Raw genomic sequence first — 56689 nt, forward strand, 5'->3', positions numbered from 1 at the left:
CCCTGCCGGTTTACCCCCCAAATCCCTGTCGAATTCCGGCCAGCGTGGTTTGACGGGGCGCTTAAGATCAAAATCAAAAGCAGATCAAGAGCGACTCGCTTCGCATCGTGGTTACCGTCGGCTGCTATCGCAGCAAGCCACACAGCGTTATCCGGTTTCGTCAAGGAAGCCCGGTTACTTACCGGGCGTCAGGGTCAACCTTGTCTTGCCATACACCTTTTCAAAGTTCTGCGGCTGCATCGGAAAGCTCAGGTATTGCGCCTTCAACGACGGGTCGATGCCGCTGACATAGTTCGGGCTGGCCGGGTTGCCGGATTGGCCGATGCCGCCCTGGCCCATCATTGGTTCCGCCTGGCCGAAGTCGATGATCATGCGCAGCGCCGACACCTGGGTCGCGTTGAAGTCCTGGCCCCAGCTATAGGGCGCCGGGTTCAAGGTGTTGTGGTCGCCACCGCTGGCAAAGGGGCCGCGGAGGACCTGGCCGCTGGTGTTTTTCCATGTGGTGCTGTGCAGTTTGCCCCACTGCCAGGCCTTGTGGTCGGCGCCCAATTGGCTGTCGCCGGTAGCGATGGCGGCGGCCAGGGTACGGGCCAGGATCGCGGGTTTGTCTTCTTTTTGCGGTGTACGCGTGTCATCCCAGAACGGGCTGTCTTCACGGCCCAGCAGATGGTCGGCGATGGCCGAGTAGGACAGGCTGGCGTTGCTGACGAAGGCTTTCCAACTGGCGCTGTTTTCCGGGCCGAGTTTGTCGAGGAAGATTTGCCGGGCGCTTTCTTGCAGAAACAGTTCATAGATCGCCGCGTCAGCCGAGGTGGTTGCCAGCCGACCATCGAAGGTCATCAGGCGCTCCAGTGCTTCGCGGGCCTTGGCACGTTCCGCTGTCGGCAGGGCCTCGATGGCCTGCTTGAGCGGCTGGGCCATGCCGGGTGCCTGGAACATGCCCTTGAGCTTGGCGGCGAAGAGGGTGGTCTGGTCGTATTGCATGGCGATCAGGCTGCGGCTGTCATGCTTGCCGGCGTTGGCCAGTTGCGCCAGGCGTTCGCTGCGCTCCGGTGCATCCCAGGCGTTGGACAGTTGCATACCGTAGCCACGCGGCGCGGTGCGCTGGTTGGCGGTGCCGATCCAGCCTTGGGCCGGGTCCTGGTCGTACGGGTGCAGCATCGCGTCGGCGTAGCCGTCCCAGTCAAAGCGCGTGTCCCAGCCCGGCGATGGCAGCAGGCCTTCGCCTTCGCGGCGGTTGGGAAAGCGGCCGGTGACCTGCCAGCCGATGTTGCTGGCGTCGGCGAAGATCATGTTCAGCGCGATGGCGCGAATCTCGCGGGTAGCATCCGAGGCCTTGCCGGCGTTTTGTGCGCGGGACAGGTCGAAGAACGCATCCAGGCTCTTGTCGTCCTTGAAGTCGGCGGTTTGCAAAGCCAGGCCTAGACCGCTGGTGAGCGCCTGGCTGCTGTTGAGCAGGGCGCCGTGGCGGGTTTCGTACACCACTTCGCGAATCGAGCGCTGGCCCTTGATGAAGAAGGTTTCGTTGCGCACGCCGGCCGGCAGCCATTTGCCGTTGTTCTCGTAGTAAAGCGCGTTGCCCTGGCGTTTGACCTTCTCGAGGAACAGGTCCTGGGTGTCGCCCTTGACCGCGCTCATGCTCCACGCGACCTTGCCGTTGAAACCCGACAGCAGGGTCGGCAGGCCGGCAATCGAAGCACCGACAGCCTGGTATTTGGGCGCACGAATCTGCACGTAGTTCCACGGCGACGGTGCTTGTGGCTGCGCGGCGATGTCGTTGGCCAGCAGGCTCTTGCCGCTGCGGCTGCGTTGCGGGCCAATGGCCCAGTTGCTTGAGGTGGTGACGCCCAGGGCATTAAGGCTGCGCAATTGCTGGCCCACCGTCTCTAGCCCGGCGAGGCCGGTGATCTGGCTCAGGTTGACGCCTTTGAGCTTGTCGGCTTCGGCCAGCGGGACGGGTTCGTCCGGTGCGCTTGGGGTGAGCCAGGCGAGTTTGTCGACGCCGACCTTTTGCGCCAGCACCAGGGCCGAAAGCTCCTCCTGCAAGTTGCTCGACTGGCTGAAATTGAGCAGGCAGAACAGCAGCGCCGAATCTTCCGGCTTCCAGTACTCGGGCTTGTAGCCGCTCTGGGCCAGGTCCGTCGGCAACTTGTCGCGATAACGGAACAGGTAGGCGTTGACGCCTCGGGCATACACTTCAAAGAAGCGTTTGAGGCGCGGCGACGAGGCGTTGTACAACTCGCCAGCGTTTTTCTTGAGGTTGACCGCCCGCATGAAACGGTCGACGTCCAGCACTTGCGGCCCCGACATTTCCGCCAGACGGCCCTGGGCCAGCAGGCGCAGCGTGACCATCTGGGTGATGCGGTCGCTGGCGTGCACGTAACCGAGGCTGAACAGTGCGTCGTGGAAGGTGTTGCTTTCGATCAGCGGCATGCCTTGGGCATTGCGGCGCACCGACACATTCTGTGCCAGGCCCTTGATTGGCTGCACGCCAGCAACGGGCGGCAGGGTGTCCTGGGTGTTCTGGAGCTGGCAACCGGCCAGGCCCAAGGCACTGACCACTGCCGCGGCAACGCCGAACCGGGGAAGAAAATGTAAGAGGGCTGGCGAGGCCATGGCAAAGCTCCTGCGGGGGGTAGCGTCAGTAAAGGCGCTACGTTAGTGAGCGCGGCGAAACGACGCAAGCGGGAGTTTTGGGTTAAGCATTAGAACTTGAGTCAGGCGCAGACCTGTGTGGGAGCGGGCTTGCTCGCAAAAACAGTGTATCAGTCAGTGTCTGTATCAACTGACGGAACGCGTTCGCGAGCAAGCCCGCTGCCACATTTGATCGCCTGCAACCTTGGATCAAGGCTGGGGCGGGGGGCCGCCGGCATTTTGATCTTCAGTACGGTTTAAGCGCCGTGGCACTTCTTGAATTTCTTCTCGCTGCCGCACGGGCAAGGATCGTTGCGACCGACGTCCTTCAACGCATTGCGCACCGGCTCTTGATGAGCGTGGCCGCAGTTCGGGCCGTGGACATGGCCGTGGTCGTGATCATGGTGGTCATGATCGTGGTTGCAGTCAGGACCGTGGACATGGGGTTGCTGTGTCATCGATGTTGCTCCGGAATAAAATCGCCGGGGATTATCTCGCCATTGTGTGCCACCTGCACGTCATTACCGATGAATAATCCGGTTTTCAGTTCGCCTTCCAGGCGATAAGGCACGGGCTCGTCGGGATTTTTCAACATCTGCACCACCTCGCGCACCTGCGGCCAGAGGTTGGTGCGCACCGAGACCTTGAAGAATTTATGACTGCGTGGCGGTACGGTCAGCCACTCGTTGGACTCGCCTTCGGTCAATACCAGGTTGCCCAGGCTGACCTTGTAGACCAGGCCGCGCACGGTCAGGTCGGCGTCGTCGCGGTTGTCCACGCGAAAGTACAGCTTGAATTTCTGTTCCAGCAGCTTGGCCCGTACCACTTCGACCTTGACCAGGGAAACGTGGGGTGGCGGCGCGTCGTCTTCGAACCAGGACGCGCAGCCGGTCAGGCCCAGGGTCAACGCCAGTATCAAGCTATACATCCGAAGCATGGCGTTATCCCCGTCGAGTCATTAGAAGTAGCTGGAACAGCACTTCTTGAATTTCTGCCCACTGCCACACAAACAGGCATCGTTACGTCCGGCCTTCACTTCTACCGTAGGGTCGATGAAGTACCAGCGCCCTTCATTCTGTACGAAAGAAGACTGCTCGCGGTGACTATGTTCACCGGTAGCGTCATGCCAGCGCGCGGTAAAGGTGACAAAGGCGTGTTCCGGCTGGCCGCCGAACACCTCGGAGCTTTCAACCTCCAGCCCCAGCCAGGTGCTCTGGGCACTCCAGGCGGCAATGGCGTCGCGGTCCAGGCCGGCCTGTTGCGCAGGCAGCGTAGTGGCGACCAGGTAATCGACCAGGCCCAGCACATAGGCGCTGTAGCGCGAGCGCATCAACGCGCTGGCACAGGGGGCCGGGTGACCGGCGTGATAATGGCCGCAGCAGGCATCCAGCAGATTGCCGCTGCCACACGGGCAAATGGATGTACTCATCGGGTTACCACCAATACTTTCCGAAGTTTTCCGGGTTGGCCCAGAAGCGGGCGTTGAGCCAGTCCGGCACCTGTTTATAGTCAAGCAGATCATAGGTAAACAGCGTGAGTACCTGATCATCGCGTTGGAAGCGTTCACCGGCTTGCAGGGCCAGGGAGAAAAAGTCGGTGTCCTTCCAGTCGCAGGCACTCAGGTCGACCAGCACCGCAATGCGGCTGGCGTTGAGGTTACGAATGCCACCGAGCAAGGTCAGGCCTTGGGGTTTGGGCAGGTGCTCCAGGCAGTCGACCACCAGCGCGAGGTCAAAACGCTGCACCGCGAGGTCTTCCGACAACGGCCCTGGCGCGGCATAGAACACCTCGGTGTCCGGGTGCGCAGCTTTGAAGGCATCCAGCGCCGGAAATTGGCTGGCGCCCACTAACAACAGGCGTTTTGGCCTGTGAAGGTCCAGCAGGGCCGCCAAGGCGTGTTGGGGCGTACGGGCAGAAATTCCAGCGGTCATTGCAGATCCTCGCATCAAGACCGTAGAGACTAGCGCGGCTAGGCGCGTGGGCCTAGAGCGCGACGGTCGATACCCACCGAGGCAGAACTGAAGTTTTTTGATCCTTCACTGGCAAATCGCCGGTAGAAGTCGTTACTGTGCGCTCAAAGAAAAATTTGAAAACACTCAGGAGCCCCATGATGCGTAAGGTTTTTCTGCTGGCCCTGTTGGTCAGCCCCGTTGCCCTGGCCCAGAGCGTCAGTGTCGAAACCAATTCCTTGATGCGCCTGCCCAGCAGCACCAGCGTGTTGCAGCTTGAACGCCTGGACGTAGCGGACTACGGCACCTTGCTGATTCCGGCCACTATCAGCCAGGTCACGGTGGATGAGCTGCACTTGGGGCGCGACGCACGCATCACCATTGTGCCCGGCAATACCGCCTTGCAAATGCAAGTGCGCGAGGCGCAGTTGGAGCACGGTAGCCAGATCACCTCACGGGGCGCCCCCGGCACCCACGAAAAACCCGCCAAAGCTGGGCGTGACCTGACCTTGCGCATTAACTCGCTGACTGCCCAAGCGCTGTCGGTGGATGCCCGTGGCGGCGCTGGCGCCCAAGGATATGCGGGCCTGGACGGTGCCAACGGCGTGGACCCGGGTTGCACCTGGGGCTCAGCCGGGCGCGGCTTTAATGGCGATAACGGCGGCGATGGCCGGCCAGGGGCGGCGGGCGCCCAGGTACGCCTGGAGTTGCCGCAGGCGTTCCCGGCTGAACAGATCAAGGTCTGGGTCGATGGCGGGCCGGGCGGCCTGGCTGGGGTGGCGGGTAAACCCGGCAAGGGCGGGCAATCCAAGGGCTGCCTGGTGTACCGCGCGGACGGCGGCGAAAAGGGCCGGCCAGGGTTGGAAGGGCAACCGGGGCCGGCTGGGCCTGCGGGGTCTGTGACTATCCAGCGGCTCTGAGTCGCCTGGCCTGACGCTATTGCGGGCAAGCCCGGCTCCCACATTTGGAATGCATTCCAGTGTGGGAGCCGGGCTTGCCCGCGATAGCGGTGTAAGGCTCGCCTCAGAACATCGGCCGAGCCGAAGCCACCGCCACCACCACCAACCCCACGATCAAATTAATCCCCACCAACCTGCGAATCTGCCCCAGCGCAGCCGCGCCCGCCGGCCAATCCTCAGCCGCCACCGCTGCCTTCAGCTCCGGGAACTTCAACGCCTGGATGCGGATAAACAACGCCGTCATCACCAGATACAACCCCATCATTACCTGCACATAACGCGGCGCGGTCTCAAAACCACTGAAACGCAGTTGCAGCAAACCAATGCCGCTGATCGGCAAAAGCACCACCGCCACCCATACCCATACAAAAAAACGTTGAAACACATTTGCCCATAGCTTGAGCCGGGCAGGGCCCTCAAGCGCCGCCATGGCGGCGGGGCGCAGGATCATCCAGGCGAAAAACATGCCGCCGACCCAGATCAAGGCGGCCAGTACATGCAGGGTATAAGCAAGGCTAAACGCGGTCATTGTGGTACTCCGTTCTGCGCGGGATTAATTAGCGGGGTATGATAGCGGCCGATCCGAACCACTGAAAATTTATCCAGCGTTTTTTGCGCCCGACTATCCATGATCAGCACTGAACTCAAAACCACGATCCAGGGCGCCTATTCGCGTTTTCTCGAAGCCAAGAGCTTGAAACCGCGCTACGGCCAACGCCTGATGATCGCCGAAGTGGCAAAAGTCCTCGGGGATATCGACACCGACGACGAAGGCCGCCGCGAGGGTGAGCCTGCGGTAGTGGCCGTCGAGGCCGGTACCGGTACCGGCAAGACCGTGGCCTACAGCCTGGCTGCGATCCCTACGGCCAAGGCTGCTGGCAAGCGCCTGGTGATCGCCACCGCTACCGTCGCGCTGCAAGAGCAGATTGTCTACAAAGACTTGCCCGACCTGATGCGCAACAGCGGCTTGAGCTTCACCTTCGCCCTGGCCAAGGGCCGTGGCCGCTATATGTGCCTGTCCAAGCTCGACGTATTGCTGCAGGAAGGCCACGCCCAAACCGCCACCGCCTCCTTGTTCGAAGAAGAAGGCTTCAAGATCGAGGTGGATGAGGCCAGCCAGAAGCTGTTTACCAGCATGATCGAGAAGCTGGCCGGCAACAAATGGGACGGCGACCGCGACAGCTGGCCCACTGCCCTAGAAGACTCCGACTGGGCGCGCCTGACCACCGACCATAGCCAATGCACCAACCGCCATTGCCCCAACTTCGGCCAGTGCGCGTTCTACAAGGCGCGCGAAGGCATGGGCAAAGTGGACGTCATCGTCACCAACCACGACATGGTATTGGCTGACCTCGCCCTGGGCGGCGGTGCGGTACTGCCCGACCCCCGCGACACCCTCTATGTGTTCGACGAAGGCCACCACCTGCCAGACAAGGCCATTGGCCATTTCGCCCACTACACCCGTTTGCGTTCCACGGCCGACTGGCTGGAAACCACTGCCAAGAATCTCACCAAGTTGCTGGCCCAGCACCCGTTACCCGGCGACCTGGGCAAGTTGATCGAGCAAGTGCCGGAGCTGGCGCGCGAGATCAAGACCCAGCAGCAATTCATGTTCAGCGCCTGCGAGCAGGTGGCGGACTTCAAGCCCGGTGAAGACGTCGAAGGCCGAGAGCGCCCGCGCCACCGTTTTGTCGGCGGGATGATTCCCGAGCACATGCGCGAAATGGGCATCGAGCTGAAGAAAGGCTTTTCACGCCTGACCGACCTGTTCACCCGCCTGACGGATTTGCTCAAGGAAGGCATGGATGGCGAGGTCAATATCGGCATCGCCAGCAACCAGGCCGAAGAGTGGTATCCCTTGTTCGGCAGTTTGCTGTCTCGTTCCCAAGGCAATTGGGAGCTGTGGACCGCCTTTACCGTCGAAGACCCGGAAGACAACCCGCCTATGGCCCGCTGGCTGACGTTGTCGGAAAGCGGTGCGTTGTTCGATATCGAGGTCAACGCCAGCCCGATCCTCGCCGCTGAAATGCTGCGCCGCAACCTGTGGAACGTCGCCTACGGCTGCCTGGTAACCTCGGCCACGCTGACGGCCCTGGGCACCTTTGACCGCTTCCGCATGCGCGCCGGCCTGCCGAAAAAAGCCGTCACCGCCGTGGTGCCCAGCCCGTTTCATCACGCTGACGCCGGCGTGCTTCGGGTGCCGGACCTCAAGGCCGACCCACGGGACGCGGCCGCGCACACGGCGGCGATCATTCGCGATCTGCCGTCGTTGGTGGAAGGCTCCCGCGGCACCTTGGTGCTGTTCTCGTCGCGCAAACAGATGCAGGACGTGTTCGACGGCCTCGACCGCGACTGGCGCAAGCAAGTGTTTATCCAGGGCAATCTGTCCAAGCAGGAAACCCTGAACAAGCACAAGGCGCGGGTCGACGGTGGGGATTCCAGCGTGTTGTTTGGCCTGGCCAGCTTTGCCGAAGGCGTGGACTTGCCCGGTGCCTACTGCGAACACGTGGTGATAGCCAAGATCCCATTCTCGGTGCCGGATGACCCGGTCGAGGCCGCACTGGCCGAATGGATCGAAGCCCGGGGCGGCAACCCGTTCATGGAAATTTCGGTGCCGGATGCTTCACTGAAGCTGGTGCAGGCCTGCGGGCGTCTGCTGCGTACCGAAGAAGACCGCGGCACCATCACCTTGCTCGACCGTCGCCTGGTTACCCAGCGCTATGGCAAGGCGATCCTCAATGCCTTGCCGCCGTTCAGGCGCGAAATTTCTTAAGCCACCGTGGGCGGATTCGCCCACTCTGTGGTCTATCTCATCACTATCATCAGGCCAGTCATCGGCCGTTTGGGAGAACCTTGTTCGTATGATCCGCACGCTGCCCGCTCTTTTTGCCCTGCTGTTCGCTGCGCCTTTGATGGCGGCGCCCGAGGGGCAACAAACGCTGTTCAACTTCGTCCGGCCTGCCGATGTGGTCAAGGTGGCGACCCAGGACGCCAGCCTGCCGCAATACAACGCCGAACAAACCCCCGAAGGCGAGGTGCTGCGCCGCATCACCTTCAACCCAGCGGCCGAGCCGAGCCTGGTGCTCAGCCCGCAGACGGGGACGTGGGATTGGTCGCAATCGAACGCCATGAGCCTGCGTATCCAGAGCGCAATGAACTGGGCGCTGACCCTTTACGTCAAGGTGCAGAGCGCCGACGGCAAGACGCTCGTCAGCCGCATCGACCTGCCGGCCGGCCCGGCCCAGACGTTGCTCGTCCCGCTGCAAGCCAACGCTCCCCTGAGCCAGGGCATGAAGGCCGGCCCGCCGATGCCGATGACGGTGGATGGCCAACGGGTATTGCTGGCCGCCAGCGCCGGCGAAATCGACCGCAGCCAGGTGGTCTCGGTGACCCTGTCGATGCTCAAGCCCAATGCCGCCCAAAGTATCCTGCTGGAGCGCTTTGGCGTGCAGGACAGCGAGCCAGTATTGAAGGCTGCCTACACTGAACTAGTGGATGCCTATGGCCAATCCAACCGCGCGCGCTGGCCGGAGAAGGTCAGCAACGACGAGCAACTCAAGGCATCGGCCGCCAAGGAACAACAGCAGCTCAAGACCTGGCTGGCCGAGCGGGACAAGTCCTCCCTGGATCAATACGGTGGCTGGAAGAAGGGCCCGGCCTTCGACGCCAGCGGCTTTTTCCGCACCCAGAAGCGCGACGGCCGCTGGTACCTGGTGACGCCGGACGGGCATCCGTTCTACTCCCTGGGTGTGAACACCGTGGCGCCGGACAACAGCCAGACCTACGTGGCGGGGCGCGAGTGGATGTTCGCGGCGCTGCCCAAGGCCGGCGAACCCTTTGACAAGTACTACGGCAGCGACGACAGCCGCACCGGCAACGGCGCCGGCGAAGGTCGCGGCTTTGGCTCAGGGCGTTGGTACGATTTCTACGGCGCCAACCTGCAACGCACTTACGGCGGTGACGCGTTGGACCAGCCACGCTGGGTGACCCATACCCTCGATCGCCTGCAAGCCTGGGGCTTTAACACCGTCGGCAACTGGAGCGATCCGGACCTGGCCACTGCCGACCGCGTGCCGTACACCTTGCCGCTGTCGATTGTCGGTGACTATGCCAGCATCAGTACCGGCACCGACTGGTGGGGCGGTATGCCCGACCCGTTCGACCCGCGTTTTGCCATGGCCACCGAACGCGCCGTGGCCATCGCGGCCCGCGATCATCGTGACGACCCGTGGTTGATCGGTTTTTTTGCCGACAACGAATTGGCCTGGGCCGGCCCCGGCGAGGATGCAAAATCCCGTTACGCCCTGGCCTACGGCACCCTGCGCATGACCACCGACGTGCCGGCCAAGCGCGCCTTCCTCAAGCAACTGCGCGATAAATACCGCAATGAAGAGGGCCTTTCCAAAGCCTGGGGCATTCAACTGGCCGGTTGGGAGCTGATGGAAGATCCCGGCTTTGAGCCGCCGATGCCCAGCCCTGAACACCCGGAGATCGAAGCCGACTTCAAGTATTTCCAGAAGACCTTCGCCGATGCTTACTTCAAGACCATTTCCGACTCGTTGAAGTGGCACGCGCCCAACCAGCTGTTGCTGGGCGGCCGTTTTGCGGTGAGCACGCCGGAAGCGGTCGCTTCGTGCGCGCAGTATTGCGATGTGCTGAGCTTCAACATGTACACCTTGAAACCCCAGGACGGGTATGACTTCGCCGCCCTGCGTGCGCTGGACAAACCGGTACTGATCACCGAATTCAACTTTGGCTCTGCCGACCGTGGCCCGTTCTGGGGCGGCGTGACGCAACTGGCCCGCGAAGAAGACCGCGGCGCGGCGTACTCCACCTTCCTCAAACAGGCGGTGGCCGAGCCGTCGATTGTCGGGGTGCACTGGTTCCAGTACCTGGACCAGCCGGTCACCGGGCGTCTGCTGGATGGTGAAAACGGCCATTTCGGCCTGGTCGGCATCACCGATGTACCGTTCCAGGGTTTTGTCGAGACGGTACGCAAGAGCAACCTGGCCGCGCTCGACCAACTGGGCCGTGAGGCGCAAAAAGCCAAGGCCACCCAAGCGACGCGTGAGAGTGACGCCGCCAAACCTGGGCGTGACGGCAAAGGCGCGGGGCAGGGCGCCGGGCACCCTGGCGGGCATGCTGGGAATGGGCATTGATTCATCGTTGACGGGTTCACAAAACCCACAATGGCTGAAAGAATGGCGACCAATTTTCATGGTGTTTTCCGAGGGGACTTAGGTGCAGATTCAGGGTCATTACGAGCTGCAGTTCGAAGCGGTGCGCGAAGCCTTCGCCGCCCTGTTCGATGATCCTCAGGAGCGTGGTGCCGGGCTGTGCATCCAGATTGGCGGGCAAACCGTCGTCGACCTGTGGGCCGGTACTGCCGACAAGGACGGTGCCGAAGCCTGGCACAGCGATACCATCGTCAACCTGTTCTCCTGCACCAAGACCTTCACGGCAGTGACTGCCCTGCAACTGGTGGCCGAAGGCAAGCTCAAGCTTGATGCGCCGGTGGCCGAGTACTGGCCGGAGTTTGCCGCTGCTGGCAAGGACGCGATCACGCTGCGCCAGTTGCTCTGCCACCAGGCCGGGCTGCCCGCCATCCGCGAAATGCTGCCCACCGAGGCCCTGTACGATTGGCAATTGATGGTCGATACCCTGGCGGCGGAGGCCCCGTGGTGGACACCGGGCCAAGGCCATGGCTATGAAGCGATCACCTATGGCTGGCTGGTTGGCGAACTGTTGCGCCGCGCCGATGGGCGCGGGCCGGGGGAGTCGATCGTGGCGCGGGTGGCACGCCCCTTGGGGCTGGACTTCCATGTGGGCCTGGCGGATGAAGAGTTTTATCGCGTCGCCCATATCGCACGCAGCAAAGGCACTATCGGTGATGAAGCCGCGCAACGGTTACTTCAAGTAATGATGCGCGAGCCTGCGGCGATGACTACCCGTGCATTTGCCAACCCACCGTCTATTCTGACCAGCACTAATAAGCCCGAATGGCGACGCATGCAGCAGCCTGCGGCGAATGGCCACGGTAATGCGCGCAGCCTGGCCGGGTTTTATAGTGGTTTGTTGGACGGTAGTTTGCTGGAAAGCGACATGCTCGAACAATTGACCCGCGAGCACAGTATCGGGCTGGATAAAACCTTATTGACCCAAACCCGTTTCGGCCTGGGCTGCATGTTGGATCAACCGCAGTTGCCCAATGCCACGTTCGGCCTTGGGCCACGTGCATTCGGGCATCCAGGGGCAGGGGGATCAGTCGGGTTTGCCGACCCTGAACATGATGTAGCCTTCGGTTTCGTGACTAATACCCTGGGGCCTTACGTACTTATGGACCCGCGGGCCCAGAAGTTGGTCGGAATATTGGCCGGTTGTCTATAAACCCCTTGCTGTTTCACAATTTTTTGTTACAAAGGCAAGTATAAAAAAGATGCTGAACGACATGTTGTAACTTGAATGTTCTTTTAGCGTCTGTTTAACGGGTCCCGCGACCCCCTGGTTTTTTCTCATTTTGTGGATATCTCATGTTATCGAACAAGTCTTTGGCACTGGCGCTGTGCCTCACTATTACGGGTTGTGCACAAACTCCACAAAATGATGCCGAAGGTGGGCATTGGTGGTCATTTGGATCTGACAAAGCTGCAACCAAGGATCCAGTGGCCCAGACCGACGCCAAGCCGGATGCCAAACCCGACGCCAAGCCGGCCGCCGGTGCCAAGCCTGTTGAACCTGTCACCGCTGCTGCCGCTGCCCCGGCCGCCAAAGCCGACACCGGTTACAGCTGGTGGCCGTTTTCCACCAAGACCGCCGAAGAAAAAGCCGCCGACGCCAAGGCTGACCTGAAAGCCGACCTCAAGGCGGCAACGCCGGCCTCTGACGCAGCGCCTGTCGTCGCCAAGACCGACAGCGAGCCGCGCTGGTGGTGGCCGTTCGAAAGCAAGCCAAAGCCTTTGGCCAAGGTCGATGTGACCAACGTACAAATGCCTGACCCGAAAGTCACCCAAGCCTGGCTGGACGAATACGAACCACGCCTGCGTGCGGCCATCAAGGACAGCAACCTGCAACTGGAGCGCCGTGACAACACCCTGGTAGTGATTGCTCCGGTAGACGGTTCCTACAACCCGAAGCGCCCGGCCATGTTACTGCCGGTGACCCTGGGCCCGTTCACGCGGGTGGCCAAGGCTGTTGAAGCTGACCCGAAGACCGCCGTACTGGTGCTGGGCCACGTTGATGCCACTGGCAGTGCTCCCGCCAGCCAGGCGTTGAGCAAGGAGCGTGCGCAGTCCATCGCCTCGATTTTCAGCCTGAGTGGTCTGAAACAGGATCGCTTGATGTTGCGTGGCATGGGCGACCTTATGCCGCGTGCCGCCAACGACAGCAATCAGGGGCGTGCGCTGAACCGTCGCATGGAAATCATGTTCACTCAGCGTACAACGATGTTGGCACTGTTGAGCAAGTACAACTCCGGCAAGACCCCGCCCGTAGCCGAAATGGTCGCGGTGCAGAATGTGCCTGCACCAGCACCGGCGGCAAAAGCGCCTGCCAAAAAGGCCACGGCCAAGAAAGCGGCGGCCAAGCCAGCGGCTAAAAAGGCTGCGGCCAAGCCGGCTGCCAAGAAGCCGGCTACTGCAAAAGCCAAGGCGGCACCCGCTTCGAACGACCAGGCGAAAAACTGAGCTGTTGAACCACGAGGATAAAGCCGCATGACCCAGGCACTGGCCGATATGCGCCGTGACTACACACGGGACGGTTTGAGCGAGGCCCAGGCCCCGGACGAGCCGTTTGCGTTGTTCCACCAATGGTTTGCTGATGCGGTGAAAACTGAACAGCCGCCAGTGGAGGCCAATGCCATGACGCTGGCGACGGTGGATCAGGACGGTCGCCCGCACTGCCGCATCCTGCTGCTCAAGGGCCTGGATGCACAGGGCTTTACCTTCTTCACCAACTATCAGAGCGCCAAGGGTGAGCAACTCGCGGCGCGGCCGTTTGCGGCCATGACCTTCTTCTGGCCCACCCTGGAACGCCAGGTACGCATTGAAGGGCGCGTGGTCAAGGTCACGCCTGAAGAATCGGATGCTTATTACCAGGTGCGCCCGTTGGGTAGCCGCTTGGGTGCTTGGGCCTCTCCGCAGAGCAAGGTCATTCGTGATCGCGAAGAGCTGCAGGCGTTGCTCAAGGCCACTGAAGAGCGTTTCAGCGATACCCAGCCCGATTGCCCCGAGCATTGGGGAGGGTACCGTTTACTGCCTGAGCGCATCGAGTTCTGGCAAGGCCGGGCCAGCCGCCTGCATGATCGCCTCAACTACCGTTTGCAAGACGGCCAATGGTGCCGCGAGCGCCTGGCGCCCTGAGCGTCACCTTTCGTCATCCCACCTGAATCAACACCGTTGCGTCGAAGTCTTTGTTCAAGAGACTTCGGACGCTTTCGGCTGCGCGGCTACACTGATCAAGCCGGTTATGGCATCGTTCTGTGCCCTGGCCTGGTTACCGTTCGTCGAGTTCTCTGGTGCTGGCAGTCTGTACTCAGGCTGAATGAAAGCAAGTTTCTGCCTGGTGCGCCGTGACACGCGCCAAGCCACAGCGTTTAATGAATACCTGTCCTTTGGAGTTGATGCTATGCGTAAGTCCGTTTTACTAGTTGCCTGCTTTACCACCCTGTCGTTGCTGTTGGGTGGCTGCGCCTCGAGTCTGACCGGCGACTCGTACTCTCGTGATGAGGCGCGTCGTGTACAGACCGTTCGCATGGGCACCATCGAATCCCTGCGTCCGGTGAAAATCGAAGGCACCAAAACCCCAATCGGCGGCGCCGCGGGCGCAGTCATCGGCGGCGTTGGCGGCAGCGCCATCGGTGGCGGCCGAGGCAGCATCGTTACTGCTGTGATCGGCGCAGTTGCGGGCGGCCTGCTGGGCTCGGCCACTGAAGAAGGCCTGACCCGTACCCAGGGCGTGGAAATCACCGTGCGCGAAGACGACGGCAGCATGCGTGCTTACGTACAAGCCGTGCAGGAAAATGAAATCTTCCGCATTGGCGACCGCGTACGCATCATGACCGTCGACGGTACCAGCCGCGTTACTCGCTAAGCCTTAAGCTTCAGGCGAAGAAAAACCCCCAACCGGGTGACCGGTTGGGGGTTTTGTTTGTAGGAGCGAGCAAGCTCGCTCCTACAACTGACTGACTTCAATCATGCAACGACGGCTTTCTTGCGACTTGCCATCGCCGTCACCGCATACCCGATAAAGGCCGCCAGGATCGACCCGGTCAGAATCCCCATGCGATCTTCACCGGCAAACTCACTGGCGCCTGGCACAAACGCCAGGGAGCCGACAAACAGGCTCATGGTGAAGCCGATCCCGCACAGAATCGCCACGCCCATTACCTGACCCCAGTTGGCGCCGCTGGGCAGTGAGGCGATGCCGGTTTTGATCGCCAGCCAGGTGAGGCCGAACACACCGACGGTCTTGCCGATCAAGAGACCGGCGGCGATGCCCATGGGCACGGAGTGGGTGAAGCTCTCCAGGCTGACACCTGTCAGAGAGACCCCGGCATTGGCAAACGCGAACAGCGGCAGGATGGCGTAGGCCACCCACGGGTGCAGGGCGTGTTCCAGGCTCAGCAGCGGTGAGGTTTCGGCATTTTTGGTGCGCAGTGGAATGCAGAACGCCAGGGTTACACCCGCCAAGGTCGCATGCACACCGCTCTTGAGCACGCACACCCACAGGATCAGGCCGATGATCATATACGGCCCCAGTTTGATCACGCCCAGGCGGTTCATCGCAATCAGCGCAATCAAGCACGCCCCCGCGCCCGCTAGGGATGCCGTGGACAAGTCAGCGGAATAGAACAAGGCAATGACGATGATGGCGCCAAGGTCATCAATGATCGCCAGGGTCATCAGGAACAGTTTCAGTGACACCGGTACGCGCTTGCCCAGCAGGGCCAGCACGCCCAGAGCGAAGGCAATGTCGGTGGCCATGGGGATCGCCCAGCCAGCGAGGGCGGCCGGGTTGTCCTTGTTCAGCGCCCAGTAGATCAGCGCCGGCACCACCATGCCGCCGATGGCCGCTGCGCCAGGCAACACCACTTGCGAAGGCTTGGACAGGTGACCATCGAGCAGCTCACGCTTGACCTCCAGGCCGATCAACAGGAAGAACAGGGCCATCAGGCCATCGTTGATCCAAAGCAGCGCCGGCTTGGCGATTTTCAACGCGCCAACCTGAGCCACCACCGGCGTGTCGAGAAAGGCGTTGTACAGGTGCGACAACGGTGAGTTGTTGATAATCAGCGCCAAAGCGGCAGCGGCGATCAACAACAGACCACTGGCGGCTTCCAGCTGGAAGAAACGGGTGAAAGTGCTACGCAGAGGCAAGGGATGCTCTCCAATCCAGGTTCAATAAGTGGGTACCCTAACCCGTACTGTTAGTTGTTAAAACAAAAGTTATATTCTTATTTGTTATAAGGGATGGGCCGGGGCATCGGTGGGCTAAAGACTAGCAATTGTGTGTCCAATTGCGTCGTCACTGTATCTGTGTGAAGCGTGGGAAACATCCTAAGATTACCGCTGAAAACCTTTAGAGAACCCACCATGAGCGACCACCGTACCTGGGCCCGCGAAGCCATTCGTATCATTGAAGCGGACTTCCAGCGGAGCGCCGATACCCACCTGATCCCGCTGCCATTACCGGGTTTGCCAGGCATCGAGTTGTACTTCAAGGATGAGTCCAGCCACCCCACCGGCAGCCTGAAACACCGGCTGGCGCGCTCGCTGTTCCTGTATGCGCTGTGCAATGGCTGGCTCAAGCCGGGCGCCCCCGTTATTGAAGCGTCCAGCGGCTCTACGGCGATCTCGGAAGCCTACTTCGCGCGCTTGCTCGGCTTGCCGTTTATTGCCGTCATGCCCGCGACCACGTCCCAAGAGAAGATCGCCCAGATTGCCTTCTACGGTGGCAAGAGCCATCTGGTCCAGGACCCGACGCAGATCTACGCCGAATCCGAACGCCTGGCCCAGGAAAGCGGGGGGCACTTCATGGACCAGTTCACCTACGCCGAGCGTGCCACCGACTGGCGGGCAAACAACAACATTGCCGAGTCGATCTTCCAGCAGATGCGCTTTGAGCAGCACCCGGAGCCGAGTTGGTTGATTTCCAGCCCTGGCACCGGCGGCACCACCGCGACCCTGGGCCGTTATGTGCGTTATCGCCAGCATTGCACCCGGGTGCTGTGTGCCGATGCCGAACGCTCGGTGTTTTTCGATTTCTACCAGAGTGGTGACGCCAGCCTGCGCCTGGACTGTGGCTCGCGGATTGAAGGGATTGGTCGCCCGCGGGTGGAGGCATCGTTTCTGCCCGCGGTGATTGACGCCATGGTCAAAGTGCCGGATGCATTGTCCCTGGCGGCCATGCATTACCTGGCTGAGCGTTTGGGGCGACGGGTTGGCGGGTCCAGCGGAACCAACCTGATCGGTGCGCTGATGGCGGCGCAACAGATGAAAGCGGCGGGGGAGTCGGGGTCGATCGTTGCGATCTTGTGCGATGGCGGTGAGCGCTATGCCACGACCTATTACGATCAAGCGTGGCTGGCGGGGCAGGGCTATGAGCTGGAAGGGTTGATCGCGGCGGTTGCGGCGAGTGTCGAACGCGGTGAGGCGCTACCCGCTAACATCCTGCGCGCTAATATCTGACACCCCACTATCCAACTGTGTGCGGGCTTGCCCGCGAAAGCGGAGTGTCAGTCACTGAATTTTTAACTGCACCACCGCTATCGCAGGCAAGCCAGCTCCCACACTGGTCGTGTATTGCCCCCAGGATCAACGCCCGGCACAGATCCCCTGTGGGAGCGGGCTTGCCCGCGAAAGCGGCGTGTCAGTCACCTAGTCTTTAACTGCACCACCGCTTTCGCAGGCAAGCCAGCTCCCACACGGGATTTATGCTGGCCGTCAGCGTGCTTCAGGCCTCGATGCCGAGCATATCCCGCGCCAACGCCTCGGCGATCCGAATCCCGTCGACACCCGCCGACAGAATCCCACCGGCATAGCCTGCGCCTTCACCGGCCGGGAACAAGCCTTTGACGTTCAGGCTCTGCATCGACTCGTTGCGGGTAATGCGCAGTGGGGACGAGGTGCGGGTCTCGATGCCGGTCAGCACCGCATCGTGCAGCGAGTAGCCTTTGATCTGTTTCTCGAACGCTGGCAAGGCTTCGCGGATGGCTTCGATGGCGAAGTCCGGCAAGGCCAGCGCCAGGTCACCCAACGACACGCCGGGTTTGTAGGACGGCTCCACGCTGCCCAGCGCCGTGGAGGGCTTGCCAGCGATGAAGTCGCCCACCAGTTGCGCGGGGGCCTCGTAGTTACTACCGCCGAGGATGTAGGCGTGGGACTCCAGGCGTTCCTGCAACTCGATACCGGCCAGCGGGCCGCTTGGGTAATCCACCTCGGGGGTAATGCCTACCACGATGCCGGAGTTGGCATTGCGCTCGTTACGCGAGTATTGGCTCATGCCGTTGGTCACGACGCGATGGGGCTCCGAGGTCGCAGCCACGACGGTGCCGCCCGGGCACATGCAGAAGCTGTAGACCGAACGGCCATTCTTGGCGTGGTGCACCAGTTTGTAGTCCGCTGCGCCCAGCTTGGGGTGGCCAGCGTATTTGCCCAAGCGTGCGGCGTCGATCAGCGACTGCGGGTGCTCGATACGGAAACCCACCGAGAATGGCTTGGCTTCCATGTACACGCCACGGTCGTGGAGCATGCGGAAGGTGTCACGGGCGCTGTGGCCCAGGGCAAGAATCACATGCTTGGAGAGGATCTGCTCGCCGCCGTCGATGACCACGCCGTTCAACTGGCCGTCTTCGATCAACACGTCGGTGACCCGTTGTTCGAAGCGCACTTCACCGCCCAGGGCGATGATCTGCTCGCGCATGTTTTCTACCACGCCGGTCAGGCGGAAGGTACCGATGTGCGGCTTGCTGACGTAGAGGATTTCTTCCGGCGCGCCGGCCTTGACGAACTCGTGCAGCACTTTGCGACCGTGGAATTTCGGGTCCTTGATCTGGCTGTACAGCTTGCCGTCAGAGAAGGTACCGGCGCCGCCTTCACCAAATTGCACGTTGGACTCTGGGTTGAGCACGCTTTTGCGCCACAGGCCCCAGGTGTCCTTGGTGCGTTGGCGCACTTCCTTGCCGCGCTCGAGGATGATCGGCTTGAAACCCATCTGTGCCAGCAGCAGGCCGGCGAAAATCCCGCAGGGACCAAAACCTACCACGATCGGCCGCTCAGCCAGGCCTTCCGGCGCCTGACCCACCACCTTGTAGCTGACATCCGGTGCCGGGTTGACGTTGCGGTCGTCGGCAAACTTGAGCAGCAGCGCGGCTTCACCCGTCACGTTCAGGTCGACGGTGTAGATGAAGCACAGCTCGGAGGTCTTTTTACGCGCATCGTAGCTGCGCTTGAACAGGGTGAAATCGAGCAGGTCATCACTGGCGATGCCCAGGCGCTGCACGATGGCCGTGCGCAGGTCTTCTTCGGGATGGTCGATGGGCAGCTTGAGTTCGGTGATTCGTAACATGACAGGATCCGGTAGGCGGCGGGCAAGAAGGCCGGCTGTTTTGCAAACCGGCGATTATAAGCCCCAATGGCAAGTTTCCGTCAGGTTAAAACAGCACAGGGGCTAATCAGTCGTCCCGCGAGCCGCCGAACGCCGCGCAACCACGCTGCACCTGGCCGTTCACGCGCAGCTCGGCGCTCATGTGCTGCAGGCTGCCGCTCACACTGTCGACGCAGCGCTGGGGCGCCACCCATAGTTCGATGTGCTGGTTATTGGCTTCGGTCATCAGGTTGAAGCGGCCGTCGCCCAGTTGTTCCTCAACGTACGGCACTGCCAAAGGTGGCTGGCCTTCGCGCTCCAGCACCATGCCCTTAGCCGTGACGTTCATCGCCCAGGCGGGTTTATGGCCGTTGGCCCGCAGGATCATGCGCTTGAAATCCGGGTCAGAGCACGCTGAGGTCGAGCGTTCGACGCGATACAGCTGTTGCAGGTCCACTGAACCTTGGGTGCCGCTGGCGACCCCGGAAAACTTGCCACGCAGGTCGGCAAATAGTATGCCCTGCTGGCCAGCCAGCGAGGCGGCTTCCTGCAGGACGCTGGTGCCGCCGGTATCGTTGACCACGTAGCTACGCTGGTCGCCACAGGGCTGGAACAGCAGTTTGCCGTCCACCGCCGTCAACTCACCCTGCATACGGGTCAGCCCGACAGTCGATGGCTTGGCCGGCTCGCTTTCGAACAATTGGCAGGCGGCGAACACAGGAAGCAAGGCAAACAGGGCGAGGGTACGGGCGGCGCGCATTATCGGGTCTCCAGGCAAGTGCCGCCACGTTACGCAGGCTGGCCGTGCATCACAAGCCCGCTTGCCAGCTTCAGGCGTTTCTTACGGATCTCACCCTCAACCTACGATAAAGGTCTGACCGGTTTGCAGGCCCTCGACGCTTTTGGCGTAAGCCAGTGCCACATCGGCGGCCGGGGCAGGTTTGTAGCCACGGAAATAGGGAGCATAGCTGCCCATGGCTTCCAGCAACACCGTCGGGCTGACCGAGTTGATGCGCAGGCCGCGTGGCAACTCGATGGCCGCCGCTTTGACGAAGGCGTCCAATGCACCGTTGACCAAGGCCGCCGAAGCACCGGTGCGGATCGGGTCACGGTTCAGAATGCCGCTGGTGAACGTGAACGAAGCACCGTCGTTGGCGTATTCACGGCCGATCAACAGCAGGTTGACCTGGCCCATCAGTTTGTCACGCAGGCCCAGTTCGAAATCGCTGTCGTTCATGTCTGCCAGGGGCACGAAGTTGACGCTGCCTGCCGCGCAGATCAGCGCGTCGAACTTGCCGGTCTGCTCGAACAGCTTACGGATCGAGTTGCTATCGCTGATATCCACCTGGAAGTCACCGCTGGTGCGGCCGATGCTGATCACTTCGTGGCGCTGGGCCAACTCTGCCTTGACTGCTGAACCGATGGTGCCGCTGGCACCAATCAATAGGATTTTCATCGTGCTGTTCCTCTGGGGCTGACTCCCTGCAGGAGCGAGCTTGCTCGCTCCTGCAGGGGTTGGGATTTGCATTCAGTCTAGTGTGGCTTTTTAGCTGGATAAACGCGCTAATAGGCAACCTTTGGTTTTCAAATGGAAACAGTCCATGAGCGAAATGGATGACTTGGCGGCGTTCGCCGTGCTGATCGAAGCCGGCAGTTTCACTGTGGCGGCCGCACAATTGGGCTGCAGCAAAGGGCAGTTGTCCAAGCGCATCAGCCAGTTGGAAGCGCAGTTTGCCGTGGTTTTGCTGCACCGCACTACGCGCAAGCTGAGCCTTACTGCTGCCGGCGCGGCGTTGCTGCCCCAGGCACAAGCATTGGTGGTGCAGGTGGAACGCGCGCGCCAGGCCTTGGCGCGGCTCAAAGATGATTTGGCCGGCCCTGTACGTATGACTGTCCCGGTGTCGTTGGGTGAAACCTTTTTCGATGGCTTGTTGCTGGAATTTTCCAAGCAATACCCGCAGGTGCAGATCGAGCTGGAGCTTAACAACAGCTACCGGGACCTGGCGCGCGATGGCTTTGACTTGGGCGTTCGCTCGGGCGCCCTCGAGAATGAACGCCTGGTAGCCAGGCCTTTACTGGCCTGGCATGAGATGACCTGCGCCAGCCCGGCCTATCTGGAACAGCATGGCGAGCCGCAGACCCCGGCGGACCTGGCGGCGCACAGCTGTTTGCTCAACAGTCATTACAGTGGCCGCGAGGAATGGTTGTACCACCAGCAACACGAATTGCTGCGGGTAAAGGTGAGCGGCACCTTCGCCTCCAACCACTACAACCTGCTGAAAAAAGCCGCCTTGGTCGGCGCCGGTATTGCTCGCCTGCCGTCCTACGTTTTACCCACGGAGCTGGCTGATGGCCGATTGCGCTGGCTGCTGCGCGACTATCAGACGCGCAGCATGCCGATGTACCTGGTGCATCCCTACCAAGGCGGCCTGCCACGGCGTACCCAAGTGTTGGCCGACTACCTGGTGGACTGGTTCAAGCGCAGCGGCGAGGCACTGGATCGACTTCAGCGATAACGACGGGCAATCAGGTGGTCGATGGACAGCCAACCTGGGCCTTTGGCAAGCAACAGCAATAACAGCGCAAGCCAGGTGCCATGAGTGGGATAGGCGTCGGGGTAGACGAACAGTTGGATGGTCAGGGTTATGCCGATCAAGGCCAGGGCCGAAAAGCGCGTGGCGAACCCCAGCAGGATCAATACCGGAAAAAAGTGCTCGGCAAAGGTTGCCAAGTGCGCGGCCACCTCGGGCGACAGCAGAGGCAATTGGTATTCGCTGCGAAATAAGAACAGGGTCGAGGCGGCAAGTTTGGGCTCACCCCATTGGAAGGTGCCGCTGATCAGGTCAATGGCAAAGCCTTCGACCTTGGTCTGGCCAGACTTCCAGAACACCGCCGCAATGGAGAAGCGCGCGATAAAGGCGATCAGGCTGTAGGGGATTTTTTCAAACAGTGCGACGGTTCGCTTTACCAGGCAAGGAGCGGGAATGTTCATGGCAATACCTCGGGTTGCAGATGCAAATGAGTGATGGCGTCGTGGCTGATCAACAGCGTGAGACATTGGTGCAAATCGAATTCGGTGGAGGCTTCCAGGGCATCAGCGATGGCCATTTCCAGCCCGGCGCCTTGGTTGAGGCGGTTGATAAAGGTCACAGACCCGCGGTCGATGGCGAACACCTTGACCGCTAAGCCTTGGCGCAAGACCAGCGCGCCTTGGGCATACCAAGGGTGCAAAGTGGCGATAGCCCCGTCGACCTGATGCGCCGCCCAGACCGATACCACCGCGTAGGAAGATTCCAGCGTGGCAAGTGACGGATGCAGTCGTACACGCAGTTGCCCCAGTTGCGCGCAGCCTTGCAGTTGCCGAAGTACGCTGTGCTGATCCAGAACCTGGCAATCCGCCGCGTGATAAGCGCGAACCCTCAAGCGTTCCAGCCGGGCGACATCGGCCAGGTAGGGCACGCTCGAGGCCGGTTCGAAACCTTGGATAAAGTCAGAGAACGTGCTGCCGTACTCACTGATCAACGGGCTGGTGGGCGGATGAGCCTGGGCATACAGGCCGGCCATGGCGCGGAAAAATTCATCGCCGACCAGTTGCCGGGCCACCGGGTAGGCGGCCGCCAAAGCATGGATCAACGCGCTATGGACATTGTTTCGATACACCGCAAAGCGGCTCGTCGGCTCAGCACCGTTGCTGCTGAACACGCCCTCGGGGCAGGTTGCTTGCGGGGCCAGTAAAGCCTCGGCGAATGTTTGCTGAATACTCATCTGTCCACCTGCGACAAATACCATTCGGCCTGCCGGGCCTCTGTTTGCAGCACGCTGAACGCGGGCACCTGGTTATCCCGCTCGATCAGCGTCGCCACCGCTCCGGTTCGCGCCAGTACCTGTGCGTACAGCTGCCACACGGCGTTATCGATCGGCGCGCCGTGGTCGTCGATTAGTAGGCGGTCGCCCAGGCTGTCGGTGTCTTCGGCAAAACCGGCCAGATGAATCTCACCCACCGCGTGCAATGGCAGGGCATCGATGTAGGCCAGCGGGTCGCGCTGGTGATTGATGCAGGACACGTAGACGTTGTTGACGTCGAGCAGCAGGCCGCAACCGGTCCGGCGGACGATCTCGCTGATAAAGTCGGTTTCGTCCAAAGTAGAGCGCTGGAACTGCAGATAAGTAGACGGGTTTTCCAGCAGCATCGGGCGCTTGAGCATGCTCTGTACTTGGTCCACGTGTTCGCATACCCGCTCCAGGGTGCTGGCGTCGTAGGCCAGGGGCAGCAGGTCGTTGAGAAACACCGGGCCGTGGTTGGACCAGGCCAGGTGTTCGGAAAAAGACTGGGGTTGGTAGCGTTCGATCAGCGTGGCCAGGCGTGCCAGGTGCTCGCGGTCCAGAGGACCTTCGCCGCCAATAGACAGGCCGACGCCGTGCAGTGACAGGGGGTACTGCGCACGAATCAACCCCAGGTAGTGATGAAACGGGCCGCCGGCCACCATGTAGTTTTCGGCGTGTACTTCGAAAAAACCGATGTCGGGGCGGGTCTCGAGCACCTCGGTGAAGTGCTCGGTCTTGAGCCCCAGCCCGGCCCGATAGGGAAGGCCGGGCACCTGAGCCGGTGAGACCGCGTGTTGGGCTGTAGGCGTCATCATCAGTACTCAGGCTGCGCGGGGTTCAGGATTTGGCGGTGAAGGCCGCTTCCTGGCCAAAACCGGTCGGCGAGGTGGTGCTTGGGGTCTGGGTGCACGTGCCGGCGGGGACCAGCTTCCAGGCATTGGCCTGGTCTTTGGTTTTGGAGGTGCCAGCGCAGGAAGTGCCGGCGCCCGCGGCGCAGTCATTCTTGCCGGCTTCAGCCACGCCGAAGCATTTCTGCATGTCGTCGGCCGCGTGGGCGGTGGTGGTCAGGGCGGACAGGCTCAGGGCAGAACCAAGGGCCAGAACGAGGGTGGCAGCGGACAGTTTGGTGGTCATGGTGTGTCTCCAGCAGTGGTTGAATGCGCAGGCTTGATTGCCTGCATGCACCACTAGAGAAAGGGGGAGGGAATTCGTTACAAAGCCATCGAAAAAAACTGCAAAACAACACCTATTTAATGGCTTATACAAAGAAAATGTGGGAGTCGGGCTTGCCCGCGATGCAAACGCCTCGGTTCTTCAGATACACCGGGGTGATGCTATCGCAGGCAAGCCAGCTCCCACACAAGCCAGCTCCCATTTAGAACTTGCTCTTTCTTAGCCGCCGAGGTACGCCTCCCGCACCTTCGGATCCGTCAGCAATTGCTCGCCAGTGCCCTGCATCACCACCCGGCCATTCTCCAGCACATAGGCACGGTCAGCGATTTTCAGCGCCTGGTTGGCGTTCTGCTCCACCAAAAACACCGTCACACCGTCCTTGCGCAGTTGTTCGATGATGTCGAAGATCTGCTGGATGATGATCGGTGCCAGGCCCAGGGAAGGCTCGTCCAGCAACAACAGCTTGGGCTTGCTCATCAGCGCCCGGCCGATGGCGAGCATTTGCTGCTCGCCGCCGGACATGGTGCCGCCGCGCTGGCTGAAGCGTTCCTTGAGGCGGGGGAACAGGTGCAGCACCTTGTCCATTTGTTCCTGGTAATCGCCCTTGTCGGTAAAGAACCCACCCATGGCCAGGTTCTCTTCCACGGTCAGGCGCGAAAACACCCGACGGCCTTCCGGCACCACCGCAATGCTCTTGCGCATGATCTCGGCGGAGTGCTTGCCCACCAGTTCTTCACCCATGTAGCGGATGCTGCCACTGTAGGCTTGCGGCGAACCGCACAAGGTCATCAGCAAGGTCGATTTGCCAGCCCCGTTGGCGCCGATCAGGGTCACGATCTCACCCTGGCGTACTTCGACGTTGACGCTGTGCAGGGCCTGGATCTTGCCGTAGAAAGTGGAAACGTTTTCGAATTGCAGCATTTTACGCTTCCCCCAAGTAGGCTTTGATCACTTCGGGATTGTCGCGGATCTGCTCCGGCGTCCCATTGGCCAGCGGCGTGCCCTGGTTGATCACCACGATGTGGTCGGAGATGCTCATGACCAGTTTCATGTCGTGTTCGATCAACAGCACCGTGGCATTGTTTTCCTCACGCAGCACACTGATCAGCGCCTTGAGGTCTTCGGTTTCCTTGGGGTTCAGGCCCGCGGCAGGTTCGTCGAGCATCAGGATGCGCGGGCGGGTCATCATGCAACGGGCGATTTCCAGGCGACGCTGCTGGCCGTAGGCGAGGGTGCCTGCCGGGCGGTTGGCGAACTCGGTCAGGTTGACCTTGTCCAGCCAGTACGCCGCGTATTCCATGGCCTCGCGCTCGCTCTTGCGGAACGCCGGGGTCTTGAACAGACCTGCGAAGAAGTTGGTGTTCAAGTGACGGTGCTGGGCGATCAACAGGTTCTCGACCGCCGTCATGTCCTTGAACAACCGCACGTTCTGGAAGGTACGCACCACGCCCTTGCGAGCGATCTCGTGACCGGCCAGGCCCTGGATCGGCTGGCCGTCCAGCAGGATGCTGCCGCCGCTCGGCTTGTAGAAGCCGGTGAGGCAGTTGAACACCGTGGTCTTGCCGGCGCCGTTGGGGCCGATCAGTGCTACCACTTGTTTCTCTTTGACGGTCAGGGCCACGCCATTGACCGCTAGCAAACCGCCGAAGCGCATGCTCAGGTTTTCGACTTTCAGGATCTCGCGGCTCATTTGCGCAGCTCCATGTGTGGACGTTGCATGGGCAGCAGGCCTTGAGGGCGCCAGATCATCATCAGCACCATCATGGCGCCGAACATCAACATGCGGTATTCGCTGAACTCACGCATCATTTCCGGCAGCAGGATCATCACGATGGCCGCCAGGATCACGCCCAGTTGCGAGCCCATGCCACCCAATACCACGATGGCGAGAATGATCGCCGACTCGATAAAGGTGAACGATTCCGGCGTCACCAGGCCTTGGCGAGCGGCAAAGAAGCTGCCGGCAAAGCCTGCGAACGCAGCGCCCAGGGTGAACGCGGATAGCTTGATGATGGTCGGGTTCAGGCCCAGGGCGCGGCAGGCGATTTCATCTTCGCGCAACGCTTCCCAGGCGCGCCCGATGGGCATGCGCAGCAGGCGGTTGATCACGAACAGAGCCGCCAATGCCAGCAACAGCGCGACCAGGTACAGGAACACCACTTTGCTCACCGGGTTGTAGGCAATCCCGAAGTACTCGTGGAAGGTCTGCATGCCTTCGGCGGCGGTGCGGTCGAACGACAGCCCGAAGAACGTCGGCTTGGGAATGCTGCTGATACCGTTGGGGCCACCGGTGATATCGGTGAGGTTACGCAAGAACAGGCGAATGATTTCCCCGAAGCCCAGGGTTACGATGGCCAGGTAGTCACCGCGCAGGCGCAGCACCGGGAAGCCCAGCAGGAAGCCGAACGTAGCCGCTGCCATACCGGCCAGTGGCAGGCAGATCCAGAAGCTCCAGCCCAGGTAGTGCGAGAGCAGCGCGTAGGTGTAGGCACCCACGGCGTAGAAGCCCACATAACCCAGGTCGAGCAGGCCGGCCAGGCCCACTACGATGTTCAGGCCCAGGCCCAGCAACACATAGATCAGGATCAGCGTGGCAATGTCGACCGCGCCGCGCGAGCCGAAGAACGGCCAGATCAGCGCCGCGATGATCAACCCGATGATGATGTAGCGCTGGGTGCGCGGCAGGGTCAGAAATTGGCTGACCTTGGGCGACACCAACGGGCCACGGTTGCCCTTGAACAAGGCACCGACCTGCTGCGTGAACAGTACACGCAGGAACATCAGCACCGAACACAGGGCGATGATGGTCAGGGTCACTGGCCCGGTGCCGTGCACCTCCAGGTTGATGCCGACAATGCTCAGCTTGAGGCCGAGTACCGGAAAGGCCACGGCCCATACCAGCAAGGCGCTGAAAAACGCCGATTTAAGATATCTGCTCATACTTTCTCAACCTCCGGACGGCCCAGGATGCCGGTCGGACGGAACAACAACACCAGAACCAAAAGGCCGAACGCGACGACGTCCTTGTACTGGTCACCGAAGATATCGGCGCCAAAGGCTTCGGCCACACCCAGCACCAGCCCGCCGAGCATGGCGCCCGGAATGCTGCCGATGCCGCCCAATACCGCTGCGGTAAAGGCCTTGAGGCCCACCAGGAAGCCGGCGTTGGGGTTGATCACGCCGTATTGCATGCTCAGCAACACGGCCGCCACGGCCGCCAGCGCAGCACCAATGACGAAGGTCAGGGCGATGATGTTGTTGGTGTTGATGCCCAGCAGGTTGGCCATCTTGATGTCTTCGGCGCAGGCCCGGCAGGCGCGGCCCAGACGGGAGCGAGAGATGAACAGCGTCAGGCCCAGCATGGCCACCAGGGTGACCACGAAAACCAGAATCTGCATGTACGAAATCAGCACTTCTTGTGCGCCACCCGGGCCGAAGGAGATGCTCCCCGGAATCAGGTTGGGAATGGACTTGTCCTTGGAGTCCTGGGACAGCAATACGGTGTTCTGCAGGAAAATCGACATGCCGATGGCAGAAATCAGCGGGATCAAACGGTTGCTGCCACGCAAGGGACGGTAGGCAACCCGCTCGATGCTGTAGCCATAGGCACTGGTCACGATGATCGACGCCAGGAACGCAGCGGTCATCAACAGCGGCAGGGAGTGGATCCCCATCATGGCCAGCCCGGCAAGGGCGATAAAGGCCACGTAGGAACCAATCATGTACACCTCGCCATGGGCGAAGTTGATCATTCCAATGATGCCGTAAACCATTGTGTAGCCAATGGCTATCAAGGCATAGGTGCTGCCAATGGTCAGGCCATTAACCAGCTGTTGGAAAAAATGATAGATCTCAGGCATTACAGCGCTCCTAAAAACCCGATACGCATTTCACTGGTGGAGTCATTTCCGGCTCGGTGCCCTGTTCTGTGACCAGGTTGCACAAAGCGTTTGCCAGCGAACCGCTGGTGACGGTTTTAAGATTTTCAGGTGAGCCAGCGCCCGGATCGCGGGTGACATGGCCCATAAACCTCGTAAAACAAAGCCCACTGCTTGCACAGTGGGCTTGTTGACCAGTAACGCCTGGCTTACTGAGGGGAAACTTCGGTTTTTGGTTTACCGAAGTGCCATTCGTAGACCACGAACTTGAAGTCCTTCAGGTCGCCCTTGGCGTCGAAGCTCAGGTCGCCCGTAGGGGTCTTGAAGGTACCGGCATGGATGGCCTCGGCCACTTTGGCGGTGTCTTCGCTCTTGGCGGCCTTGATACCGCCGGCAATGACCTCAACCGCCGAGTAGGCCGGGAACACGAACGGACCGGTTGGGTCCTGCTTGTTCTTGGCGAACTCTTCAACGATGGCTTTGTTGGCAGGGTCGGTGTCGAAGGATTTCGGCAGGGTCACCAGCAGGCCTTCGGAAGCGCCCTGGGCGATTTGCGAGATAGAGTCGTTACCCACGCCCTCTGGGCCCATGAACTTGGCGTTCAGGCCTTTTTCCTTGGCTTGGCGCAGGATCAGGCCCAGCTCAGGGTGGTAACCGCCGTAGTAGACGAAGTCGACGTTGGCTTGCTTGAGTTTCTGGATGATCGAGGAGAAGTCTTTATCGCCAGCGTTCAGGCCTTCGAAGACGGCAACCTTGGTGCCTTTCTTCTCGAGGGTCTGTTTAACGGCGGTGGCGATGCCTTCACCGTACTGCTGCTTGTCGTGCAGTACGGCAACGATCTTCGGTTTCACGTGGTCGGCGATGTAGTTGCCGGCTGCCGGGCCTTGGGCGCTGTCCAGGCCGATGGTGCGGAAGATCAGCTTGTAGCCACGGGCGGTGATTTCCGGGCTGGTGGCAGCCGGGGTAATCATGATCACGCCTTCGTCTTCATAGATGTCGGAGGCGGGTTGAGTGGAGCTGGAGCAGAGGTGACCAACCACGAACTTGACGCCATCATTGACCACTTTGTTGGCAACGGCCACGGCTTGCTTTGGATCGCAAGCGTCGTCGTATTCCTCGGCCTCAAGCATCTTGCCGTCTACGCCGCCCTTGGCGTTGATGTCTTTGATGGCTTGCTTGGCACCCATGAATTGCATGTCGCCGTATTGCGTCACCGGACCGGTCTTGGGGCCGGCGATGCCGATCTTGATGGTGTCGGCTGCGAACGAATGGCCGGCAACCCCAGCCAGGACCATAGCGGCAAACAGTTTGGAAATCTGCTTAGTAGCCTTATTCATAGTGCTCCACTCTTACTGTTGTATTTTTTATAGTTCTAGCGGCCTTGTGAGCTGCAGAACCGGATCAGATATCGCGGATATCCCCCCGGCATTGCCCTGGCAACTGTACCGGTACAGTGTAGAGCGCCGGTTGATCGCTTGAAAAGCTGGCAGCTGGGGGCAAAACCTGGGTGTGTCGCTTAAGTGAAAGAAAAAGACAGAATTGCGCCGGGTTGCTGATAGCTTTCAAGGCATTCCGTGGCTTTCCTGGCAGTTTCAATCGCTACTTCATTTGCTACTGGGTTTTTCTGCCTGAGCGACGGGGCTATGATTGCGCCGATTTTTTACTCAGGTGAATTCCCATGACGCAAGAACCAAGCACCCTCTATGCCAAGCTGCTCGGTGAAACCGCCGAAATTTCCTGGAAGGAGCTTGAACCGTTCTTTGCCAAGGGTGCCCTATTGTGGGTCGATGCCGGCCTGGATTTGATCGAGGCCGCCGAAGGAATGGCCGAAGACAACCGTGACAAAGTCGCCGCCTGGCTGGCTGCAGGCACCCTTGGCGAGGTGTCTGCGACGCGGGCATTAGACCTGGTGGAACGGGATCCAAGCTTATGGGCTGTAGTGGTCTCGCCGTGGATCCTGATCCAAGAAAGGGCGCGGTAATAATGGCGCGCACGAAAAAGGTGCGTATTTTTCACGGAGTGAAGTGTGTAGCCGAGTAACCGCTCAACGCGTGATGGCACCTTGCCGTAGAGAAAGGTCACAGCCGAGGGTGACGTAAGCGTCACGGGAACAGTTGAGGGCAGAAGGAATGAGTGGCGCAATTGTTTCCGGGTATGACGCGGCGTGAAGAGAAGCAACGATCACACCACCACTCCCCGTGCCCGGGTCTCAGCGAATCGGCCTGACAATAGAAGGCGAGCCGATACGCCCTGGCGCCGGGTCTTTTGGCTGCGCAGCGTCGTTGCCTTCCACGCTTGGCAGATATAACGGATTGCGCATGGCAATGCCCTGCATCACGCCGATGATGTCATCGAAAGGCACCGCCGGGCTGAGCAGGTAGCCCTGGATGTAGTCGCAGCCATGCTTGAGCAGCAGCTCGAACTGCGCCTGGGTTTCCACGCCCTCGGTGACCACCTGCAAGTGCAGGGTGTGGGCCATGCCAATAATCGCCTGGACAATTTCACTGTCTGCGGTGGACTTGGGGATGTCCTGGATAAACGAGCGGTCGATCTTCAAAGTGTTGAGCGGCAAGCGCTTGAGGTAAGCCAGCGACGAATAGCCGGTGCCGAAGTCATCGATGGCCAGCGACACACCCAGGGCGCGGATCTGCCGCAACAGCGCCAAGGTACTGCTGATGTTGCCCATCAACGCGTTTTCAGTGACTTCCAGTTCCAGGCGGTTGGTGCCTATGCCGGCGAAGCGCAGGGCGTCTTCGATTTCATCGGCCAGTTCGTCACGCGCCAGGTTCAGCGCCGAGCAATTCACGGCCATGATCAGCTCGGTGTAGCCCCGGTCAGACAACAGGCTCAGGTCGTGACAGGCCTGACGCAATACCCAGTGGTCCAGCTCGGCGATCAGTCCGTTGTTCTCGGCGATGCCGATAAAGCGGTCCGGGGCCAGTAGCCCGTGTTGGGGGTGCTGCCAGCGCACCAGGGCTTCCAGGCGTGTGACCTTGCCCAGTTTCATGTCAAAGATCGGTTGATAAAACAGCACCAGCTGGCTGCGCGTACGCAAGGCGGCGCGCAGTTCTTCTTCCAGTTGCAGCTCAAGAAAGGCACGGGTTTTAAGGTTGGAACTGAAGAAGTTCAAACAATTGCGCCCCGCATCCTTGGATTGGTACAGCGCCAGGTCGGCGGTTTTCAGCAGCTCTTCGCAGGTGTGGCCGTCCTCGGGGAACAGGCTGATACCGATACTGGTGGTCATCACCATGCGTCGGCCGGCCAGTTCGATGGGCTCTTTCATCTTCTGCATGATGCGCTGGGCCATGTGCCGGGCTTCGTCGCGGTGATGAATATTGACCAGGATGCAGAACTCATCGCCGCCAAAGCGTGCTACTACATCTTCATGGCTGCGTATCGAGCCCTTGATATGCCCGGCGAGCACTGTGAGCAACTGGTCGCCCGCGTCATGGCCCAGGCTGTCGTTGATACGCTTGAAATGGTCGATATCAAGGAAGATCACCGCCAGCATGCCTTGGCTGCGGGTTTTTTCCGCGACTTTTTCCGCAAAGATCTGATTGAAACCACGGCGGTTAAGCAGGCTGGTCAGTGCGTCGAAGTGGGCCACTTGTTGCAGCGAAGCGCGGGCCTGGTCGAGTTCGCTGAGCAGCGCGTTGACCCGACGCAGGTCACGCTCCTTGTGTTGCAACTTCTTGTCGGCCAGGGCTGCGCTGATGCTGCTGCCGATTACCAGCAAGGTGATCATGGCGACCGACAGGCCCAGTTGAATCGGGTTGTTATCCGCCGGTAACGAAAGATCCGCGCCACTGGGCACCAGCATTTGCATAGCCGCCATGCCGGTGAAGTGCATGCTCAGAATCCCGGCGCCCAGCACCAGGCTGGCGGCGTATTTGAGCAGTTGGTGAAACACGCCGGCACCGTTGCGCAGGTAACTGGACAGCAACAATGCGGCCAGGCTGGCGCCCATGGCAATCGCCACCGAGGCCAAAAACAGCCGTGTTTCGAAGTACACCTGGGCCTGGGAGCGCATGGCTGACATGCCCACGTAGTGCATCAACGCGATACCCAGCCCCATCCACACCGAAGCCACCAGGTACTGATGAAAGCGCAGGTGGGTATGACTGAGGGTCTGCATGGCAAGCAACGAGGCGATCAGGGCGATCAGCAGCGAGGCGAACGTCATGATCAGTTCGTAGTGAATGGCGATGGGGGCCTGGAAGGCCAGCATGCTGATGAAGTGGGTCGACCAGATGCCGCCTGCCAGGCAACCGGCACCCAGCCAGCGCCAATGGCGGCGGGCGGTGGGGTCTTCGACATGGCCCACACGTTCGGCCATGTCCAGGGTACCGAAACCCGCCGCGCAGGCGACCAGGTACGCCAGCAGCACCAGAAACGGGTTATGACTGCAGTTGAGCAATAAATGCCCGCTGTCTGGAAGGTCGGTAAAAAAATGCTGCCCCAGCCATTCCATAGCTTATCCCGTCACAGAGCCATGTCACTGCCAGCGGCGATGACCTATGAGGTCGAGTATAGAAGTCTATCGAGATTTGCCATGAGTAATGGCGTTTTGATCTCAAATTATTTTGATATGCCGTCCATAGCGTTTGGTGCTAAGCGCTGATGGGCAGGTCGAGTTCGAAGTGCGGGGCCTCCAACGGGGCCAGGCCGAATGCGGCACGGGCGGCGTCGCAATCGACATTTTGCACGCCCTGGCTCCAGGACGCCTCGAACTCGCGACACACGCTGGAGCGCTGCTCATAAATTGAGCAGCTGGTGGCCTGTCCGACTTCACCTTCAAGGCTGCAACACCGTGCCGGTTTGCGGTCGGTGCCGATCATCGCCACGCGGCTGGGGTTGATCTGCACCACCAGGTCATCGGGCACCGTGCCCCCGGACGAGGCGCACTCACCCCAAAAGAAGGACACGCGAAAGTGTGAACAGCAGGCACCGCAATTCAGACACGGACTGGCTTCGGACATGGGCGTCATCAATAAGAAAGTAGGGTGGGGGTGTTACAGGAAGGCTCGCCATTCTATCCGTGCCATGGCCGTTGGGAAGGGGGGTACGCACTTATATTTTCGTGGGACAAATCCCCGTGTTGCCGGCTGAAATCATGCCCTATCAGCTTTACGAATCATTACAGACAACCCCGCCTTACCTGACTATGTTGCAGGTACCGGGCAGGATGCATCGGGCATCACAGCTCTCATAACAATAAAAGAGACGGACCCATGCAGAACTCGACCCAAGCGGCGAATGCCTGGCGCATTCTGTTCCTGCTGTTCCTGGCCAACCTGTTCAACTTCTTCGATCGCACCATCCCCGCGATTATCATCGAGCCGATCCGTATGGAATGGCACTTGAGCGACTTTCAGCTCGGTATCATCGGCACCGCCTTTACCATCGTCTACGCCATTGCCGGGCTACCGCTCGGGCGCCTGGCCGACACCGGCTCACGCAGCAAGTTGATGGGCTGGGGCTTGTTCGCCTGGAGCGGGCTGACGGCGGTTAACGGCATGGTCGGCAGTTTCTGGACCTTCCTGCTGGTGCGCATGGGCATTGGCATCGGCGAAGCCAGCTATGCACCCGCGGCCAATTCGCTGATTGGCGACCTCTTTCCCGCCCACCGCCGTGCCCGAGCCATGGGGATTTTCATGCTTGGCCTGCCGTTGGGCCTGTTGCTGGCGTTCTTTACCATCGGTGCGATGGTCAAGGCGTTCGACAGCTGGCGCGCGCCCTTCTTTATCGCAGCGGTGCCGGGGCTGATCCTGGCGGTGTTTATGTTCTACATAAAAGAACCCAAGCGCGGCGCGGCGGAAACCGTGCAGGTCTCCCAGGAGCGCGTCGACCGCCCGATCCGCCGCGTGCTGGCCGTGCCGACCTTCCTGTGGCTGGTGCTGGCCGGGCTGTGCTTTAACTTTGCCACCTATGCGTGCAACTCATTCCTGGTGCCGATGCTGCAACGCTATTTCCTCATGCCGTTGCAGGACGCGGCCGTCGCGACGGGCGTCATTGTCGGCCTGACCGGCTTGGTGGGCCTGACGCTGGGCGGCTGGATTGCCGACAAGATTCATCAGCGGGTCGCCAATGGTCGATTGTTGTTTGCCGCCTTCAGCTTGATCATCTCCACGGGCACCACCGCCTGGGCATTGCATGCCGGGCGCGTCGAAATCGGGGTGTTTGTCGCGCTGTTCAGTGTGGGCTGGTTGTTTGCCTACAACTTCTATACCTGCGTGTATACCGCGATCCAGGACGTGGTCGAACCGCGTTTGCGCGCGACGGCGATGGCGCTGTTCTTTGCTGGGCTGTATTTGCTCGGCGGTGGCATGGGGCCGGTGGTGGTCGGGGCGCTGTCCGATCACTTTGCCCATTCGGCGATGTATGCGGCCGGGGCGCAGCAGATGACCGAGGCTTATAAAGCGGTGGGCTTGCATGACGCCATGTACCTGATTCCGGTGGCGCTGTTCTTGACCATGCTTTTTCTGTTCCAGGCCTCGCGCAGTTTTGTGCGTGATGCCAAGCGGATGAAGGAAGGGTTGAGTGCGGTTGAGGTGCCGGCAACTGCGGTAACGGCGTGAGACCGAGTGATCGTTCCCATGCTCTGCGTGGGAACGCCGCTCTGGACGCTCTGCGTCCGTTTTAAAGTCGTGACGCAGAGCGTCACATGATGCATTCCCACGCAGAGCGTGGGAACGATCTCTAAAGGCTAATAAAAAGGCCCGCATTGCGCGGGCCTTTTACGTTCAGCGGTTTATCAACCTGCCACCAGCACCCGAATCGCTTCCAGTCGCAGTGCCGCTTTATCGAGCATGGCCAGGCCTTGCTCGCGCTGGTTGCGCAAGGCGACCAGCTCGCTGTCACGCACGGTCGGGTTGACCGCTTGCAACGCGGTCAGGCGCGCCAGCTCTTCGTCAGTATCTGCCGCGAGGCGACGCTTGGCTTCGGCGACACGCTCGGCGTGACGCGGGGCGATCTTCTCTTCACCGGCGTTGATGCGCGGGGTGAGTTGGTCGCGCTGCGCCTGCACGAATTTGTTTGCGCTGGCCCGTGGCACGCTTTCCAGCTGGTCATTCAAGGTCACGAACGACACGCGGCCCGACAAATCATTGCCGTTGGCATCCAGCAGGCAGCGCAAGGCGGCCGGTGGCAGGTAGCGGCCCAGTTGCAGGGAGCGCGGGGCGACCACTTCGCTGACATACAGCAGTTCAAGCAATACGGTGCCTGGCTTGAGCGCCTTGTTCTTGATCAGCGCCACGGCGGTGTTGCCCATGGAACCGGACAGCACCAGGTCCATGCCGCCCTGCACCATCGGGTGTTCCCAGGTGATGAACTGCATGTCTTCGCGCGACAGCGCCTGGTTACGGTCGTAGGTAATGGTCACACCTTCGTCGTCGCCCAGGGGGAAGCTGGCGTCGAGCATTTTTTCGCTGGGCTTGAGGATCAGCGCGTTTTCCGAATGGTCTTCGCTGTCGATGCCGAACGCGTCGAACAGGGTTTCCATGTAGATCGGCAGGGCGAACTGGTCGTCTTGTTCGAGGATGTCCTCGACCAGGGCATCGCCTTCGCCGGCGCCGCCGGAATTGAGTTCGAGCAAACGGTCACGACCGGTGTGCAGCTCCTGCTCCAGGCGCTCGCGCTCGGCACGGGCTTCGTCGATCAGGGCTTGCCACTCGCCGTCATCGGCGGCTTCCAGCAAGGGCAGCAGGCGCGGGCCGAACTGATGCTGCAAGGCGTTGCCGGTCGGGCAGGTGTTGAGGAAGGCATTGAGCGCTTCGTGGTACCACTGGAACAGGCGTTCTTGCGGGCTGGTTTCCAGGTAAGGCACGTGCAGTTCGATCACGTGTTTCTGGCCGATCCGGTCCAGGCGCCCGATGCGCTGTTCCAGCAGGTCGGGGTGGGACGGCAGGTCGAACAGGACCAGGTGATGGGAAAACTGGAAGTTGCGGCCTTCACTGCCGATTTCCGAGCAGATCAGCACCTGGGCACCGAACTCTTCATCGGCAAAATAGGCAGCGGCGCGGTCACGCTCGAGGATGTTCATGCCCTCGTGGAACACCGTGGCCGGGATGCCGGAGCGCACGCGCAGGGCGTCTTCCAGGTCCATGGCGGTTTCGGCGTGGGCGCAGATCACCAGGACCTTGGTGCGCTTGAGCATTTTCAACTGGTCGATCAGCCACTCGACCCGTGGGTCGAAACGCCACCAGCGGTTCTCTTCCTCGATGTCCGGTTGCGCCTGGAAGCTGACTTCCGGGTACAGCTCGGCGTGTTCGCCCAGGGGCAGTTCGAGGTATTCGTCCGGGTTGGGCAGCGGGTAGGCGTGCAGCTTGCGCTCGGGGAAGCCTTGCACGGCGGCGCGGGTGTTGCGGAACAGTACGCGGCCGGTACCGTGGCGGTCGAGCAGTTCACGCACCAGGCGGGCACTGGCTTCGCTGTCGCCATCGTTGACGGCGGTGAGCAGGGCTTCACCTTCGTCACCGAGGAAGCCTTGAATGGTCTTGTGCGCGGTTGGCGACAGGCGGCCCTTGTCCAGCAGCTCCTGCACGGCTTCGGCCACCGGGCGATAGTTTTCGCTCTCGGCGCGGAAGGCTTGCAGATCGTGGAAGCGGTTCGGGTCCAGCAGGCGCAGGCGCGCAAAATGGCTGTCCTGGCCCAGTTGTTCCGGGGTGGCGGTCAGCAGCAGCACGCCTGGAATTACTTCGGCCAGTTGTTCGACCAGCGAGTATTCGGCGCTGGCCTTGTCTTCGTGCCATACCAGGTGGTGGGCTTCGTCGACCACCAGCAAGTCCCAGCCAGCGGCGAACAGCGCGTCCTGGGCCTTCTCGTCGTCCACCAGCCATTCCAGCGCAACGAGTGCAAGCTGGGTGTCTTCGAACGGGTTGGTGGCATCGCTTTCGATAAAGCGCTCTTCATCGAACAGCGCAACCTGCAGGTTGAAGCGGCGGCGCATTTCCACCAGCCATTGGTGCTGCAGGTTTTCCGGAACCAGGATCAGTACGCGGCTGGCACGGCCCGAAAGCAGTTGGCGATGGATCACCAGGCCCGCTTCGATGGTCTTGCCCAGGCCCACTTCGTCCGCCAGCAACACGCGTGGCGCGATACGGTCAGCGACTTCGCGGGCGATGTGCAGTTGGTGGGCAATCGGTTGGGCGCGTACGCCACCCAGGCCCCACAGCGAGGACTGCAACTGGCGGCTGGTGTGTTCCAGGGTGTGGTAGCGCAGCGAGAACCACGCCAGCGGGTCAATCTGCCCGGCGAACAGACGGTCACTGGCAAGGCGGAACTGGATGAAGTTGGACAGTTGGGTTTCCGGCAGGGTGACCTGCTCGTTCTGCCCATTGAGGCCGTGATAGACCAGCAGGCCATCGACGTCGTCGACTTCCTGTACGGTCATTTTCCAGCCTTCGAAATGGGTGATGGTGTCACCCGGCGAAAACCTCACGCGAGTGAGGGGCGCATTCCGTAGCGCATACTGGCGAGTGTCGCCAGTGGCCGGATAGAGCACGGTCAACAAGCGGCCGTCCTGTGCCAGAACGGTGCCTAACCCCAGCTCTGCTTCGCTGTCACTAATCCAGCGTTGCCCCGGTTGATACTGCTGCGCCATGCTGCCTGACTCCCGCCGTGAAAAAGCCGACTATGTTAACGGAACACGGCCCGGCGCCCAAGAACTCTGACAAAAACTACGCTGTTTGTATGGGCCGGCGGAAATTGAATCGACGGATGGCGGGCACTTGAGAGTGTCGACTGAGTCACAGCTTGGCACGCGGGTGCTCAAGTCGCCCTGCCACCCGCCGACAGCCTGTTGATCAGGAGAATAATTATCATGCTGCCACCCATGCTGCCCGTCAGTGTTGTGCCGGTCACGTCGCAACTCGACCCGGCACGCCAGAAGCCGGATATTCCGCCGGTGGTGCCCGTTCAACCGGGCTCCAACGAGAGCACGATCGACCTGAAAAAAGGCGATGCCGAGCAATCGACCTTTCTGCTGCGCGAAGAGCAGCGTCGCCAGCAGGAGCAGCAGAAACGCCGGCGCGAAGCCGACGACGACGCGGAGCAGCATTTGCCGATTCCCGGCGACTTGCTCAACGCTGACAACACCGTGCCCGTGGCGCCGCTAATCGAAGACGCGCCGCGCCAGGGCCTGTGGGTGGATATCGAGGTCTAACCGTTCAGTTCGCGCAGGGCCTTCACCAGCAGCTCAATATCGTCATCGGTGTTGAGCGGGCTGACGGAGATGCGCGCAACGCTGCTCAACCCACGTGCTTGCATGTCCAGCGGGGTGTAGGCCACGCCATTGGCGCCGATGTTGATGCGCTTTAACCCCAGGCGTTGTTTGAGTTCAAAACTATCCCAGCCGGCCAGGTTGAACGCGATCAAGCCTGAATGCGTTCTGCCTAAGTCATGCAAGGTAATTCCCGGTATCTGACGCAGTGCCTCGCGGATTCGCGCGCTGGTCTTCGAGACCCTTTGCCATACTTGCTCAATCCCCAGTTGATTGATCTCGTGCAACGCATTGCCCAGGCCGGCCAGCAGGGCGAAAGAGACTTCGCTGGTTTCAAAGCGCCGGGCGTCGTTGCGCAGGTCGAAGCCTTCGGCGGTCCAGGGCGCTGAAAACACGTCGCGTTGGGCCGGGTTCAGATGCGGCAGAAAATCCGGCCTGATATACAGCAGCGCGGTACCGCGAGGCCCGCGCAGGTGTTTGCGGCCGGCAGACTTGAGCACATCGCACTGCAACGCTTGCACATCCACCGGCAGTTGGCCGACGGCTTGGCCCGCGTCGATGAAGTAGGGGATGGCATGCCGCCTGGCCACATCGCCGATGGCCTGGGCCGGGTTGATCAAACCACCGTTGGCCGGCAGCCAGGTGAGGTCGATCAGCTTCACCTTGGCATCCAGCATCGCCTCCAACGCCACCGGGCAGGCCGCGCCGCTGGCATCGCACGGGATGACCTCCACCCGCGCCCCGGCTTGAATGGCCAGTTCCATGCTCGCCAGATTACCGCCCCATTCGTGGCGCCCCACCAGAATTCGATCACCCGGCTGCCAGGGCCCCAGCGCCTGGAAGGCCATGCTCCAGGCCGTCGAGCCACTGCTGGCGAAGGCAATCGCTGAGGCGGGCGCATTGAGCAACTGCCCAGCGGCGCGGCGGGCCTTTTCCACTAAGATGGCACCCTGTTCTCCGGCCTCCATCGGGCCGTCGCGGGCTTCGCGTTGCAGCTGTTCGATGATGGCGTCGAGCGTCGCCTGGCTGGGCAAGGAGGCTCCAGCATGATTGAAGTGCACGAGGCCGGACTGGCAACCGGGCGTGGCTTCTCGCAAGTGCTGGATTTGCAGCGGGCTCATGGCTGCAGCTCGAAAATGGCGTCCACTTCCACGGCGACACCAGCCGGCAGACTGCAAACACCTACGGCGGTGCGCACGTGCCGGCCCTTGTCGCCGAGGGCGTTGACCAGCAGGTTCGAAGCGCCATTGGCGACCAGGCTTTGGCGCTGGAAGTCGGCGCTGCTGGCAATGAACACGCCCAGGCGCAGGATGCGCACCACCCGCGACAGGTCATCGTCCAGCGCATCGCTTAATTGCCCCAGCAGGCCCAGCGCTGCCAATTCCGCTGCTTGGGCGCCATCTTCATCGCTGAAAGACTCGCCCAGCCGGCCAATGTAGGCGGGTTTGCCATCGATCATGGGAATTTGTCCCGAGATGAACAGCTGGTGTTGGCTGATCACATGATTGATGTAGTTGGCTGCGGGTTGGCTGTGCGTAGGCAGTGTCAGGCCGAGGGCGTGTACGCGCTGGCGGATGGAGTCAGTCATGGTGAAATCCTCTGGTGTCAGAAGGTTCCAGCATGTTGGTGGTGGCGAGGGGCGACAAACGGATAGATCTCAACCGACGTATCTAAAAAACTCACGCGTCGGCGCACGCTTGCTTCAACCACTGACTGAAGCATTCAGCCGCCTCACTGAGCGGACCCTGAGGGACGATCAGCCAATAGCCGATGTCGCTGTGATAGGGCGGCCTGTCAAAGGCCTCCACCAGGCTGCCGTCGTGGAGCCTGCGTTCAATCAGGCGATGGCGGCCCATGGCGATACCCTGGCCGGCCACGCTCGCTTCGACCACGATGTTGTAGTCATGCAACATCACGCGGGGGTGATGATCGAGGTTGATCTGGTAATGGGCGGACCAATCGGTCCACTCGAAAGGGCGGTGCGAGGTCGCCATCAACAACGGGCCTGTGGCGACCTGTCTGGCCTTGAACGCCGGGCTGCATACCGGTGACAGGGTTTCGGTCATCAGGCGTGTGGCGAGCACGTCGGGCCAGTCGCCCTTGCCGTAGCGGATGGCCAAGTCAACTTCGGCCGTGGCGACGTTGGCCAATTGAATCGCGGGCAGCAATTCCACCTGGATATGCGGGTGGCGCTGTAGAAACTCGGCCAGGCGCGGCGCCAGCCACAGCGTGGCAAAGGACGCCAGCAAGCCGATACGCAATACACTGGCGCACGGCGCTCCCCGCTGGCTGCGTGTTGCAGCGGCGATGGCGTCCAGGGCAGGGCGTATTTGCGCGTAGTAATCTTGCCCGGCCAACGTCAGGTCGATCGCACGGGTTCGCCGGATAAACAGCGGCTTGCCCAAGTGGTGCTCGAGCTTATGTACCTGGTGGCTCAGCGCACTTTGGGTCACCGACAACTCGTCAGCCGCCTTGATAAAACTCAAGTGCCGTGCCACGGCCTCGAAGGCGCGCAGGGCCAGCAGCGGTGGAAGGTCGTTGTGCAAGGCCACCTGGATGCACCTCCTGGGCAGGGTAGAAAGTGCCGATTTTGGTCGATGGCCTGCATTTTGTCGCCCGCTTAATTGCCGTCGGGCGGGGCAGGCCGCATTATTGAGGCATTCTCGCCACGACGTAAGCCAAGCCATGAGTGATGACGACAAGCTGATCGACCTGAACGCCGAACGTGCCAAGCGCGTTCACGACCTTAATGACAAGCGCCTGAATGAAGTGCGCCAAGCCTTTGAGCAAGCCATGCCCTTGGGCAAGCCCAAGAAGAAGTCGAAGAACAAGCCGAAAAAACGTTGAAACGTCCTGCCTCTATTGATGCAGGTCAGTTATTCCCCTTCTTTACGCCCCGTTGTGGGCGACATTGATCCTGGTCAATTTCCCACTGTGCCTTCTCTATTAACTTAGCCCTATCGCAACAGGGCAAGTGCAGGAGGCCGGTCATGTTTTTCGATAATGTGGTTTTTGCCGGAGTGCTGACTGTTAGCCTCATGGTGCTGTTTTTTGTAGGGTTTGGATTTTTTATCTGGAAAGACGCGAACAAGCGTAAAAAACCTTAAGTCTTTCCGGGTTACATGAGCACGCAAGGCATTTTGGGCGACTTCGGTCGCCCTTTTTTTTGGCTGTGACGCTCCGCGTCACCCGTGCGCCAGAGAGACGCGGAGCGTCCGCGGCGGCATTCCCACGCAGAGCGTGGGAACGAACGATCATAAAAAAAGGTGCGACCCTCGCGGATCGCACCTTTTTTATTGCCGGCTGGCTATCAGTTGCCCAAAGCCTTGGACGCCAGCCAGAACAACCCGGCCGAGAGGCCTACGGTCGCTGGCAAGGTCAATACCCAGGCCATCAGGATGGTCTTGACGGTGCCACCTTGCAGGCCGCTTTTGTTCGCAACCATGGTGCCTGCCACGCCAGAAGACAGGACGTGGGTGGTGGACACTGGCAGGGCGAAGATGTTGGCGAAGCCGATCATGGTGGCCGTGGTGATTTGCGCCGACATGCCCTGGGCATAGGTCATGCCTTGCTTGCCGATCTTCTCACCGATGGTCAGCACCACGCGCTTCCAGCCCACCATGGTGCCCAGGCCCAGGGCCAGTGCGACCGCGAGGATCACCCAGAACGGGGCGTACTCGGTGGTGGCGGTCAGGTCTTTGCGCAGCTTGTCGAGGTCGGACTTCTCACGGGAGTCCAGGCCTGGCAGCTTGCCGACCTTTTTCGCGGTGTCATCCAGGCAAAGCAGGTAGCGACGTACCTCGATGCGGTGGTCGGCCGTCAGCGAGTGGTAGTCCGAGACGCCCTTGAGGGTGCCCAGCAGCGCGTTGATCGTCGGTTCGGTCTGCTGCGGGTTGCAGCGGAACTTGCCCGGCAGGTCATCCTTCACGCTTTTGCCCAGGGCCAGGAATTCACCGAGGGTCTCGTGGTTGCGCTGGTAGAACTGGTTCAGGTGCAGGGTGGCGTCGCGGGTACGTTCGATCTGGTAAGTGGTGCTGCCCAGGTCCAATACGAACTGCGCCGGCACGATACCGATGAGCACCAGCATGATCAGGCCGATGCCCTTCTGGCCATCGTTGGAGCCGTGCACGAAGCTCACCGCCATGGCCGAAATCACCAGGACGAGGCGGTTCCAGAATGGCGGGTGCTTTTTGTCGTCAAGCTTGCGGCGCTGGTCCGGGGTCTTGTGCATCTTCGACAGCGGACGCCACCACTTCAGACCGATCAGTACCAGAGCGGCGACCAGAAAGCCCGCCATCGGCGAGAATACCAGGGACGCGCCGATATCCACGGCCTTCTGCCAGTTCACACCGTCAGCCAGGGGGATGTCGTTGATCAACGCGTTGGCCAGGCCGACACCAAGGATCGAGCCGATCAGGGTGTGGGAGCTGGAGGCGGGGATACCGAAGTACCAGGTGCCCAGGTTCCAGGTGATCGCTGCTGCCAACAATGAGAAGACCATTGCCAAGCCATGGCCGGTGTTCACATTGATCAGCAACTCCACCGGCAGCAAGTGCACGATGGCGTAGGCGACACCGACACCACCGAGCAATACGCCGAGGAAATTGAACACCCCGGAGAAGAACACGGCCAGGTGTGGCGGCATGGCTTTGGTATAGATGACTGTGGCCACCGCGTTAGCGGTGTCATGAAAGCCATTGATGAACTCGAAGGCGAGGACAAAGGCCAGGGCGAGCAACAGGCTCACTAGAACCCAAGCATCCAGTCCGCTGAATAAATCGATCATGAAGGTTTTCTGACCCGGTCGTAAGGGGGCGCGATTATGCCAGAAAACATCAGTAATCGATGCATTAGCTGCTCATCGGTAACAATCTTCCTGGAAAAAAACGCGGCAGGACGCACGCATCCCAGGGTTTTCGGGGCTTTGGCAAGTCTTTGATTTATAAAGCGCAGGCCGCAGAAGGCGGGCTTTAGTCATGAAAATGCCATACCTGAAACATTTGTATGAAATTTCGTAGGTGGCTGTAGGTTACTGACCAGTGGACGCTAAAGCGGGTGCCCTCTGCCAGTACTTCACCGGCAGAGACAGCACGACCCTCAAGGCTCGAACCGAAGCGCTTATGGCTCCTCGGTCTTGAGCTCCTGCTCGATCTTTTGGATTTCCTGGGCAAATGCCTGGTCTAGCAGGCTGGCGCGTTTACGCCATGGCTTGCGTTCCGGCTCGGGTTGCGCGGCGTAGGTGGTGACTTCCCCGCCGTAGACATCCTTGTAACGTTGCTCCTGGCGCTCAAGTTCCGCGCGCAGTTCATCTTTCGTCACAGTATTACCTAATTGAGTTGAGTTTATTGATTGCGCAGCGTCATGCCTGAAAGTCGTGCTCGGGCGATTCCAAATAGAACAATAAAACGTTCAAATGGGTAAATAGGCCTGAGGGCAGTTCTTTTAAGCGAATACTTGTGTCCGGCCCTGCATACAACCCGCAACGCCCGGTGAGCTCCACTCCCGATACATACCGGGCTGACCTCTGCACAGGTTGCATTATAGCGGCGCATTTGAATAACACTATCATCATGAAGTTAAAAAGCGTCAACGATGTGTCAGAGGTTTGTTACATGCTGGCGTGGGTATTTGTGAACACCGTCATCATCCTGGCAGGGTAAATGCCCCTGCTTTATAGATGCATCAGGCAAATCTGAAACCATGGCCGCGAGGTGTGCGCCAGCGCCGGCCAAATTGCGATAATCGCATGGTCGTTCGATAATCGCCCAATGTTGCCGACGCTGACTTGTGCAGGGCGACCGGCACGGCTTGTAATAGCCGCCAACCCTCCCGTGGTGATAACAAGAGAAGGCCCCTTGAAATGAACGATCAATTGCGCAACTCCTTTGCATCAGTGGCGCCGCCGATCGTGGCTTCACCGGCCAAGCGCATCCAGGCATTCACCGGTGATCCGGATTTCATGACGTCCCTGGCCCGTGGCCTGGCCGTGGTGCAGGCATTCCAGGAGCGTAAGCGTCACCTGACCATCGCCCAGATCAGCCATCGCACGGAAATTCCCCGCGCCGCCGTGCGCCGCTGCCTGCACACCTTGATCAAGCTCGGCTACGCCACCACGGATGGGCGCACCTACTCGCTGTTGCCCAAGGTACTGACCCTCGGTCATGCCTATCTGTCGTCCACACCGCTGGCTGTTTCGGCCCAGCCTTACCTGGACCGCATGAGCGAGCAACTGCATGAAGCCTGCAACATGGCCACCCTGGAAGGCGATGACATTCTTTATATCGCCCGTTCCGCCACCACCCAGCGTCTGATCTCGGTTGACCTGTCGGTGGGTGGGCGCTTGCCTGCATATTGCACGTCCATGGGCCGCATTCTGCTGGCCGCCCTCGACGACGCTTCGCTGCAGGATTATCTCGACCATGCCGACCTGCAAACCAAGACCAGCCGCACCCTGACCACGCCGCAAGCGTTATTGGAATGCCTGCAACAGGTGCGTCAGCAGGGCTGGTGCATTGTCGACCAGGAACTGGAGCAGGGCCTGCGTTCCATCGCGGTGCCGGTGTATGACGCGTCCGGCCAGGTGTTGGCCGCGCTTAATGTCAGCACCCATGCCGGGCGGGTCAGCCGCAGCGAGTTGGAGCAGCGCTTTTTGCCGAGCATGCTCAGCGCCAGCCGTGAGCTGAGTGCGCAGCTGTTTGCCTAAGCTGTTCGGTGACCGCACAGATCCCGGCTGGCTCGATTGACGGTGTTTCCCTTGGCTTATTAATGTGCGGCAGCGCTCTGAGGAGCTGCCCAATAAGAATGATGACCCCAGGTCGTCAGCCCGCCATCGGTGTGGAATAAAAATAATGAATCAGCCTTCTGTCGGTACCACCCTGGACGTACAGTCCTTTATCAACACCCAGCCACTCTCGCGGTATCAGTGGCGCGTGGTGATCCTGTGTTTCCTGATTGTCTTTCTCGACGGCCTCGACACCGCCGCGATGGGCTTTATCGCGCCCGCGCTGTCCCAGGACTGGGGCATCGACCGCGCCAGCCTCGGCCCGGTGATGAGCGCCGCGTTGATCGGCATGGTGTTTGGCGCACTCGGTTCCGGCCCCCTGGCCGACCGCTTTGGCCGCAAAGTCGTGCTGGTCGGCGCGGTGTTGGTGTTTGGTGCGTTCAGCCTGGCGTCGGCCTACAGCACCACTGTCGACCAGTTGCTGGTGCTGCGCTTTCTCACCGGCCTGGGCCTGGGCGCCGGCATGCCGAATGCCACCACCTTGTTGTCTGAATACACCCCCGAGCGGCATAAATCCTTGTTGGTGACCAGCATGTTCTGTGGCTTCAACCTCGGCATGGCCGGTGGTGGGTTTATTTCGGCCAAGCTGATCCCGGCCTTCGGCTGGCACAGCCTGTTGCTGATCGGCGGCATCCTGCCGTTGATCCTGGCTGGGGTGCTGCTGGTATGGCTACCGGAATCGGCGCGTTACCTGGTGGTGCGCAATCGCGGCACCGACAAGGTGCGCAAGACCCTGGCCCCTATCGAGCCAAACATCGTTGCCCAGGCCTCTCACTTCAGCGTACCGGAGCAAAAAACCGTCAAGGCCCGCAATGTGTTCGCGGTGATCTTCTCGGGCACCTACAGCGCTGGCACCTTGCTGTTGTGGCTCACGTACTTCATGGGCCTGGTGATCGTTTACCTGCTGACCAGTTGGCTCCCCACCTTGATGCGCGACAGTGGCGCGAGCATGGAGCAAGCCGCGTTCATCGGCGCGCTGTTCCAGTTTGGTGGGGTATTGAGCGCGGTGGGCGTGGGCTGGGCGATGGACCGGTTCAACCCGCACAAAGTGATCGGCACGTTCTATCTGCTGGCCGGGGTGTTTGCCTACGCGGTGGGGCAGAGCCTGGGCAACATCACGTTGTTGGCCACCCTGGTGCTGGTCGCCGGGATGTGCGTCAACGGTGCGCAATCGGCGATGCCTTCGCTGGCGGCGCGTTTCTACCCCACCCAAGGCCGTGCCACCGGTGTGTCGTGGATGCTCGGCATCGGCCGCTTCGGCGCGATCCTGGGAGCGTGGATGGGCGCAACCTTGCTGGGCCTGGGCTGGAACTTCGAGCAGGTGCTCACCGCATTGGTGATACCGGCGGCCTTGGCCACGGCAGCGGTAATGATTAAGGGCATGGTCAGCCATGCCGATGCGACCTGAGACCGATCACTACCCCTGTGGGAGCTGGCTTGCCTGCGATAGCGGTGCTGAATTCACTCGCGCCATCGCAGGCAAGCCAGCTCCCACATTGACCCTGTTCCTTGCGATGGTTAGTTAAGCAACAATCGGTTCGATAATCGAACGCTCAGTCGATTATCGGATTGTTTGGCCCATTTGCCCGGCTTAATCTTCAAGCACTTCGGCGCCACCTCAGCGCCTTTTTCGATCAACACCGGGAGCCCAACCCCATGGCTGAAATCCTCACCCTGCGTGATGCGGTCAAGCGCTTCGTGAACGACGGCGATACCGTCGCCCTCGAAGGCTTCACCCACCTGATCCCTACGGCCGCAGGCCATGAAATCATTCGTCAGGGCAAGAAAGACCTGACGCTGGTGCGCATGACGCCTGACCTGATCTACGACCAGTTGATCGGTGCCGGCTGTGCGCGCAAGTTGATTTTCTCCTGGGGCGGCAACCCGGGCGTGGGTTCCCTGCATCGGCTGCGCGACGCGGTAGAGAAACAATGGCCGCAAGCGCTGGAGATCGAAGAGCACAGCCACGCCGACCTGGCCAATGCCTACGTCGCCGGTGCCTCCGGCCTGCCGTTCGCGGTGTTGCGGGCCTATGCCGGTTCCGACTTGCCCAAGGTCAACCCGCTGATCAAGACCGTCACCTGCCCCTTCACCGGCGAAGTGCTGGCGGCGGTGCCATCGGTGCGTCCGGACATCACCGTGATTCACGCGCAGAAAGCCGACCGCAAAGGCAACGTGCTGCTCTGGGGCATTCTGGGGGTGCAAAAGGAAGCGGCGCTGGCGGCCAAGCGCTGCATCGTCACCGTCGAGGAAATCGTCGACGACCTGAACGCGCCGATGAACAGCTGCGTGCTGCCTACCTGGGCGCTGACGGCGGTGTGTCACGTACCCGGTGGTGCCCATCCTTCCTACGCGCACGGCTACAACGAGCGGGATAACCGCTTCTACCAGGCGTGGGACCCGATTGCCCGCGACCGCGGGACCTTTACCGCCTGGATCGACGAATACATCCACGGCACTGCCGACTTCAGTGAATTCCAGGCCAAGCTGGCCGCCGCGCAGGAGGCTAAGTAATGGCTTATTCCACCAATGAAATGATGACCGTCGCCGCCGCACGCCGCCTCAAGAACGGCTCGGTGTGCTTCGTCGGCATCGGCCTGCCATCCAAGGCGGCCAACCTGGCGCGCCTGACGTCCTCGCCGGATGTGGTGCTGATCTACGAGTCCGGCCCGATTGGGGCCAAGCCCAGCGTGTTGCCGCTGTCCATCGGCGATGGCGAGCTGGCGGAGACCGCCGACACCGTGGTGCCCACCGGTGAGATCTTTCGCTACTGGCTGCAGGGCGGGCGCATTGATGTCGGTTTTCTCGGCGCGGCCCAGGTCGACCGTTTCGGCAATATCAACACCACCGTGGTCGGTGATTATCACCAGCCCAAAGTGCGTTTGCCGGGTGCCGGTGGCGCGCCGGAAATCGCCGGTTCGGCCAAGAGCGTGTTGATCATCCTTAAGCAATCGTCCCGTTCGTTTGTGGACAAACTGGACTTCATCACCTCCGTCGGTCACGGCGAAGGTGGCGACTCACGCAAGCGTCTGGGCCTGCCCGGCGCCGGCCCGGTGGGCATCATTACCGACCTGTGCATCATGGAGCCGGAGGAGGGCAGCCATGAGTTCGTGGTCACTGCACTGCATCCCGGCGTGACCCGCGAGCAAGTGGTCGCCGCCACCGGCTGGGCGATTCGCTTTGCCGACCAGGTGAGCACCACCGCTGAACCCACCGAGACCGAACTGACCGCCCTGCGTGACCTCGAAGCACGCACCGCCGCCGCCCATGGCCAAGCACCGGGAGAAGCCTGATGCGCGAGGTTTATATCTGTGATGCCATTCGCACGCCCATCGGCCGTTTCGGTGGTGGCCTGTCCACGGTGCGCGCCGATGACCTGGCGGCACTGCCGATCAAGGCGTTGATCGAGCGTAACCCGTCGGTGGACTGGAGCGCCGTAGACGAAGTCTTCCTCGGCTGCGCCAACCAGGCAGGTGAAGACAACCGCAATGTGGCACGCATGGCGTTGCTGCTGGCGGGGCTGCCGGAAAGTATTCCCGGCGTGACCCTCAACCGCCTCTGTGCCTCGGGCATGGATGCCATCGGCACCGCCTTTCGTGCGATTGCCAGCGGTGAAATGGAGTTGGCGATTGCCGGTGGCGTCGAATCGATGTCCCGCGCTCCGTTTGTGATGGGCAAGGCCGACGCGGCGTTCTCGCGCAACATGAAGTTGGAAGACACCACCATTGGCTGGCGCTTTATCAACCCGCTGATGAAGGCCCAGTACGGTGTGGATGCCATGCCGCAGACCGCCGATAACGTGGCCGATGACTATCAGGTTTCCCGCGCCGACCAGGACGCTTTCGCCCTGCGCAGCCAGCAACGCACTGCCGCTGCCCAGGCCGCTGGGTTCTTTGCCGAGGAAATCGTTCCGGTGCGAATCGCCCATAAAAAAGGCGAAACCCTGGTGGAACGCGATGAACACCCACGGGACACCACGTTGGAAGCCCTGGCCAAGCTCAAGCCGGTCAACGGCGCGGACAAGACCGTCACTGCCGGCAATGCCTCGGGCGTCAACGACGGCGCCGCCGCGCTGATCCTCGCCAGCGCCGAGGCCGTCAAGCAACACGGCCTCACCGCCCGCGCCCGTGTGCTGGGCATGGCCAGTGCCGGAGTCGCCCCGCGGGTGATGGGCATCGGCCCGGTGCCGGCGGTGCGCAAACTGGTGGAGCGCCTGGGGTTGGCGGTCACCGACTTTGATGTGATCGAACTCAACGAAGCCTTCGCCAGCCAAGGCCTGGCGGTGCTGCGCGAGCTGGGTATCGCTGACGATGCGCCCCAGGTCAACCCCAACGGCGGCGCCATTGCCCTCGGTCACCCCTTGGGGATGAGTGGTGCGCGGTTGGTGATGACGGCCCTGCACCAATTGGAAAAAACCGGCGGCCGCAAAGGCCTGGCGACCATGTGCGTGGGCGTCGGCCAAGGCCTGGCCCTGGCGATTGAACGCGTCTGATAACTAAAAGAGGATTGCTCCATGAGTGACAAGCCCGGTTACCGGCGCCCGCAAGCGGGCACTCAACCTGATTACCTGCACCCGGCCTACCAGTCGACGAACCTGCGTTCGCCTTCACAGCCTTTGGTGTTCCTGCCCCATTCCTTGTCGGAAATCACTGGCCCGACCATCGGCGCCGAACGTATCAATGAGAAGGACAACGACCTGACAGCCCAGCATGAGGGCGAGCCGCAAGGCGAGCGCATCATCATTCATGGCCGTGTGCTGGACGAAAACGGCCTGCCAGTGCCGGGCATCCTTGTGGAGATCTGGCAGGCCAATGCCGCCGGCCGCTACAACCACAAGCGCGACCTGCACGATGCACCCCTGGACCCGAATTTCACCGGCACCGGGCGCACCGTCACCGACGCCGACGGCTGGTACCAGTTCCAAACCATCAAGCCCGGCGCCTACCCGTGGGGCAACCACCACAACGCCTGGCGCCCGGCGCATATCCACTTTTCGCTGTTCGGCCCCAGCGTGCTGACGCGCCTGGTGACGCAAATGTATTTCCCGGGCGACCCGTTGCTGGAATACGACCCGATCTACAACTGCGTGCCGGACACCAGCGCCAAGCAACGCTTGATCGCTCGCTTCGACCTGGAAAAAACCATTCCTTCCTATGCCCTCGGCTACCGCTGGGACATCGTCCTGCGCGGCCGCGACGCCACGCCGATGGAGAAATGAGATGACACTCAACGCGACCACGTCCCACACCGTCGGGCCGTATTACCACATTGGCCTGACCTGGCTGAACCGTGAAGACCTGACCGTCACCGCTACCCTCGGCGAACGCGTGGCAATCAGCGGCCAAGTGGTGGACGGCAACGGTGATGTCGTCAACGATGCCATGCTGGAAGTCTGGCAGGCCAATGCCGCCGGCAAATATGCTCACCCCGAAGACGAGCAGGACAAAGCGCTCGACCCGAACTTCGAAGGCTTTGGCCGCGTGCCGGTGGATGCCGAAGGGCGTTTCCGCTTTACCACCGTCAAGCCGGGCAGTGTGCCGGGGCTGAAGGGCACCACCCAGGCGCCGCATTTGGTGGTGCTGGTGTTTGCCCGTGGGTTGGTGAAGCACTTGCTGACGCGGATTTATTTTGACGGTGAGGCCTTGAACGGCGATGACCCGTTGCTGGCGTGTGTGCCGGCAGAACGTCGGGGCACCTTGATTGCCCAGGCGGATGCGGCAGGGGTTTATCAGTGGAATGTGATTTTGCAGGGCACAGATAAGGAAACGGTGTTCTTCGACTATTGAGTTGGCTGTAACGATCGTTCCCACGCTCTGCGTGGTAATGCATCCCGTGACGCTGCGCGTCACCCGCGAACGGCAGGACGCGGAGCGTCCCATGCGGCATTCCCACGCAGAGCGTGGGAACGATCATCCAGGCTCCACCTATCCAAAAGTCTGCTTGCGGAACAGGGTTGTTGCAAAGTATGTCTAGGCTATAACCGTTCCCACTGAGTAAAAAAACATGACAACAAAAACCAGCCACTACACCGGAGAAGAACGCAGCAAAAGGATCTTTGCGATTGTCGGTGCGTCCTCCGGCAACCTGGTCGAATGGTTCGACTTCTACGTCTATGCCTTCTGCGCGATTTATTTTGCTCCGGCGTTTTTCCCCTCGGACGACCCCACGGTGCAGTTGCTCAACACCGCCGGGGTGTTTGCCGCCGGGTTCCTGATGCGACCGATCGGTGGCTGGTTGTTTGGCCGGGTGGCCGACAAGCACGGGCGCAAGAACTCGATGATGATCTCGGTGCTGATGATGTGCGGCGGCTCCCTGGTCATCGCCTTTCTGCCGACCTACAACGCCATCGGTGCCTGGGCGCCAGCGTTGCTGTTGGTGGCGCGGCTGTTCCAGGGCTTGTCGGTGGGCGGCGAATACGGCACCACGGCCACTTACATGAGTGAAGTCGCGCTCAAGGGCCAGCGTGGCTTCTTTGCTTCGTTCCAGTACGTGACCCTGATCGGCGGCCAGTTGCTGGCGGTGCTGGTGGTGGTGATCCTGCAACAGATCCTCACCGAAGAAGAACTGCGCGCCTGGGGCTGGCGCATCCCGTTTGTGATCGGCGCTATAGCCGCCGTGATCTCCCTGCTGCTGCGTCGCACCCTGAAAGAAACCACCAGCAAGGAAATGCGTGAAGACAAGGACGCCGGCAGTATCGTCGCGCTGTTTCGCGACCACGGCAAAGCCTTCATTACGGTGCTGGGCTACACCGCCGGCGGCTCGCTGATTTTCTATACCTTCACCACCTACATGCAGAAGTACCTGGTGAATACCGTGGGCATGCACGCCAAGACGTCGAGCTACATCATGACCGGCGCGCTGTTTCTGTACATGTGCATGCAGCCGTTGTTCGGCATGTTGGCCGACAAGATTGGCCGGCGTAATTCCATGCTCTGGTTTGCCGGCCTTGGCACGCTGTTTACCGTGCCGATCCTGCTGACCTTGAAAACCGTGACCAGCCCGTTTTTGGCGTTTGTGCTGATCACCCTGGCCTTGGCGATTGTCAGCTTCTACACCTCCATCAGCGGCCTGGTCAAAGCGGAGATGTTCCCGCCCCAGGTGCGTGCCTTGGGCGTGGGCCTGGCGTATGCGGTGGCTAACGCGGTGTTTGGCGGTTCGGCAGAAGTGGTTGCGCTGAGCCTCAAATCCATCGGCATGGAAAACACCTTTTATTGGTACGTCACCGCGATGATGGCGGTGGCCTTCCTGTTCAGCTTGCGCCTGCCGAAACAGGCGGCGTACCTGCATCACGATCTGTAAGGGATGAGTTATGACGCTGCGCACGAGCAATCAACTGTTCGACGCTTATTTCACCGCTGACAGCATGGCCGAAGTGTTCTGTGACCAGGGGCGTTTGCAGGGCATGCTGGATTTCGAGGCCGCACTGGCCCGGGCGCAGGCCCGGGTCGGGTTGATTCCCCAGGCCGCTGTCGCACCGATTGCCCAGGCGTGCCTGGCGTCGCTGTATGACGTGGACGCCCTTGGCAGCGCGATTGCCACGGCGGGCAACTCTGCGATTCCATTGGTGAAGGCGTTGGGCAAGTTGATCGCCAGTGAGGACGCCGACGCCGAGCGTTATGTACACCTGGGCGCAACCAGCCAGGATGTGATGGACACCGGCCTGGTGCTGCAACTGCGCCGTGGGGTGGAATTGATCGAAGCCGACCTGGCTCGCCTGGGGGAGGTGTTGGCCGCCCAGGCCCAGCGTTATGCCACCGTGCCGTTGGCCGGGCGCACCTGGTTGCAGCACGCGACGCCGGTCACCCTGGGAATGAAAATCGCCGGTTGGCTGGGCGCGGTGACGCGCAGTCGCCAGCGCCTGGCTGAATTGAAACCGCGCCTGCTGGTCCTGCAATTTGGCGGCGCCTCGGGCACCTTGGCAGCGCTGGGCGAACACGCCATGCCCGTGGCCGAAGCCGTGGCCGCCGAGTTGCAACTGGGCTTACCGGAACAACCCTGGCACACCCAGCGTGACCGCCTGGTGGAGTTTGCCAGCCTGCTTGGCCTGATCGCCGGTAGCCTCGGCAAGTTGGGCCGCGATATCAGCCTGTTGATGCAGACCGAAGCGGCCGAGGTGTTCGAGCCTTCGGCGCCGGGCAAGGGCGGTTCGTCCACCATGCCGCACAAGCGTAACCCGGTGGGCGCCGCAGTGCTGATCAGCGCGGCCACCCGCGTACCGGGCCTGGTGGCAACGATGTTCAGCGCCATGCCTCAAGAGCACGAACGCAGCCTGGGCTTGTGGCACGCCGAATGGGAAACCTTGCCAGAGATTTGCCGCTTGGTGTCCGGTGCCTTGCACCAGGCAATTCTGGTCAGTGAAGGGCTGGAGGTGAATGCCGAACGTATGGCACACAACCTCGACCTGACTCAGGGCCTGGTACTGGCCGAAGCGGTGAGTATCGTGCTCGCCCAACGCTTGGGCCGCGACACTGCGCACCATCTGCTGGAGCAGTGCTGCAAACGTGCGGTCGCCGAGCAGCGCCATTTGCGCGCGGTACTGGCGGATGAGCCGCACGTCACCGCCGAGCTGTCGGCGGCTGAATTGGACCGCCTGCTCGACCCGGCCCATTACCTGGGCCAGGCGTCTACCTGGGTCACGCGTGCGGTGACCGAACATTTTGCTTTGACTGCCTGAGGAGACCGCTGTGGCTTTTGTACAACTCGCCGAGGGCGAACTGCATTACCAACTCGAGGGGCCCGCCGACGCACCGGTACTGGTGCTGTCCAATTCCCTGGGTACCGACCTGCATATGTGGGATATCCAGATTCCGGCCTTTACCGAGCATTTTCGTGTGCTGCGTTTCGACACCCGTGGCCACGGCCAATCCTTGGTGACCGAGGGGCCTTACAGCATCGAGCAACTGGGGGCAGACGTGCTCGCACTGCTGGATGCGCTGGATATCCAGAAGGCGCATTTTTGCGGATTGTCCATGGGCGGCTTGATCGGCCAATGGCTGGGCATTCATGCCGGCGAGCGCCTGCAACGCCTGGTGGTGTGTAATACCGCGGCCAAGATCGGCACGCCCGAGATGTGGAACCCGCGTATCGAAATGGTCCTGCGTGATGGCGCCGCCGCGATGGTGGGGCTGCGCGATGCGTCCATTGCGCGCTGGTTCACCGCAGATTTCGCCGCTGCCAACCCGCACCAGGCCAAGCAGATCACCGATATGCTCGCGGCCACTTCGCCCGAGGGGTATGCCGCCAACTGCGGCGCCGTGCGCGATGCGGATTTTCGTGAGCAATTGTCCTCGATCAAGGTGCCGACCCTGGTGATTGCCGGCACCGAAGACGCGGTGACGCCGCCAGCTGGCGGCCGTTTTATCCAGAGCCATGTGCAGGGCGCCGAGTACGCCGAGTTCTATGCAGCGCACCTGTCCAACGTTCAGGCCGGTGCTGCGTTCAGCGACCGGGTGATCGAATTTCTGCTGGCCCGCTGAGGAGCTATTTGTGGACGAGAAACAACGTTACGCCGAGGGCCTGCAGGTGCGCCGCGAAGTACTGGGCGATGCCCATGTCGACCGCAGCCTCAATGCCCTGACCGAGTTCAACAGCGAGTTCCAGGAAATGATCACCCGCCACGCCTGGGGTGACATCTGGACCCGTCCCGGCCTGCCTCGGCATACCCGCAGCCTGATCACCATCGCGATGCTGATCGGCATGAACCGCAGTGAAGAACTGAAGCTGCACCTGCGTGCCGCCGCCAGCAACGGCGTAACCCGCGCCGAGATCAAGGAAGTGCTGATGCAGAGTGCGATCTACTGCGGGATTCCGGCAGCGAATGCGACGTTTCATTTGGCTGAGTCAGTGTGGGATGAGTTGGGTGTGGAGTCCCGCCAACAAGACTGAATGTGAAAGGCGATCACCTGTGGGAGCTGGCTTGCCTGCGATTGCAGCGACGAGGTCTGACTGGGGACCGTGTTGTCTGCATCGCAGGCAAGCCAGCTCCCACAGCGGATCGTCACAGGTTTAAGGTATTAGTGGGAATCAGCATCCCACAGCCAATTCCACACCCCAGGCAGATGCACCGGCTCGTTCACAGCCTTGACCGTACGGGCCAGCGCTGCGCGTTCCAGCGCGGCGTGGTCGGTATAGAACGGCTCGGCTGCGGTCTTCAAACCGTTGACCCGTGCGCTGTCCATCAGAATCTGCAAGTACTCCTGCATATGCCGCGCGGTGTAGCGGTTGATGTCATGGAAGGTCACCACTACCGGGATCACACCCTCCACTGTCGGTAGTTCACCCAAGGCGATGCGTTCGCGTACCACCGACAGTTGCCGATACAGGTTGGCGCGCCGACGCGGGCTGGCGTTGAAGCCCCAGATCTTGCCGTCATTGGCACTCAAATCCGTCAACAGTACCTGCATGCCGTGGCGTTGGTAGGCGGCGAAGGTGCGCTTGTCGTAGTTCCAGAAGGGGGGGCGTACCAGCACGGGGGGCGCGCCCGTGATGGCGGCAATGTCTGCGGCGCCTTCGGTAAGGGTGTGTTCCAGGGTGGCGTCGTTCAGCCAGCGATGATTGGTGTGAAACGCGGTGGCCGTGTGGAAGGCCAGGATATGGCCAGCGGCGAATTCTCGTTCCATGGTCTTGCGGCCTCGGGAACTGCCGCCTGCGCGAGCGGCTTCGGTCTGCAGGAAGAACACCGCCTTGATCCCCGGCAGCACCGGGTTGTTGGCCAGGTCCGCCACTACCGAACGGCTCGGATTGTTGTAGCCCGAGGCGCTTGGGCCATCGTCGAAGGTCAGCAAAAAGCGGATCGGCGCCTGGGCCAGCAGGCGTTGTTCGGTCTGTGGTGTCAGGGCGATGGGTGCGCTGATACAGCCCCCCAGGCTCAAGACCAGGGCAAACAAAGCGATTGCTGTAGCGAAGGATTTCATGCCGTGCAGGGCCCGAGTAAAGGCCGCTGCTGGGGGGATCAGCAGCGGCAGGCGCGCACCATACAGTAAGTGCTATGCCGGTTTACAGCAGACTGATCGGATAGCTGACGATCAACCGGTTCTCATCGAACTCGTTGTTGCTGTAGTCCCTGCGCATGCTCGAATTGCGCCAGCGCACGTTGAGGTTTTTCAGCGTGCCGCTTTGCACCGTATAGCCTACTTCGGTCTCGCGGCCCCACTCCTTGCCGTCGGTGATGGTGCCGGTGTGCACGTTGCTGCCGCTGATATAGCGGTTCATCAGGGTCAGGCCTGGTACACCGAGGGCGGCGAAGTTGTAGTCGTGGCGAACCTGCCAGGATTTTTCCTGTGCGTTGTCATAGCTGGAGTTGTAGCTGTCGTTGGCCAGGGTGCCGCCGCTGGTGCCGTTGACGCGCATCCAGGCACTGTCGCCGGTGAGTTTTTGCAGGCCGACGTAGAAGGTGTTGCCACCGTACCTGGCCGAGAACAAACCGGACCAGGTTTTGTTGTCCAGGTCGCCGGCGCGGGCGCTGCCGTCGTCCTTACCGTAAAAGAAGCCCAGGTTGGCGCCCAGGGTCCAGTCGCCCACAGGCTGGCTGTGGATCAGATTGACGAACTGCTGGCTGTAGATGTCCTTGAGCTGGGCATTCCACACGCCGACTTGGGTGCGTTTGTCGTTGAACGCGTATTCGGCGCCCTGGAAGTTGAAACGGTCGGAGGTGAAGGCGGTTTTGCCGAACATCGACATGTCGCTCATGC

The 56689-nt window shown here is 61.1% G+C and carries 54 protein-coding genes (1 of these 54 cut by a window edge); 25 read left to right on the plus strand and 29 right to left on the minus strand.

Annotated elements, in window-relative coordinates; translation table 11 throughout:
* Positions 1–174: 174 nt before the first annotated feature.
* The 5 genes from BOP96_RS20485 to BOP96_RS20505 form a co-directional block, all read right to left on the minus strand.
* A complete protein-coding gene (locus BOP96_RS20485; protein ID WP_073453851.1) occupies positions 175–2616 on the minus strand; it encodes a penicillin acylase family protein in 2442 nt (813 codons plus the stop codon).
* A gap of 275 nt (positions 2617–2891) precedes the next feature.
* Positions 2892–3092: an SEC-C metal-binding domain-containing protein gene (locus BOP96_RS20490; protein WP_003189235.1), complete on the minus strand. Its 201-nt coding sequence runs from the start codon at positions 3090–3092 to the stop codon at positions 2892–2894.
* On the minus strand, positions 3089–3571 hold the full coding sequence (locus tag BOP96_RS20495) for an LEA type 2 family protein (protein ID WP_032873061.1): 483 nt from the start codon (positions 3569–3571) through the stop codon (positions 3089–3091). Before BOP96_RS20495 ends, BOP96_RS20490 begins: the two co-directional genes overlap by 4 nt.
* 21 nt (positions 3572–3592) lie before the next feature.
* Positions 3593–4063: a YchJ family protein gene (locus BOP96_RS20500; protein ID WP_003189238.1), complete on the minus strand. Its 471-nt coding sequence runs from the start codon at positions 4061–4063 to the stop codon at positions 3593–3595.
* A 4-nt stretch (positions 4064–4067) separates the two neighbouring features.
* The gene (locus BOP96_RS20505) at positions 4068–4565 is read right to left on the minus strand and encodes a DUF6231 family protein (RefSeq protein ID WP_014717260.1); all 498 of its coding nucleotides are present in this window, start codon (positions 4563–4565) and stop codon (positions 4068–4070) included.
* 179 nt (positions 4566–4744) lie between these two features.
* Here BOP96_RS20505 and BOP96_RS20510 point away from each other — a divergent pair, with 179 nt between their 5' ends.
* Positions 4745–5503 (plus strand): collagen-like protein, encoded by a 759-nt coding sequence (locus tag BOP96_RS20510; protein ID WP_019817848.1) that lies wholly within the window; start codon positions 4745–4747, stop codon positions 5501–5503.
* 103 nt (positions 5504–5606) lie between these two features.
* Here BOP96_RS20510 and BOP96_RS20515 read toward each other — a convergent pair whose 3' ends face one another.
* Positions 5607–6071: a CopD family protein gene (locus BOP96_RS20515; RefSeq protein ID WP_019817847.1), complete on the minus strand. Its 465-nt coding sequence runs from the start codon at positions 6069–6071 to the stop codon at positions 5607–5609.
* 99 nt (positions 6072–6170) lie between these two features.
* Here BOP96_RS20515 and dinG point away from each other — a divergent pair, with 99 nt between their 5' ends.
* The 6 genes from dinG to BOP96_RS20545 all read left to right on the plus strand — a co-directional run bounded on the left by dinG (position 6171) and on the right by BOP96_RS20545 (position 14629).
* Positions 6171–8315, plus strand: coding sequence for an ATP-dependent DNA helicase DinG (dinG, locus tag BOP96_RS20520; protein ID WP_014717263.1), 2145 nt, complete (start codon positions 6171–6173; stop codon positions 8313–8315).
* An 88-nt stretch (positions 8316–8403) separates the two neighbouring features.
* A complete protein-coding gene (locus BOP96_RS20525) occupies positions 8404–10701 on the plus strand; it encodes a beta-galactosidase (protein WP_073453853.1) in 2298 nt (765 codons plus the stop codon).
* Between the two features lie 82 nt (positions 10702–10783).
* Positions 10784–11929 (plus strand): EstA family serine hydrolase, encoded by a 1146-nt coding sequence (locus tag BOP96_RS20530; RefSeq protein ID WP_014717265.1) that lies wholly within the window; start codon positions 10784–10786, stop codon positions 11927–11929.
* A gap of 143 nt (positions 11930–12072) precedes the next feature.
* Positions 12073–13224 carry an OmpA family protein gene (locus BOP96_RS20535; protein WP_073453855.1) on the plus strand — a complete coding sequence of 384 codons (1152 nt, stop codon included), beginning with the start codon at positions 12073–12075 and terminating at the stop codon, positions 13222–13224.
* A 27-nt stretch (positions 13225–13251) separates the two neighbouring features.
* A complete protein-coding gene (gene pdxH / locus BOP96_RS20540) occupies positions 13252–13899 on the plus strand; it encodes a pyridoxamine 5'-phosphate oxidase (protein WP_014717267.1) in 648 nt (215 codons plus the stop codon).
* A 265-nt stretch (positions 13900–14164) separates the two neighbouring features.
* Complete coding sequence (locus BOP96_RS20545) at positions 14165–14629, plus strand: glycine zipper 2TM domain-containing protein (RefSeq protein ID WP_003189251.1); 465 nt, start codon at positions 14165–14167, stop codon at positions 14627–14629.
* 101 nt (positions 14630–14730) lie between these two features.
* Here the strand turns inward: BOP96_RS20545 and nhaA are convergent, their stop codons facing one another.
* Entirely contained in the window at positions 14731–15915 is a 1185-nt protein-coding gene (gene nhaA / locus BOP96_RS20550; RefSeq protein ID WP_019817842.1) for a Na+/H+ antiporter NhaA, read from the minus strand.
* 216 nt (positions 15916–16131) lie between these two features.
* Here nhaA and BOP96_RS20555 point away from each other — a divergent pair, with 216 nt between their 5' ends.
* Positions 16132–17226, plus strand: coding sequence for a PLP-dependent cysteine synthase family protein (locus BOP96_RS20555; RefSeq protein ID WP_054897976.1), 1095 nt, complete (start codon positions 16132–16134; stop codon positions 17224–17226).
* Positions 17227–17491: 265 nt separating this feature from the next.
* On the opposite strand, the gene BOP96_RS20560 is transcribed toward BOP96_RS20555, so the two are convergent.
* The 3 genes from BOP96_RS20560 to BOP96_RS20570 form a co-directional block, all read right to left on the minus strand.
* Entirely contained in the window at positions 17492–19105 is a 1614-nt protein-coding gene (locus tag BOP96_RS20560; RefSeq protein WP_073453857.1) for an NAD(P)/FAD-dependent oxidoreductase, read from the minus strand.
* A gap of 106 nt (positions 19106–19211) precedes the next feature.
* Complete coding sequence (locus tag BOP96_RS20565) at positions 19212–19883, minus strand: COG3650 family protein (protein ID WP_014717271.1); 672 nt, start codon at positions 19881–19883, stop codon at positions 19212–19214.
* Between the two features lie 96 nt (positions 19884–19979).
* Positions 19980–20579, minus strand: a complete 600-nt coding sequence (locus BOP96_RS20570) for a short chain dehydrogenase (RefSeq protein WP_014717272.1) — start codon at positions 20577–20579, stop codon at positions 19980–19982.
* A 145-nt stretch (positions 20580–20724) separates the two neighbouring features.
* On the opposite strand from BOP96_RS20570, the gene BOP96_RS20575 reads away from it, so the two are divergent.
* A complete protein-coding gene (locus tag BOP96_RS20575) occupies positions 20725–21639 on the plus strand; it encodes a LysR family transcriptional regulator (RefSeq protein WP_019817839.1) in 915 nt (304 codons plus the stop codon).
* Here BOP96_RS20575 and BOP96_RS20580 read toward each other — a convergent pair.
* The 9 genes from BOP96_RS20580 to BOP96_RS20620 all read right to left on the minus strand — a co-directional run bounded on the left by BOP96_RS20580 (position 21630) and on the right by BOP96_RS20620 (position 29336).
* Complete coding sequence (locus tag BOP96_RS20580) at positions 21630–22115, minus strand: DoxX family protein (RefSeq protein ID WP_032903233.1); 486 nt, start codon at positions 22113–22115, stop codon at positions 21630–21632. The two genes, BOP96_RS20575 and BOP96_RS20580, sit on opposite strands and share 10 nt — an antisense overlap.
* Positions 22112–22888, minus strand: coding sequence for an HvfC/BufC N-terminal domain-containing protein (locus BOP96_RS20585; protein WP_020300984.1), 777 nt, complete (start codon positions 22886–22888; stop codon positions 22112–22114). The genes BOP96_RS20580 and BOP96_RS20585 overlap by 4 nt, the downstream gene beginning before the upstream one ends.
* Positions 22885–23763: an MNIO family bufferin maturase gene (gene bufB / locus BOP96_RS20590; RefSeq protein ID WP_073453859.1), complete on the minus strand. Its 879-nt coding sequence runs from the start codon at positions 23761–23763 to the stop codon at positions 22885–22887. Before bufB ends, BOP96_RS20585 begins: the two co-directional genes overlap by 4 nt.
* A gap of 22 nt (positions 23764–23785) precedes the next feature.
* Positions 23786–24082: a BufA1 family periplasmic bufferin-type metallophore gene (locus BOP96_RS20595; protein WP_014717277.1), complete on the minus strand. Its 297-nt coding sequence runs from the start codon at positions 24080–24082 to the stop codon at positions 23786–23788.
* 258 nt (positions 24083–24340) lie between these two features.
* Positions 24341–25042, minus strand: coding sequence for an ABC transporter ATP-binding protein (locus tag BOP96_RS20600; protein WP_003193540.1), 702 nt, complete (start codon positions 25040–25042; stop codon positions 24341–24343).
* 1 nt (position 25043) lies between these two features.
* Entirely contained in the window at positions 25044–25811 is a 768-nt protein-coding gene (gene livG / locus BOP96_RS20605; RefSeq protein ID WP_003193538.1) for a high-affinity branched-chain amino acid ABC transporter ATP-binding protein LivG, read from the minus strand.
* The gene (locus tag BOP96_RS20610; RefSeq protein WP_014717278.1) at positions 25808–27061 is read right to left on the minus strand and encodes a high-affinity branched-chain amino acid ABC transporter permease LivM; all 1254 of its coding nucleotides are present in this window, start codon (positions 27059–27061) and stop codon (positions 25808–25810) included. The genes livG and BOP96_RS20610 overlap by 4 nt, the downstream gene beginning before the upstream one ends.
* Positions 27058–27981 (minus strand): high-affinity branched-chain amino acid ABC transporter permease LivH, encoded by a 924-nt coding sequence (livH, locus tag BOP96_RS20615; RefSeq protein ID WP_003193535.1) that lies wholly within the window; start codon positions 27979–27981, stop codon positions 27058–27060. The genes BOP96_RS20610 and livH overlap by 4 nt, the downstream gene beginning before the upstream one ends.
* Positions 27982–28208: 227 nt before the next feature.
* A complete protein-coding gene (locus BOP96_RS20620) occupies positions 28209–29336 on the minus strand; it encodes a branched-chain amino acid ABC transporter substrate-binding protein (RefSeq protein ID WP_073453860.1) in 1128 nt (375 codons plus the stop codon).
* 341 nt (positions 29337–29677) lie between these two features.
* Between BOP96_RS20620 and BOP96_RS20625 the strand changes: the two genes are divergently transcribed.
* Entirely contained in the window at positions 29678–29980 is a 303-nt protein-coding gene (locus BOP96_RS20625; RefSeq protein WP_014717281.1) for a DUF2288 domain-containing protein, read from the plus strand.
* Between the two features lie 228 nt (positions 29981–30208).
* On the opposite strand, the gene BOP96_RS20630 is transcribed toward BOP96_RS20625, so the two are convergent.
* Entirely contained in the window at positions 30209–32470 is a 2262-nt protein-coding gene (locus BOP96_RS20630; protein WP_014717282.1) for a putative bifunctional diguanylate cyclase/phosphodiesterase, read from the minus strand.
* Between the two features lie 139 nt (positions 32471–32609).
* On the minus strand, positions 32610–32978 hold the full coding sequence (locus tag BOP96_RS20635) for a YkgJ family cysteine cluster protein (RefSeq protein WP_014717283.1): 369 nt from the start codon (positions 32976–32978) through the stop codon (positions 32610–32612).
* 252 nt (positions 32979–33230) lie between these two features.
* Here BOP96_RS20635 and BOP96_RS20645 point away from each other — a divergent pair, with 252 nt between their 5' ends.
* Positions 33231–34577 carry a spinster family MFS transporter gene (locus BOP96_RS20645; RefSeq protein ID WP_014717284.1) on the plus strand — a complete coding sequence of 449 codons (1347 nt, stop codon included), beginning with the start codon at positions 33231–33233 and terminating at the stop codon, positions 34575–34577.
* A 176-nt stretch (positions 34578–34753) separates the two neighbouring features.
* Here BOP96_RS20645 and rapA read toward each other — a convergent pair whose 3' ends face one another.
* A complete protein-coding gene (gene rapA, locus BOP96_RS20650; protein WP_073453862.1) occupies positions 34754–37600 on the minus strand; it encodes an RNA polymerase-associated protein RapA in 2847 nt (948 codons plus the stop codon).
* 219 nt (positions 37601–37819) lie between these two features.
* On the opposite strand from rapA, the gene BOP96_RS20655 reads away from it, so the two are divergent.
* Positions 37820–38161 carry a hypothetical protein gene (locus BOP96_RS20655; RefSeq protein WP_014717286.1) on the plus strand — a complete coding sequence of 114 codons (342 nt, stop codon included), beginning with the start codon at positions 37820–37822 and terminating at the stop codon, positions 38159–38161.
* Here BOP96_RS20655 and BOP96_RS20660 read toward each other — a convergent pair.
* The 3 genes from BOP96_RS20660 to BOP96_RS20670 form a co-directional block, all read right to left on the minus strand.
* Positions 38158–39339 carry an aminotransferase class V-fold PLP-dependent enzyme gene (locus tag BOP96_RS20660; RefSeq protein WP_073453864.1) on the minus strand — a complete coding sequence of 394 codons (1182 nt, stop codon included), beginning with the start codon at positions 39337–39339 and terminating at the stop codon, positions 38158–38160. The two genes, BOP96_RS20655 and BOP96_RS20660, sit on opposite strands and share 4 nt — an antisense overlap.
* The gene (locus BOP96_RS20665) at positions 39336–39806 is read right to left on the minus strand and encodes a RidA family protein (protein WP_073453866.1); all 471 of its coding nucleotides are present in this window, start codon (positions 39804–39806) and stop codon (positions 39336–39338) included. Before BOP96_RS20665 ends, BOP96_RS20660 begins: the two co-directional genes overlap by 4 nt.
* Before the next feature lie 91 nt (positions 39807–39897).
* Positions 39898–40770, minus strand: a complete 873-nt coding sequence (locus tag BOP96_RS20670) for a LysR substrate-binding domain-containing protein (RefSeq protein ID WP_014717289.1) — start codon at positions 40768–40770, stop codon at positions 39898–39900.
* Positions 40771–40903: 133 nt separating this feature from the next.
* Here BOP96_RS20670 and BOP96_RS30150 point away from each other — a divergent pair, with 133 nt between their 5' ends.
* Together BOP96_RS30150 and ccoM are read left to right on the plus strand one after the other, a co-directional pair.
* Entirely contained in the window at positions 40904–41065 is a 162-nt protein-coding gene (locus tag BOP96_RS30150) for a hypothetical protein (protein WP_005785860.1), read from the plus strand.
* A gap of 143 nt (positions 41066–41208) precedes the next feature.
* Positions 41209–41325, plus strand: a complete 117-nt coding sequence (ccoM, locus tag BOP96_RS30770) for a cytochrome c oxidase subunit CcoM (RefSeq protein ID WP_019817835.1) — start codon at positions 41209–41211, stop codon at positions 41323–41325.
* Between the two features lie 203 nt (positions 41326–41528).
* Here ccoM and BOP96_RS20675 read toward each other — a convergent pair whose 3' ends face one another.
* Both BOP96_RS20675 and BOP96_RS20680 read right to left on the minus strand, forming a co-directional pair.
* Positions 41529–43004, minus strand: a complete 1476-nt coding sequence (locus tag BOP96_RS20675) for an inorganic phosphate transporter (RefSeq protein WP_003189291.1) — start codon at positions 43002–43004, stop codon at positions 41529–41531.
* 332 nt (positions 43005–43336) lie between these two features.
* Positions 43337–43537 carry a hypothetical protein gene (locus BOP96_RS20680; protein WP_003189295.1) on the minus strand — a complete coding sequence of 67 codons (201 nt, stop codon included), beginning with the start codon at positions 43535–43537 and terminating at the stop codon, positions 43337–43339.
* Between the two features lie 541 nt (positions 43538–44078).
* Here BOP96_RS20680 and pcaR point away from each other — a divergent pair.
* From pcaR to pcaC, 11 genes are all read left to right on the plus strand, one after another.
* Positions 44079–44921 (plus strand): pca regulon transcriptional regulator PcaR, encoded by an 843-nt coding sequence (gene pcaR / locus BOP96_RS20685; protein ID WP_014717290.1) that lies wholly within the window; start codon positions 44079–44081, stop codon positions 44919–44921.
* A 145-nt stretch (positions 44922–45066) separates the two neighbouring features.
* On the plus strand, positions 45067–46407 hold the full coding sequence (locus BOP96_RS20690; protein ID WP_032903228.1) for an MFS transporter: 1341 nt from the start codon (positions 45067–45069) through the stop codon (positions 46405–46407).
* Positions 46408–46655: 248 nt separating this feature from the next.
* Complete coding sequence (locus BOP96_RS20695; RefSeq protein WP_014717292.1) at positions 46656–47513, plus strand: CoA transferase subunit A; 858 nt, start codon at positions 46656–46658, stop codon at positions 47511–47513.
* Complete coding sequence (locus BOP96_RS20700) at positions 47513–48292, plus strand: CoA-transferase subunit beta (RefSeq protein ID WP_003189301.1); 780 nt, start codon at positions 47513–47515, stop codon at positions 48290–48292. Before BOP96_RS20695 ends, BOP96_RS20700 begins: the two co-directional genes overlap by 1 nt.
* Positions 48289–49491: a 3-oxoadipyl-CoA thiolase gene (gene pcaF / locus BOP96_RS20705; RefSeq protein WP_175563003.1), complete on the plus strand. Its 1203-nt coding sequence runs from the start codon at positions 48289–48291 to the stop codon at positions 49489–49491. Before BOP96_RS20700 ends, pcaF begins: the two co-directional genes overlap by 4 nt.
* A 21-nt stretch (positions 49492–49512) precedes the next feature.
* Positions 49513–50217, plus strand: coding sequence for a protocatechuate 3,4-dioxygenase subunit beta (gene pcaH, locus BOP96_RS20710; RefSeq protein WP_017137233.1), 705 nt, complete (start codon positions 49513–49515; stop codon positions 50215–50217).
* A 1-nt stretch (position 50218) separates the two neighbouring features.
* Complete coding sequence (gene pcaG / locus BOP96_RS20715; RefSeq protein WP_014717295.1) at positions 50219–50785, plus strand: protocatechuate 3,4-dioxygenase subunit alpha; 567 nt, start codon at positions 50219–50221, stop codon at positions 50783–50785.
* Between the two features lie 217 nt (positions 50786–51002).
* A complete protein-coding gene (locus BOP96_RS20720; protein WP_014717296.1) occupies positions 51003–52298 on the plus strand; it encodes an MFS family transporter in 1296 nt (431 codons plus the stop codon).
* Positions 52299–52308: 10 nt separating this feature from the next.
* A complete protein-coding gene (locus BOP96_RS20725; RefSeq protein WP_032903223.1) occupies positions 52309–53673 on the plus strand; it encodes a 3-carboxy-cis,cis-muconate cycloisomerase in 1365 nt (454 codons plus the stop codon).
* A 10-nt stretch (positions 53674–53683) separates the two neighbouring features.
* Positions 53684–54475 (plus strand): 3-oxoadipate enol-lactonase, encoded by a 792-nt coding sequence (gene pcaD / locus BOP96_RS20730; protein ID WP_073453870.1) that lies wholly within the window; start codon positions 53684–53686, stop codon positions 54473–54475.
* A 10-nt stretch (positions 54476–54485) separates the two neighbouring features.
* Positions 54486–54884, plus strand: coding sequence for a 4-carboxymuconolactone decarboxylase (pcaC, locus tag BOP96_RS20735; protein WP_003189316.1), 399 nt, complete (start codon positions 54486–54488; stop codon positions 54882–54884).
* Positions 54885–55012: 128 nt separating this feature from the next.
* Here the strand turns inward: pcaC and BOP96_RS20740 are convergent, their stop codons facing one another.
* Both BOP96_RS20740 and BOP96_RS20745 read right to left on the minus strand, forming a co-directional pair.
* Positions 55013–55912 carry a polysaccharide deacetylase family protein gene (locus BOP96_RS20740; RefSeq protein WP_032903221.1) on the minus strand — a complete coding sequence of 300 codons (900 nt, stop codon included), beginning with the start codon at positions 55910–55912 and terminating at the stop codon, positions 55013–55015.
* 82 nt (positions 55913–55994) lie between these two features.
* A protein-coding gene (locus BOP96_RS20745; RefSeq protein WP_073453872.1) for an OprD family porin crosses the window boundary here: on the minus strand, positions 55995–56689 show its 3' portion. Its footprint extends 556 nt past the window's final position; 695 of the gene's 1251 nt are visible here — the last part of the coding sequence; the start codon falls outside the window, past its right edge — the gene reads right to left on this strand; its stop codon occupies positions 55995–55997.

Source organism: Pseudomonas sp. FSL W5-0203 (assembly GCF_001896155.1).
GTDB classification, from domain to species: domain Bacteria; phylum Pseudomonadota; class Gammaproteobacteria; order Pseudomonadales; family Pseudomonadaceae; genus Aquipseudomonas; species Aquipseudomonas paracarnis.

Coding starts and splice junctions, on each gene's coding strand:
- BOP96_RS20630 (WP_014717282.1), bottom strand. CDS start 32,470: ATGGAATGGCTGGGGCAGCATTTTTTTACCGACCTTCCAGACAGCGGG.
- BOP96_RS30150 (WP_005785860.1), top strand. CDS start 40,904: ATGAGTGATGACGACAAGCTGATCGACCTGAACGCCGAACGTGCCAAG.
- BOP96_RS20495 (WP_032873061.1), bottom strand. CDS start 3,571: ATGCTTCGGATGTATAGCTTGATACTGGCGTTGACCCTGGGCCTGACC.
- BOP96_RS20555 (WP_054897976.1), top strand. CDS start 16,132: ATGAGCGACCACCGTACCTGGGCCCGCGAAGCCATTCGTATCATTGAA.
- BOP96_RS20570 (WP_014717272.1), bottom strand. CDS start 20,579: ATGAAAATCCTATTGATTGGTGCCAGCGGCACCATCGGTTCAGCAGTC.
- BOP96_RS20535 (WP_073453855.1), top strand. CDS start 12,073: ATGTTATCGAACAAGTCTTTGGCACTGGCGCTGTGCCTCACTATTACG.
- BOP96_RS20515 (WP_019817847.1), bottom strand. CDS start 6,071: ATGACCGCGTTTAGCCTTGCTTATACCCTGCATGTACTGGCCGCCTTG.
- BOP96_RS20675 (WP_003189291.1), bottom strand. CDS start 43,004: ATGATCGATTTATTCAGCGGACTGGATGCTTGGGTTCTAGTGAGCCTG.
- dinG (WP_014717263.1), top strand. CDS start 6,171: ATGATCAGCACTGAACTCAAAACCACGATCCAGGGCGCCTATTCGCGT.
- BOP96_RS20490 (WP_003189235.1), bottom strand. CDS start 3,092: ATGACACAGCAACCCCATGTCCACGGTCCTGACTGCAACCACGATCAT.
- ccoM (WP_019817835.1), top strand. CDS start 41,209: ATGTTTTTCGATAATGTGGTTTTTGCCGGAGTGCTGACTGTTAGCCTC.
- BOP96_RS20580 (WP_032903233.1), bottom strand. CDS start 22,115: ATGAACATTCCCGCTCCTTGCCTGGTAAAGCGAACCGTCGCACTGTTT.
- BOP96_RS20720 (WP_014717296.1), top strand. CDS start 51,003: ATGACAACAAAAACCAGCCACTACACCGGAGAAGAACGCAGCAAAAGG.
- BOP96_RS20620 (WP_073453860.1), bottom strand. CDS start 29,336: ATGAATAAGGCTACTAAGCAGATTTCCAAACTGTTTGCCGCTATGGTC.
- BOP96_RS20665 (WP_073453866.1), bottom strand. CDS start 39,806: ATGACTGACTCCATCCGCCAGCGCGTACACGCCCTCGGCCTGACACTG.
- BOP96_RS20505 (WP_014717260.1), bottom strand. CDS start 4,565: ATGACCGCTGGAATTTCTGCCCGTACGCCCCAACACGCCTTGGCGGCC.
- BOP96_RS20485 (WP_073453851.1), bottom strand. CDS start 2,616: ATGGCCTCGCCAGCCCTCTTACATTTTCTTCCCCGGTTCGGCGTTGCC.
- BOP96_RS20585 (WP_020300984.1), bottom strand. CDS start 22,888: ATGAGTATTCAGCAAACATTCGCCGAGGCTTTACTGGCCCCGCAAGCA.
- BOP96_RS20600 (WP_003193540.1), bottom strand. CDS start 25,042: ATGCTGCAATTCGAAAACGTTTCCACTTTCTACGGCAAGATCCAGGCC.
- BOP96_RS20700 (WP_003189301.1), top strand. CDS start 47,513: ATGGCTTATTCCACCAATGAAATGATGACCGTCGCCGCCGCACGCCGC.
- pcaH (WP_017137233.1), top strand. CDS start 49,513: ATGAGTGACAAGCCCGGTTACCGGCGCCCGCAAGCGGGCACTCAACCT.
- BOP96_RS20655 (WP_014717286.1), top strand. CDS start 37,820: ATGCTGCCACCCATGCTGCCCGTCAGTGTTGTGCCGGTCACGTCGCAA.
- pdxH (WP_014717267.1), top strand. CDS start 13,252: ATGACCCAGGCACTGGCCGATATGCGCCGTGACTACACACGGGACGGT.
- livG (WP_003193538.1), bottom strand. CDS start 25,811: ATGAGCCGCGAGATCCTGAAAGTCGAAAACCTGAGCATGCGCTTCGGC.
- BOP96_RS20575 (WP_019817839.1), top strand. CDS start 20,725: ATGAGCGAAATGGATGACTTGGCGGCGTTCGCCGTGCTGATCGAAGCC.
- bufB (WP_073453859.1), bottom strand. CDS start 23,763: ATGATGACGCCTACAGCCCAACACGCGGTCTCACCGGCTCAGGTGCCC.
- BOP96_RS20725 (WP_032903223.1), top strand. CDS start 52,309: ATGACGCTGCGCACGAGCAATCAACTGTTCGACGCTTATTTCACCGCT.
- BOP96_RS20625 (WP_014717281.1), top strand. CDS start 29,678: ATGACGCAAGAACCAAGCACCCTCTATGCCAAGCTGCTCGGTGAAACC.
- BOP96_RS20610 (WP_014717278.1), bottom strand. CDS start 27,061: ATGAGCAGATATCTTAAATCGGCGTTTTTCAGCGCCTTGCTGGTATGG.
- pcaG (WP_014717295.1), top strand. CDS start 50,219: ATGACACTCAACGCGACCACGTCCCACACCGTCGGGCCGTATTACCAC.
- BOP96_RS20510 (WP_019817848.1), top strand. CDS start 4,745: ATGCGTAAGGTTTTTCTGCTGGCCCTGTTGGTCAGCCCCGTTGCCCTG.
- BOP96_RS20690 (WP_032903228.1), top strand. CDS start 45,067: ATGAATCAGCCTTCTGTCGGTACCACCCTGGACGTACAGTCCTTTATC.
- BOP96_RS20545 (WP_003189251.1), top strand. CDS start 14,165: ATGCGTAAGTCCGTTTTACTAGTTGCCTGCTTTACCACCCTGTCGTTG.
- rapA (WP_073453862.1), bottom strand. CDS start 37,600: ATGGCGCAGCAGTATCAACCGGGGCAACGCTGGATTAGTGACAGCGAA.
- pcaR (WP_014717290.1), top strand. CDS start 44,079: ATGAACGATCAATTGCGCAACTCCTTTGCATCAGTGGCGCCGCCGATC.
- BOP96_RS20525 (WP_073453853.1), top strand. CDS start 8,404: ATGATCCGCACGCTGCCCGCTCTTTTTGCCCTGCTGTTCGCTGCGCCT.
- BOP96_RS20560 (WP_073453857.1), bottom strand. CDS start 19,105: ATGTTACGAATCACCGAACTCAAGCTGCCCATCGACCATCCCGAAGAA.
- BOP96_RS20500 (WP_003189238.1), bottom strand. CDS start 4,063: ATGAGTACATCCATTTGCCCGTGTGGCAGCGGCAATCTGCTGGATGCC.
- BOP96_RS20565 (WP_014717271.1), bottom strand. CDS start 19,883: ATGCGCGCCGCCCGTACCCTCGCCCTGTTTGCCTTGCTTCCTGTGTTC.
- BOP96_RS20740 (WP_032903221.1), bottom strand. CDS start 55,912: ATGAAATCCTTCGCTACAGCAATCGCTTTGTTTGCCCTGGTCTTGAGC.
- BOP96_RS20660 (WP_073453864.1), bottom strand. CDS start 39,339: ATGAGCCCGCTGCAAATCCAGCACTTGCGAGAAGCCACGCCCGGTTGC.
- BOP96_RS20695 (WP_014717292.1), top strand. CDS start 46,656: ATGGCTGAAATCCTCACCCTGCGTGATGCGGTCAAGCGCTTCGTGAAC.
- livH (WP_003193535.1), bottom strand. CDS start 27,981: ATGCCTGAGATCTATCATTTTTTCCAACAGCTGGTTAATGGCCTGACC.
- BOP96_RS20645 (WP_014717284.1), top strand. CDS start 33,231: ATGCAGAACTCGACCCAAGCGGCGAATGCCTGGCGCATTCTGTTCCTG.
- BOP96_RS20635 (WP_014717283.1), bottom strand. CDS start 32,978: ATGTCCGAAGCCAGTCCGTGTCTGAATTGCGGTGCCTGCTGTTCACAC.
- BOP96_RS20595 (WP_014717277.1), bottom strand. CDS start 24,082: ATGACCACCAAACTGTCCGCTGCCACCCTCGTTCTGGCCCTTGGTTCT.